Here is a 55,939-nt window from a genome sequence, read left to right as displayed (position 1 = left end):
GGTCGCAACCTTCTACACGATGTACAACAAGAACCCGGTCGGCCGGCATCACATCCAGGTCTGCACCACCACGCCCTGCTGGCTGCGCGGGTCGGACGACATCGTCCACACCTGCAAGAAGAAGCTCGGCATCGAGGTGGGCGAGACCACGGCCGACGGCCAGTTCACGCTGGGCGAGGTCGAGTGCTCGGGCGCCTGCGTCAACGCGCCGGTTGTGCAGATCGGCGACGATTACTACGAAGACGTGGCCCCGGAGCATATGGAGCGCATCCTCGACGCGCTGGCGCGCGGCGAGACGCCGAAGCCCGGTTCGCAGACCGGCCGTCAGTCCTCGGAGCCGGTCGGCGGCCCGACGACGCTGAAGGCCTTTACCACCGCGCAAGCGGACGCCACCGCACAAGCGGACGATTGAGGGGGAGGGGACAGCGATGCTTCGCGATGAGGACCGCATCTTCACCAACCTCTACGGCTACCAGGACTTCGGTCTTGACGGGGCCCGCAAGCGCGGTGACTGGGACAACACGGCGTCCTTCCTGGCTAATGGCCGGGAATGGATCATCGAGCAGGTGAAGGAATCGGGGCTGCGCGGCCGCGGCGGCGCCGGCTTCTCGACCGGCATGAAGTGGTCCTTCATGCCGAAGAACGTGACCGACAAGCCCGTCTACCTCGTCATCAACGCCGACGAGGGCGAGCCCGGCACCTGCAAGGACCGCGACATCCTGCGCCACGATCCGCACAAGCTGATCGAAGGCTGCCTGATCGCCGGTTTCGCCATCGGTGCCAGCGCCTGCTACATCTACATCCGCGGCGAGTTCTACAACGAGGGCTCCAACGTCCAGCGCGCCATCGACGAAGCGTATGCGGCGGGGCTGATCGGCAAGAACGCCTGCGGCACCGGTTACGATTACGACGTCTACATCCACCGCGGTGCGGGCGCGTACATCTGTGGCGAGGAAACCGCGCTCATCGAGTCGATCGAGGGCAAGAAGGGGCAGCCGCGCAACAAGCCGCCGTTCCCCGCCCAGGCCGGTCTCTATTCCTGCCCGACCACGGTGAACAACGTCGAATCGATCGCGGTGGTTCCGACCATCCTGCGTCGCGGCGCCTCCTGGTTCGCCGGCCTCGGCCGTCCGAAGAACTCGGGCACCAAGCTCTTCTGCATCTCCGGGCACGTCAACAAGCCGTGCAACGTGGAAGAGGAGATGGGCATTCCGCTGAAGGAGCTGATCGAGAAGCATGCCGGCGGCGTGCGCGGCGGCTGGGACAATCTGCTGGGCATCATCCCCGGTGGGTCCTCGGTTCCGGTCCTGCCGAAGTCGATCTGCGACACCGTCCTGATGGACTTCGACTCCTTGCGCGAAGTGCAGTCGGGCCTCGGCACCGCCGCGGTGATCGTGATGGACAAGTCCACCGATATCGTGAAGGCCATCGCCCGCCTGTCGTCCTTCTATGCGCATGAATCCTGCGGCCAGTGCACGCCGTGTCGCGAGGGCACCGGCTGGATGAGCCGCGTCATGCAGCGCATGGTCACCGGCAACGCGCGGATGGAAGAGATCGACATGCTGCTGCAGGTCACCAAGCAGGTCGAAGGCCACACCATCTGCGCGCTCGGCGACGCTGCCGCCTGGCCGATCCAGGGCCTGTTCCGCCACTTCCGCCCGGAAGTGGAGCGGCGCATTCAGGCCTACCGCAACAGCGCCCCGCTGGCGGCCGAGTAAGGAGTTCCCGTTCCCATGCCGAAACTTACCATCGACGGGATCGAGATCGAGGTCGAGCCGGGCACCTCGATCCTCCAGGCTTGCGAGCAGCTGGGGATCGAGATTCCGCGCTTCTGCTACCATGAGCGTCTCAGCGTGCCGGCCAACTGCCGCATGTGCCTCGTGGAGATGGAGCGCGCGCCCAAGCCGGTCGCGTCCTGCGCCATGCCCTGCGGCGACGGAATGGTCGTCCGCACCAACAGCGAGACCGTCCTGAAGGCCCGCAAGGGCGTCATGGAGTTCCTGCTGATCAACCACCCGCTGGATTGCCCGATCTGCGATCAGGGCGGTGAGTGCGATCTGCAGGACCAAGCCATGGCCTATGGCTTCGACCGCGGCCGCTACGGCGAGAACAAGCGGGCGGTCAAGGACAAGTATATGGGTCCGGTCATCAAGACCATCATGACCCGTTGCATCCACTGCACCCGCTGCATCCGCTTCATCAACGAAGTGGCCGGTGTTCCCGATGTCGGCGCCGTCTATCGCGGCGAGCATATGGAGATCACCACCTTCGTCGAGAAGGCGATCGGGTCCGAGCTGTCGGGCAACCTCGCCGACGTCTGTCCGGTGGGTGCCCTGACCCACAAGCCCTACGCCTTCACGGCGCGTCCGTGGGAGCTGCGCAAGACCGAGACCGTCGACGTCCTCGACGCCGTCGGCTCGAACATCCGCGTCGACGCCCGTGGGCCCGAGGTGATGCGCGTCCTGCCGCGCGTCAACGACGACATCAACGAGGAGTGGCTGAACGACAAGAGCCGCTACTCCTACGACGGTCTGAAGCGCCAGCGTCTTGACCGCCCCTACATCCGTCAGAACGGCAAGCTGGTCCCGGCCAGCTGGGCCGAGGCCTTCACCGCCATCGCGGCGCGCCTGAAGGGCCTGTCCGGCAGCCGCATCGCCGCCATTTCCGGCGATCTGGTCGATGTCGAGGCGCAGTTCGCGCTGAAGGAGCTGCTGTCGCGCCTGGGTTCGACGAACCTGGATTGCCGCCAGGACGGTGCGCGGTTCGACACCTCGGTGCGCGCCGGCTACCTGTTCAACTCGGGCATCGCCGGCATCGAGAAGGCCGACGTGATCCTGCTGGTCGGCACCAACCCGCGCTGGGAAGGCACGCTGGTCAACGCCCGCATCCGCAAGCGCTATCTGGCCGGCGGCGTGACCATCGCCTCCATCGGCGAGCAGCGTGACCTGACCTATCCGTACAGCGTGATCGGCAGCGGTCCGGACACGCTGCAGCAGCTGGTCGACGGCAGCCACCCGTTCTCCGAGACGCTGCGCGCCGCCAAGAACCCGATGATCATCGTCGGCATGGGCGCCTTCCAGCGCGCCGACGGCCTCGCGGTCCAGGCCGCCGCCCGTCTGGTCGGCGAGGTCTACGGCATGTTCCGCGACGACTGGAGCGGCTTCAACGTGCTGCACACCGCCGCGGCGCGCGTTGGCGGCATCGAGGCCGGCTTCCTGCCGGGCGAGGGCGGCCGCGACCTCCATGGCATCCTCGACGGCGCGTCGAAGGGCGAGATCGACTTCGTCTACCTGCTGGGGGCCGACGAGATCGACATGGCCAAGCTCGGCAACGCCTTCGTCGTCTACCAGGGCCACCATGGCGATGCCGGCGCCCACCGCGCCGACGTCATCCTCCCGGGTGCCGCCTACACCGAGAAGAACGCGGTCTACGTCAACACCGAAGGCCGTCCGCAGCTCGCCCGTCTCGCGGTCTTCCCGCCGGGCGAAGCGCGCGAGGACTGGAAGATCGTCCGCGCCCTGTCGGAAGTCCTGGGCACCACGCTGCCCTTCGACACGCATGGCCAGCTGCGTCAGCGGCTGATGGCGGCGAACCCGATCTTCGGCGCGGTCGGCGAGATGACCCCGGCCAGCTGGGCGCCGTTCGGCGCGCAGGGCCCGGTCGACGCCAACCCCTTCGTGACGCCGATCACCAACTTCTACATGACCGACCCGATCAGCCGGGCGTCGGTGACGATGGCCAACTGCACGGAAGCGCTGGTGGGCCCTGCTCAGGAGAGGACTGGCACCCATGGCTGAGTTCTGGAGCGGCTTTCTCCTGCCGCTGATCATTATGGTCCTGCAGATCCTGGCGATCACCGTGCCGCTGCTGGTCGCCGTCGCCTTCATGACCTATGCCGAGCGCAAGATCATGGGCGCGATGCAGATGCGCCAGGGTCCGAGCATCGTCGGCCCCTTCGGTCTGATGCAGCCCTTCGCCGACGGCCTGAAGCTGTTCGCCAAGGAGCAGATCCTGCCGGAAGGCGCCAACCGCGTGGTGTTCTACATCGCGCCGATGCTGACCTTCTTCCTGGCGCTGATCGCCTGGGCGGTCATCCCGTTCGACTACGGGGTGGTGCTGTCCAACATCAATGTCGGCGTGCTGTACCTGTTCGCGATCTCCTCGCTGGGCGTCTACGGCATCGTGATGGCCGGCTGGGCCTCGAACTCGCGCTACGCCTTCCTCGGTGCGCTCCGCTCCGCGGCGCAGATGGTGTCCTACGAGGTCTCGATGGGCCTCATCATCATCACCGTGCTGCTGTGCGTCGGTTCGCTGAACCTGACCGAGATCGTGCGGGCCCAGGAGAAGGTCTGGTTCTGCATCCCGCTGCTGCCGATGTTCGTGATGTTCTTCATCTCGGCGCTCGCGGAAACCAACCGCGCCCCCTTCGACCTGCCGGAAGGCGAGTCGGAACTGGTCGCCGGCTTCATGGTGGAATACAGCTCCGCTCCCTTCGCGCTCTTCTTCCTTGGCGAATACGCCAACATGATCCTGATGAGCGCGATGACGAGCATCCTGTTCCTCGGCGGCTGGCTGCCTCCGCTGCCCTTCGCGCCCTTCACCTGGGTGCCGGGCATCGTGTGGTTCGCCCTGAAGATCGCGTTCTGCCTGTTCACCTACGTCTGGGTTCGCGCCACCGTGCCGCGCTATCGCTACGATCAGCTGATGCGCCTGGGTTGGAAGGTCTTCCTGCCGCTGTCGCTGTTCTGGGTCGTGCTGACCGCCGGTGTGCTGGTGACCTTCGGCTGGCTGCCGAAATAAGCGGGATCCCTGCAAAAGCCAGCCTGCACCGAACCCACCATTGACGTGTCGATTTGAGTGCCGGCGAGCCAACCGACGAAACGGGCGGCCGCCGGCGAGGAAGGAGACGAAGAGGCCATGGCGTTCCTCGACCGCGCGGCGCGCAGCCTGTTCCTGACCGAGCTGCTGGGCGGCATGGCGCTGACCTTGCGCTACATGTTCAAGCCCAAGGTCACCCTGAACTACCCGTATGAGAAGGGCCCCATCAGTTCGCGCTTCCGCGGCGAGCATGTACTCCGCCGCTATGCGAGCGGCGAGGAGCGCTGCATCGCGTGCAAGCTGTGCGAAGCGGTGTGTCCGGCTCTCGCCATCACCATCGAGGCCGAACCGCGGGACGACGGCAGCCGCCGCACCACGCGCTACGACATCGACATGACCAAGTGCATCTACTGTGGCTTGTGCCAGGAGGCCTGCCCGGTCGATGCGGTGGTCATGGGGCCGAACTTCGAGTTCTCCACCGAATCCCGGGAAGAGCTCTTCTACAACAAGCAGAAGCTGCTGGCGAACGGCGACCGCTGGGAGGCGGAAATCGCCCAGAACCTCGCGGCCGAGGCTCCTTACCGGTAAGCGGAAGCGAGAAAAACGATGATACTCCAAGGCATCGCCTTCTACGTGTTCGCCGCGCTGCTGGTGGCCTCCGGTGTGATGGTCATCTCGGCGCGGAACCCCGTTCACTCAGTCCTTTTCCTGATCCTCGCCTTCTTCCAGGCGGCCGGTCTCTGCCTCCTGATGGGGGCGGAGTTCATCGCGATGATCCTCGTCATCGTCTATGTCGGCGCCGTGGCCGTGCTGTTCCTGTTCGTGGTGATGATGCTTGACATCAACTTCCGCGAGCTGCGCAAGGGGGCCATGGAAGCGCTGCCGCTGGGCGCGCTGGTCGGGCTGATCCTGCTGGCTGAACTGGCCGCCGTGGTCGGCGGCTGGATCGTCGCGCCGAACGTCGCCGCCATCGCCGGCGCGCCGACCCCGTCGATCGATCAGGTGTCGAACACCCAGGCTCTGGGCCGGCTGATGTACACGCAGTATGTCTACCTGTTCCAGGCGTCGGGCATCGTCCTGCTGATCGCCATGATCGGCGCGATCGTGCTGACGCTGCGGCACCGTCCGGGCGTGCACAAACAGAATATCGGCGTCCAGATCGCCCGTCGCCGGGAAGAGGTGGTCGCCATCCGCAAGGTCACGACCGGGGAGGGCGTGTGATCATGGAGATCGGTCTCGGACATTACCTGACGGTCTCGGCCATCATCTTCACGCTGGGTGTGCTGGGCATCTTCCTGAACCGGAAGAACGTCATCATCATCCTGATGTCGATCGAGATGATGCTGCTGGCGGTGAACCTGAACCTCGTCGCCTTCTCGACCTTCCTGCACGATCTGGTCGGCCAGATCTTCGCCATGATCATCCTGACCGTCGCCGCCGCCGAGGCGGCCATCGGCCTCGCCATCCTGGTGGTCTACTTCCGCAACCGCGGCTCGATCCGAGTCGAAGACATCAACATGATGAAGGGCTGAGGCGGCGCCATGGAAGTGCTAGTCGTATTCCTTCCGCTCCTGGCGTTCCTCGTCGCCGGATCGATCGCGCTGTTCGGCGGGCCGAAGGCCGCGCCGGCGGCTGCCGGTCACGGAAGTCACGGTCACGGGCACGACGATCATGGGCACGCCCAGATCGCCCATGCCCATGACGATCATGGTCACCACATCTCGCACGACGAGCTGGACCACGCGCACGACGACGCCCACGACGACCATCATGTCATCGCCGGGCCGCCGACGGTGGGCGACCGCGTCGCGCAGTTCGTGACCGCGGGCGCGGTGGTCGTCTCGGCGATCCTGTCCTGGATCCTGTTCTTCGACGTCGCCGTGCATGGCCATCCGCGCACGATCGAGCTGATGACCTGGATCCAGAGCGGTACGCTGGACGTGAAGTGGGCGCTGCGCGTCGACCAGCTCACCGCGGTGATGCTGATCGTCGTCAACACCGTCTCGGCCTGCGTGCACGTTTATTCCATCGGCTACATGGCCGAGGATCCGCAGAAGCCGCGCTTCATGGGCTACCTGTCGCTGTTCACCTTCGCCATGCTGATGCTGGTGACGGCGGACAACCTGGTCCAGCTGTTCTTCGGCTGGGAGGGCGTCGGTCTGGCCTCCTACCTGCTGATCAATTTCTGGTACGAGAAGCCCTCGGCCAACGCCGCCGCCATGAAGGCCTTCCTGGTCAACCGGGTCGGCGACTTCGGCTTCGCGCTCGGCATCTTCGCGATCTTCGTGCTGACCGGCTCGGTCCAGTTCGACGCGATCTTCGCCAAGGCACCGACGCTGACCGGCGAGACGCTGCATTTCCTCAGCTGGAACTTCAACGGCCTGACCATCGCCTGCCTGCTGCTGTTCATGGGCGCGATGGGCAAGTCGGCGCAGCTCGGCCTGCACACCTGGCTGCCGGACGCGATGGAAGGCCCGACCCCGGTGTCGGCGCTCATCCACGCCGCCACCATGGTTACCGCCGGCGTCTTCATGGTCTGCCGCCTGTCGCCGGTCTTCGAATACGCCCCGACGGCGCTCGAAGTCGTGACGGTGGTCGGTGGCCTGACCGCCTTCGTCGCGGCGACCATCGGCTTCACCCAGTTCGACATCAAGCGCGTCATCGCCTATTCGACGATGTCGCAGCTCGGCTACATGTTCTTTGCCGCCGGCGTCTCCGCCTATGGCGCGGCCATGTTCCACCTGTTCACGCACGCCTTCTTCAAGGCATTGCTGTTCCTTGGCGCCGGCTCGGTCATCCATGCCCTGCACCATGAGCAGGACATGCGGAAGATGGGCGGCGTCTGGCGCAAGATCCCCTTCACCTATGCGGTGATGTGGATCGGCAATCTGGCGCTCGCCGGTCTGCCCTTCTTCGCTGGCTACTATTCCAAGGACATGATCCTGGAGGCGGCCTTCGCCTCGGGCAGCGGGGTGGGGCGCTTCGCCTTCGCGCTCGGCATCGCGGCAGCCCTGCTGACCGCCTTCTACTCCTGGCGCCTGCTGTTCATGACCTTCCACGGCACGCCGCGGATGGACAAAGAGGTATACGACCACGCCCATGAGTCGCCGGTCGTCATGCTGGTCCCGCTCGCAGTCCTGACCCTGGGCGCCCTGTTCGCCGGTGTCGGCTTCCACGAGTATTTCATCGGCCATGACCGTGCGGAGTTCTGGGGCAAGGCCATCATGACCCTGCATGGCCACGACGCCATCGAGGCCGCACACCATCATACCCCGGGTTGGGTCGCCCTGGCCCCGCTGGTCGTCGGCCTGATCGGCATCGCCATGGCCTACATCGGCTACATCCAGATGCCGCGCCTGCCGGGCCGGATTGCCGCCACCTTCCGCGGCATCCACCAGTTCCTCTACAACAAGTGGTACTTTGACGAGCTGTACGACGCGCTGTTCACCCGTCCTGCCAAGGCCCTGGGCTACGGCCTGTGGAAGTCGGGCGACGGGGCGGTGATCGACGGCGTGGGCCCGGACGGCGTCGCCGCCGCCACCCGCGACGTCGCGGCCCGCGCCAGCCGGCTGCAGTCGGGGTACGTCTATCACTACGCCTTTGCCATGGTGATCGGGGTCGTCCTGTTCGTCGCCTGGCTGTCGGTCTTCGGCTGAGCGGTTTCGAAGGAGAACAACAACAATGGCTAGCTGGCCGATCCTGTCGTTCGCGACCTTCCTGCCGCTCGTGGGCGTCGCGCTGATCCTGCTGTTCTGCCGGGGCAACACCCCGGACGTGCTGCGGAACGTGCGGTTCATCTCGCTGTGGACGACCCTCGTCACCTTCGTCCTGACCCTGCTGGTCTGGGCCAACTTCGATCCGCGCAATCCCGGCTATCAGATGGTCGAGAAGGCGGGCTGGATCCCCGAGTTCGGCATCAACTATCACATGGGCGTCGACGGCATCTCGGTGCTGTTCGTCGTCCTGGCCGGCTTCCTGATGCCGCTGTGCATCCTGGCGAGCTGGGAGTCGGTTCAGGTCCGCCTGAAGGAATACATGATCGCCTTCCTCGCGCTGGAAACCCTGATGATCGGGATGTTCTGCGCGTTGGACTTCGTGCTGTTCTACATGTTCTTCGAAGGCGTCCTGATCCCGATGTTCCTGATCATCGGCATCTGGGGCGGCCCGCGCCGCGTCTATGCCGCCTTCAAGTTCTTCCTCTATACGCTTCTCGGCTCGGTCCTGATGCTGCTGGCGATCCTGGCCATGTACTATGTGGCCGGCACCACCGACATCCCGACCATCACCGCCACCCAGTTCCCGCGCAACATGCAGCTGTGGCTGTGGCTGGCCTTCTTCGCGTCCTTCGCGGTGAAGGTGCCGATGTGGCCGGTCCACACCTGGCTGCCGGACGCCCACGTCGAGGCGCCGACCGCCGGTTCGGTGATCCTGGCCGGCGTGCTGCTGAAGATGGGCGGTTACGGCTTCCTGCGCTTCAACATTCCGATCCTGCCGGAAGCGACCGAGTATTTCGCGCCGCTGATCTACACCCTGTCGGTCGTCGCCGTGATCTACACCTCGCTGGTCGCTCTCGCCCAGGAGGACATGAAGAAGCTGATCGCCTACTCGTCGGTCGCCCACATGGGCTTCGTCACCATCGGCATGTTCGCGCTGAACCAGCAGGGCATCGAAGGCTCGGTGTTCCAGATGCTGTCGCACGGCGTGGTGTCGGGTGCGCTGTTCCTGTGCGTCGGCGTCGTCTATGACCGGCTGCACACCCGCGAGATCGCCCGCTACGGTGGCCTCGTGAAGAACATGCCGAAATACGCGGTGGTCTTCCTGTTCATGACCATGGCCTCGGTCGGTCTGCCGGGCACCGCCGGCTTCGTCGGCGAGTTCCTGGTGCTGATGGGCGTCTTCCGCGACAACACCTGGGTCGCCGCCCTGGCCGCCACCGGCATGGTTCTGGGTGCCGCCTATGCGCTGTGGCTGTACCGCCGCGTCGTCTACGGCAAGCTGACCAAGCCGGACGTCAAGGCGATGTTCGACATGACCCCGCGCGAGATCGCGGTGTTCGTGCCGCTGATCGCCGTCGTCCTGTGGATGGGCGTCTACCCCAGCAGCTTCCTGAACGTCACCTCGGCATCGGTCGAGCAGCTGATCCAGACCTACCAGACCAAGCTGGCCGCGTCGCACGCCGCGTCCGGCGTCTCGGTCGCCGCTCGGTAAGGGGTTCTTCGACATGACCGCAGTGTTTCCCGACATCTGGCCGGCCCTGCCGGAGATCTTCCTGGCTCTCTCGGGCGTCGCCCTGCTGATGCTGGGCGTGTTCCGCGGCGACGGCTTCACCCGTCCCGTCTCCTACCTGTCGATCGTCTGCATGCTGCTCGCCGCCATCCTGGCGATGGGCTACGGCAGCGGCCGGGTCGTCACCTTCAACGGCATGTTCGTGATGGATGCCTTCGGCGTCTTCATGAAGGTACTGGTGCTGGTCTCCGCGGCCTTCGCGGTGATCCTCGGGCTGGGCTTCAACGAGCGGGAGCAGATGTCCCGCTTCGAGTTCCCGGTCCTGATGATCTTCGCCACGCTCGGCATGCTGATGATGGTGTCGGCCAACGATTTCATCTCACTGTATGTCGGCCTGGAGACGCAGAGCCTCGCGCTCTACGTCATCGCCGCCTTCCGCCGCGACAGCGGCAAGTCGTCGGAAGCCGGCCTGAAGTACTTCGTCCTTGGCTCGCTCTCCTCGGGCATGCTGCTGTACGGCGCTTCGCTGGTCTACGGCTTCGCCGGCACCACCTCCTTCGACAAGGTCGCGGCCCTGTTCGCCGGTGGCGCCCATGTGTCGCCGGGTCTGGTGATCGGTCTGGTGTTCGTGATGGCCGGTCTGGCCTTCAAGGTCTCGGCCGCGCCGTTCCACATGTGGACGCCGGACGTGTATGAGGGTGCGCCGACCCCGGTGACCGCCTTCTTCGCGGCGGCTCCGAAGGTGGCGGCCATCGCCCTGCTGACCCGGGTGGTGATGGAGCCGTTCGGCCATCTCGCCGCCCAGTGGCATCAGGTTCTGGTGGCGACCGCCATCCTGTCGATGGTGATCGGTTCCTTCGTCGCCATCATGCAGACCAACATCAAGCGCCTGATGGCCTACAGCTCCATCGGCCATGTCGGTTACGCGCTGGTGGGCCTGACCACCGGCACGCAGGACGGTGTGCGCGGTGTGCTGATCTACATGGCGCTCTACATCGCCATGAACATCGGCGCCTTCGCCGTCATCCTCAGCATGAAGGCCAAGGGCCAGATGCTGGAGGAGATCAAGGACTTCTCCGGCCTGTCCAAGACCAATCCGATGCTGGCCGCGACCATGGCGATCTTCATGTTCTCCATGGCCGGCATCCCGCCGATGGCCGGCTTCTTCGGCAAGCTCTATGTCTTCCTGGCGGCCGTCGCCGCCCAGGAATACACGCTGGCCGTGGTCGGTGTGCTGACCAGCGTCGTCGGCGCCTTCTACTACCTGCGCATCATCAAGATCATGTATTTCGATGAGCCTGCGGTCGTGGTCGACAAGGTCGATGACGACGGCATGACTGGTGTCCTGGTTCTGACCAGCCTGTTCACCCTGCTGTTCTTCGTCGCTCCGGCGCCGATCCTGAATGGCGCGGCGGCTGCCGCGGCGGCTCTGTTCGCCGGGTGACATCGGACCGATGACACTATCGCTCGAAGCGGAGGCGGCGCGTCTGCGCCTGCCTCCGGGCTTCCAGGTCAAGGCCTTCGACTCCGTCGGCAGCACGAACGACGAAGCGAAGGCCTTGTCGCGTTCAGGGGCACCGGAAGGCACCATCGTCTGGGCCCGCCGGCAGAACAACGGCCGAGGCCGCCGAGGCCGGGCCTGGACCTCCCCGGAAGGCAACCTCTACAGCACGACCATCCTGCGGCCCGGCCTGCCGCCGGCCGAGGCCGCCCAGATCTCGTTCGTGGCCGCTCTGGCCATTGCCGAAACCGCCGAATCGGTGCTACCCGATCCCGGCGGCGTCCGCTGCAAATGGCCGAACGACGTGCTGGTGCGTGACCGTAAGCTGTCTGGCATCCTCCTCGAGTCGGAGCCGACGCCCGACGGCAACGTCGCCTGGGTGGTGCTGGGTGTCGGCATCAACCTGCGGCATTTTCCCCCGACAGCCGATTACGGCGCCACCTCCCTGATTGCCGAGGGCGCTCCGCCCATGGGACCGGGGGCTCTGCTGGAGGTCTATGCGGAGCATCTGGCGAGCTGGTATGGCCGCTGGCGCGCCCATGGTTTCGCCCCGGTGCGCGATGCCTGGCTGTCGCGGGCCAAGGGGCTGGGCGGGCCGATCCTGGTCAGGCTGGCTGATCGGACCATCCCTGGCACCTTCGCCGATCTGGACAGCGACGGCGTTCTGTTGCTTGATCCAACGGACGGCGGCCCGCGTCAGCGGATCGCCGCGGGCGACGTGTTCTTCGCGCCGCCATCCGCCAGCTGAGTTCAAACGCCACCGCCTTCAGGATTTCCCCATGCTGCTTGCCATCGACGCCGGAAATACGAACGTGGTGTTCGCCATCTATGACGGCGACCGCCAGCGCGGCATCTGGCGCACGGCAACCGACCCCAAGCGCACCTCCGACGAATACATGGTGTGGCTGACCCATCTGATGGCTTTGAAGGGGCTGAAGCCGGTCGATATTCACGGCGCCATCATCGCCAGCGTCGTGCCGGGCGCGACCTTCAACCTGAAGCGGCTGTGCAAGGACCATTTCGGCTGCGAGCCGGTGATCGTCGGCCAGCCTGGCGTCGACCTCGGCGCCAAGGCGCTGGTCGACCGGCCGGAGGAGGTCGGGGCCGACCGCCTCGTCAACACCGTGGCCGCGGCGGCGACCTACAAGACACCACTGATCGTCATTGATTTCGGTACGGCAACGACCTTCGACGTGGTGGATGCCGACGGCAACTATCGCGGCGGCGTCATCGCGCCGGGGCTGAACCTGTCGCTGGAGGCGCTGCAGATGGCGGCGTCCAAGCTGCCGCGCGTCGAGATCCAGCCGCCGGCCGAGGTGATCGGCAGGAACACCATCGCCTGCATGCAGTCGGGCATCTTCTGGGGGTATGTCGGTCTGATCGAAGGGCTGGTTTCCCGCATCCGGGCGGAGTACGGCGAACCGATGCGGGTGGTCGCCACCGGCGGATTGGCTGTTCTTTTCGCCAAGGCTACCCATGTGATCGAACACACCGACAACGAGCTGACGCTCCGCGGTCTCCTCCTGATCCACAAGCGCAACACGGTCCAATGACACAATCCTCCAAGACAGCCGCCGGAACGTCCGAAGCCCCGGCGGACACCTTCGTTCCGGAGGATGGCGCACTGTATTTCCTCCCGCTCGGCGGTTCCGGCGAGATCGGGATGAACCTCAACCTCTACGGCCATCGGGGCAAATGGCTGATGGTGGATCTCGGCATCTCCTTCGCCGACGACACCATGCCCGGGCTGGACGTCATCATGCCCGACCCGGCCTTCATCGCCGAGCGGCGGAACGATCTGGTCGGCCTCGTGCTGACCCACGCGCATGAGGACCATCTCGGCGCCGTCCAGTATCTTTGGCCAGCTTTGCGCTGCCCCGTCTATTGCACGCCCTTCACCGCGGCCTTCCTGCGCGCCAAGCTGCATGAGAAGGGGCTGAGCAGCACGGTGCCGATTCACGAGATCCCGCTGGGCGGCACGGTGGAGGTCGGTCCCTTCTCCGTCGAATACGTCACCATGACGCATTCGATCCCGGAGCCGAACGCGCTCGCCATCCGCACCTCGGCCGGTACCATCCTGCACACCGGCGACTGGAAGCTGGATCCCGATCCGCTGGTTGGCGACACCGCCGATGAGGAGCGACTGCGCGCCATCGGCGACGAGGGGGTGCTGGCGCTGGTCGGCGACAGCACCAACGCACTGGTGCCCGGCGCCGCTGGTTCGGAGGCCACCGTCCGTGCCGCCCTGATGGAGCTGTTCGGCCGTTACCGCGACCGCCGCATCGCTGTCAGCTGCTTTGCCACCAACGTGGCGCGGCTGGAGAGCATCGCCGCCGCCGCCGCCGCGCACGACCGCCATGTGGCGCTGGTCGGCCGCTCGCTGTGGCGCATCAACGAGGCGGCGCGCGCAACCGGTTATCTCGCCGACGTGCCGAAATTCCTGTCGGAACATGACGCAAGCTATCTGCCGCGCGAAAAGCTGGTGCTGATCTGTACCGGCAGCCAGGGGGAGCCGCGCTCCGCCCTTGCCCGTATCGCCGCCAACGATCATCCGCAGGTGACGCTGTCCCGCGGCGACGTGGTGATCTTCTCGTCCCGCGAAATCCCCGGCAACGAACGCGCCATCGGCCGCATGCAGAACCAATTGGTCGCCCAGGGCGTCGAGTTGGTAACGGCGGACGAGGCGCCGGTCCATGTCTCCGGCCACCCGGCGCGGGACGAACTGGTCCGCATGTACCAGTGGGTGCGTCCGCGCATCGCCGTGCCGGTCCATGGGGAGCAGCGCCACCAGCAGGCCCATGCGGCCCTGGCGGAAGACTGCCAGGTCGCCCACAGCATCGTGCCGGCCAACGGCGAGGTCATCCGGCTCGACGGGCCGGAGGGCGCGCGGGTGGTGGCCCATGTGCGGGCCGGCCGCATGGCGGTGGACGGCAAGCGTCTGGTGCCGCTTGACACCGGCATGATGCGGGCCCGCAACCGCATGGTGAACAATGGCGCGGCTGTGGTCACGCTGGTCATGACCGCCACCGGTGAACTGATGACGGCACCACAGCTGGCGGTGATGGGGCTTGTCGACGAGGCGACCGACCGCGATCTGCTGCTGGACGTGGTGGACGCGGTGCGCGAGTCGGTGGCGATGCTGCCCAAGTCGGCGCGCGCCGACGACACCCAGGTGAAGGAGGCTGCGCGGATCGCGGTGCGCCGCTGCTTCAATGCGTCCCACGGCAAGAAGCCGGTGACGGAGGTCCATCTGGTCCGCGTCTGAGTGGAAACCGGTATAGCAGATTTGATGTATAACAGGCTTATCAGAGCCCGCTAACGGGCCAGGGGCAGCCAGCGAGAGGACACGCATGATCGGGAAGCTCAACCACGTTGCCATTGTCGTTCCGGACCTGCCGGCGGCGACCGCGCTCTATCGCGACACGCTGGGGGCGGCGGTATCGCAGCCGGTGGACCTGCCGCCGCACGGCGTGACCGTTGTCTTCGTCACCCTGCCCAACACCAAGATCGAGCTGCTGCACCCGTTCGGGGAGAAGTCGCCGATCGCCGGCTTCCTGGAAAAGAATCCGTCCGGCGGCATCCACCACATCTGCTACGAGGTGGACGATATCCTGGTCGCCCGCGACCGGCTGAAGGAGCAGGGCGCCCGTGTGCTGGGCGATGGCGAGCCGAAGATCGGCGCCCATGACAAGCCGGTGCTGTTCCTGCACCCGAAGGACTTCTGCGGGACGCTGGTGGAATTGGAACAGGCCTGATCCGGCCCTGATCGACCGAAGCGGGGAGGGGGCGATGGACAATTGGGTGACTGGGGCCTTCGTCTACATCGTCGTGTGGTGGGTGGTGCTGTTCGCGGTGCTGCCCTGGGGCGTCCGGACGCCGGAGACACCGGAACCGGGCATGGCATCCTCCGCGCCGGTCGAACCGCGCATCCTGCGCAAATTCATCATCACCTCGCTGGTCTCCCTGCTGGTGTGGCTGGTGATCTTCGGTATAGAGCGCTCCGGAATCATCTCCTTCCGGGATATGGCACGGGACATGTTCTGACGAACCAAGGGAGATGGGCGGGTGAGCCTGACCTATTGCGCGGCCGCACCCGGCCAACCCCATCACGGCCCCTACCATGATGGCGAATACGGTTTTCCCAGCAGCGACGACCGGGTGCTGTTCGAGCGTCTGGTGCTGGAGATCAACCAGGCGGGCCTGTCCTGGCTGACCATCCTGAAGAAGCGTCCCGCCTTCCGTGCCGCCTTCGACGAATTCGATATCGACCGGGTCGCCGCCTATGGCGAGGTGGAGCGGGCGCGGCTGCTGGCCGACGCCGGGATCATTCGCAACCGCCTGAAGGTCGATGCGGTGATTGAGAATGCCCGCCGTATCATCGCGCTGCGGGAAAGCCACGGCTCCTTCGACGGCTGGCTGCGTGCCCACCATCCGCTGAGCAAGGCGGAGTGGGTGAAGCTGTTCGGTCGCACCTTCCGCTTCACTGGCGGCGAGATCGTCGGCGAATTTCTGATGAGCCTGGGCTATCTGCCGGGTGCCCATCAGGCCGACTGCCCGGTCCAGGCGGCCGTGCTGGCACAGAGTCCACCTTGGAAGGCCGCTGTGGATGCGGGCTATCTCGGGTATCAGCTTATGGAATAGGCAAGTGCCCGCTCAGAAGTGCGGCAAACGCTGAAGCTCTGGGCAAAAATGCAAGAATTTTGTGCAAGAGATGCCCTTGCCTTTGTTTTGGGCTTGCCATCGCTCCGGCCCGGGTCCACTCTTTTGTAGTGACGAGGGGGGATCTTCCTCCCTTTCCGACGCCTGGTGGCGATTCCTCCCTAAACTCGACAGGCCGCGCCGCATCCGCCGCGCGGCCTTTCTTTATTTACCAGCCGGTCGGAACCTAGCAGACGGGGCCGTATGGCGCGTACGGCAGGCTGGACAGAAAATTTCCGTCGACGCTCCAGAAAACGTTAACGGTTTACTTGTTAGCGTTGCTTGGCTTAGCTCCCTTATCGGGATTTCTCCCGATCAGGGCAATCAGCCGGGCTTTCAGATCGCCACCGGGGGCCAAGCCGTCCGGGGGTTTTCCGCTTTGCCCGCTTATCCAGCTGGACCTTTGTCCGCCTCGGCGGGCGGCAGGAAAGGGACGACAGTCGAGGCGCCGATGGCCGCGAATGAAAACGAACGGTTCAATCAGTTCGCGGCGGTTGTGGCGGCCGAACTGTTGGAGCGCACCAAGAAAAGCATGGAGCTGCTGGCGCCTGAGCAACAGCCATGCTCGATCCTGCCCTTCATCCAGACTCCGTCCTTTGTCGAATTCTATCAGGAACTGGTGCGCGTCGGCATCCTGCCGGTGGTGCTCAGCCGCCGTCCGGTGCGTGCCATCGTCGGTGACGTCGATTGGGCGCGCGAAGGGCGGGAATATCTGCTGACCGTTCTCGACGACCGGTCCAATGCCATCTTCACCGCCTGGGAATATGCCTGGGACTCGCTGTGGGACGAGCGCAAGGTCGGGCAGGATGGCGGCAACGGTGGTCAGTCCAAGCCGAAGAAGGGCTTCTTCAGCGCTCTGTTCGGCCGGCGCCGCGAGGAGAAGGTCGGCGGTGGCGGCGGTGAGGGGGCGGAGGGCGGCGTGATGGCCGGCCTCCACACCATGCTGACCGAACTGGCGGAAAAGCGCGGCTTCCTGCCGCTGTTCCACGACGACGTCCGCATCCTGAAGGCTCTGCCGCGTCTGAAGCCCGGCCGCGTGGCGCAGGCATGGAAGGAGATCTCGCAGTACCACCACCAGGAGTTCTACCTGCCCGAGCCCGAACAGGCGAAGCCGGGTGTAACTTCCGATTGTCTGCAGAAATGGCATTACAATCTGCCGGACAAGATCGGCGAGTTCCTGGTGCTGAAGGCCGCGGTCGACCTGGAGCATGTGAACAAGCCCTTCATCGGCAAATACATCCGCCAGTCGGCGCGGACCCAGGAGGAGGCGGAAAAAGGAATGCCCTACCTGTCGCTTTACTGGAAGGCTATGCGCAACCCGGCCCCGGTGGCCGAACGGCACACGCTGTGAGCGCCCCCGGGATAAGGCTGTGCAGAGCCCTGCGCGCCGGGATGACGGCGTTGGTGCTTTCCCTGGTGGCGGCACCTGCGTCGGCGCAATCGACGCAACAGCTTCCCGGACCGGTCCCGCTGACCCCCGATACGGCCCGTGAGCGGCCGGTTGTCGATCTGTCGCTGTGCCAGCGGCTGACCCGTCACGTGCCGGCCGCCGATGTGGAATACCGCTCAGGGGTGGACGTGAATGGCCGCGCGGTCGCTCCGGCCGATCTGCCGGGCAGTGCCGGCGCGCAGCCGCCTATCCCCATCGACCTGCCGCTGTCGATCGATCTTGCCCGGCGCATGGGTGTCGCTCTGCCATCGGTGCCCTATCTGCCCAACGACATCACCGCGGTCTGGCTCAGCGTCGTTGGCGACCGACTTTATCTGAACGGCCAGCCGATCGATCCGGGAGCCGAGGAGCGCCTCTACGCCTATTGCCGCACCCGGTAACGAGAGAGGCCGGCCCTGAGACCCGGTGGGGGCTTACAGTGGACAAGTGCGGGCGACCTTCCTAAAGTCGCTCACCCGCCGCCCGTACCGCTCCTGTTCGCAAGAGCCATGTCCGCGCGGCCTTGTCGAACACCTCGCACACGAGAGCAGAGCCATGCGGCTGTCCAGCTTCTTCATGCCGACCCTCAAGGAGACCCCGACCGAGGCGCAAATCGTCTCGCACCGCCTGATGCTGCGGGCCGGGATGATCCGCCAGACCAGTGCCGGCATCTATGCCTGGCTGCCGCTGGGCTATCGGGTTCTGCGCAAGATCGAGCAGATCGTCCGCGAGGAGCAGGACGCCGCTGGCGCGCAGGAACTGCTGATGCCGACCATCCAATCGGCCGACCTGTGGCGCGAGAGCGGCCGCTATGACGATTACGGCAAGGAGATGCTGCGCATCACCGACCGTCACGATCGCGAGATGCTGTTCGGCCCGACGAACGAGGAGATGATCACCGACATCTTCCGTTCCTTCGTCAAGAGCTACCGCCAGCTGCCGCTGAACCTCTACCATATCCAGTGGAAGTTCCGTGACGAGATCCGCCCACGCTTCGGCGTGATGCGCGGCCGCGAATTCCTGATGAAGGACGCCTATTCCTTCGACATTGATGCGGACAGCGCGCGCCGTTCCTACCAGAAGATGTTCCTGGCCTATCTCCGCACCTTCGCCCGCATCGGTCTGAAGGCGATTCCGATGCGTGCCGATACCGGCCCGATCGGCGGCGACCTGAGCCACGAGTTCATCATCCTGGCCGAGACCGGCGAGAGCGGCGTCTTCTGCCACAAGGACTGGATGGATCTGGATGTGCTGAAGGACGCCCCCGGCATGGAGGACGACCTGCAGCCCTTCTTCGACCGCGTCACCGCCATCTACGCGGCGACCGACGAGAAGCACGACCCGGCCAACAGCCCGGTTCCGGACGCCGATCTGGTGTCGGCGCGGGGCATCGAGGTCGGCCACATCTTCAACTTCGGCACCAAATACTCCAAGCCGATGAACGCCGTGGTCGCCGGTCCGAACGGCGAGGCGATCCCGGTCGAGATGGGCAGCTACGGCATCGGCGTGTCGCGCCTGATGGGTGCGATCATCGAGGCCAGCCACGACGACAACGGCATCATCTGGCCGGACGCCGTCGCCCCCTTCAATGTCGGCCTGATCAACCTGAAGTCCGGCGACGCCGAGACCGACCGCGTCTGCGCCGAACTGTATGCCAAGCTGGAGTCGGCCGGCCTGGAGGTCGCCTATGACGACCGCGACGAGCGACCCGGCGCCAAGTTCGCCGACATGGACCTGATCGGCGTGCCTTGGCAGCTGGTCGTCGGCCCGCGCGGGCTGAAGAACGGCGTTGTCGAGCTGAAGCGCCGTGCCACCGGCGAGAAGGAAGAGCTGCCGGTCGAGGCGGCGCTGGCGAAGCTGCTGGGCTGATATCGTCGCCACGTCGATTGAAAAAGCGCCGGCTCTGTCCGGCGCTTTTTCGTTGCGCGAGTCGCGGAGCACATGCGGGAAAACTTATGGCGTGGCGCGATGCCGTTCAGCCCCTTGTGGATGTCTGCGTTGGTGGGAATGATAACTAATGCTGTGATTCTATTGACTTTTGCAACTAATATTTGACCATGCCGAGGTTGAGGGAGAGGATCGGCTTCCAATCGTTTCTGTCCGCGCGGCTTTCCGAAAATGAGCAGATGGCAGAAGCGGGACCTGCAAATGCAACGGGAGATCGATCGATGACCTTTGCCTTTTCGCCGATTGAGAGCCAGCGCATCAGCCTGGCGCCCACCAGCACCGGGACCTTCGCGCTGCCGGCGGTTGGCCGCAATGTTCGGGTGGCCAATCTCGGACCGTCGGACGCCCGGATCAAGTTCACCGCGACCTTCACCTCGTCCGGTGTGAACACGCTGACCATCATGGCGCGTACCGTCGAGATTTTCGATCGCCAGACCAACGGTTTCATCACCGGTATCGGCGTAAACGGTGCGACGGTGCTGGACGTCACCACCGGTGAGGGCCAGTGACATGGCATTGCGAGCGGTCGCACCCGCCGTGGCGACACGATGGGGTATGTTCCGTCTTTCCGCCAACCAGACCGCCGGTCTGGCGATTAACAGTCCTATCCGGTTCGACATGGTTGCCGCCGGAAACCTGACGCTGGCAACCTATTCCATACAGTTGCCCGAAAATCGGACCTTCCGGCTGACGTCCGGCCTTTCCTTCAGCTTTTCCAGCAACAACGGTTCGGTGCAGACCTGCTGGTACGATGTGACCGCCGGTCAATATGTCGGTGTCACGTCGCAGCACATTCCGCCGACCAACACCACGCCATGGTCGCAGCAGCCGGTCGCACACGCGGTGATCGGCACCGCTGACGGGGCGCGGTCGGTTCAGCTCCGCATTTCCGCGGCAAGCAGCCCGAATGGCGTTTTTGCCGCGTGGTCCTTCGCAGAGGTAATCGAAATCGTCTGAAGGGCAAACCGACGGACGATGCCGGAAGGCAGCCTTTGCGTGGCCTTGCAAGGTGTCCTATCTTCCCGGTGGCGAACCCCAAGGTTCGCCACTTTTTTCGTCGTCTCCACCGGCAGGCCGGATTTCCTCATGATCTTCAACGCCTTCGAACGCATGGTCGCGATGCGTTACCTTCGGGCGCGCCGCCAGGAAGGATTCATCTCGGTCATCGCGGGGTTTTCGCTGCTGGGCATCGCACTCGGCGTGGCGACGCTCATCATTGTGATGGCGGTGATGAACGGCTTCCGGGCGGAACTGCTGGGCCGGGTGCTTGGCCTCAACGGCCATCTCAACGTCTACAGCTCGCGTGGCGGGCCACTGCCGGACTTCGACATCCTGGCCGGCAAGCTGCGCAATACGCCGGGCGTGGTCAACGTCACTCCGACGGTGGAGGGCCAAGCCTTGGTGTCGGTGCGCGGCGTCGCGTCGGGCGCCGTCATCCGTGGCGTGCGGGCGGAAGACTTCAAGGTGCGTCCGACGCTGGCCAGCAACATCGTCCGCGGCTCGGTCGACGAGTTCGGCGAGGATCGCGTCGCCATCGGCGTGCGCATGGCGCAGCGTCTGGGCCTGTCGGTCGGCGACCAGATCACGCTGATCGCGCCCCAGGGCAACGTCACCGCCTTCGGCACCGTGCCGCGGATGCGCAGCTATCCCATCGGCGCGATCTTCGATGTCGGCATGTTCGAATACGACAACAGCTTCATCTTCCTGCCGCTGGAGGAGGCACAGGCCTTCTTCCGCACCGGCGACGCCGTGACCTCGCTGGAGGTCTTCGTCAGCGATCCGATGCAGATCGGTGCAGCCCGCGCCGCCGTTCAATCGGCGGTGGCGGGAGAGGGCAGGGTGGTCGACTGGCAGCAGTCGAACGCCAGCTTCTTCACGGCCCTTCAGGTCGAACGCAACGTGATGTTCCTTATCCTGTCGCTGATCATCATGGTCGCAGCCTTCAACATCATCTCCAGCCTGATCATGCTGGTGAAGGACAAGGGGCGCGACATCGCGATCCTGCGCACCATGGGGGCAACCCGCGGCATGATCATGCGCATCTTCTTCCTGTCCGGCGCCAGCGTCGGCGTGACGGGGACGCTGCTGGGGCTGGCACTCGGCGTGTCCTTCGCGCTGAACATCGAGAGCATCCGGCAGGTCATCCAGGGGCTGACCGGCACCAACCTGTTCAATGCCGAGATCTATTTCCTGTCCCATCTGCCGGCCAAGATCGACTGGAGCGAGGTGGTACAGGTGACGTTGATGGCGCTTGGCCTGTCCTTCGCCGCCACCATCTACCCATCCTGGCGCGCCGCCCGGCTCGATCCGGTGGAGGCCCTGCGCTATGAGTGATGCCGTCATGCAGCCGATGCTGGAACTGAAGGGCATCGTCCGCCGCTTCGAACAGGCGGGCGAGACGCTCGAGGTGCTGCGTGGGGTCGACCTGACCGTCGGCGCCGGCGAACTGGTGGCGCTGGTCGGCCCGTCCGGTGCCGGCAAGTCGACGCTTCTGCACATCGCCGGCCTGCTGGAACGCCCCACCGGCGGCACGGTGCACATCGCGGGGGCCGACGTGTCCAACCTGGACGACGGCAAGCGGACCGAGGTTCGGCGCCGTTCCATCGGCTTCGTCTACCAGTTCCATCATCTGCTGCCGGAGTTTTCGGCGCGGGAGAACATCGTCCTGCCGCAGATGATCGCCGGCGTGTCGAAGCCGGTCGCCAGGCAGCGCGCCGACGAACTTCTGCGCATGGTCGGGCTGGAGCAGCGCGGCACCCATCGCCCCGCCCGCCTGTCCGGCGGCGAGCAGCAGCGCGTCGCCATCGCCCGCGCGCTCGCCAACGCCCCGTCGCTGCTGATCGCCGACGAGCCGACCGGCAACCTCGACCCGCATACGGCGGAGCATGTCTTCGCCATGCTGTCGGCCATCGTCCGGCAGGCCAAGGTCGGCGCGCTGGTGGCGACCCACAATCTCGACCTTGCCCGCCGCATGGACCGGGTGCTTGAGATGCGCGACGGTCATCTGGTGGAGTACCAGCCATCGGAACTGGTTCCGCTGACTGAGGTGGCGTCGGAAGCGTCATAGGCCGAAAGCGGAGCCTTCCCCCGGTTGCCAAGCCGGTGCGATGCCCCCACTCTCATGCGCGACCGCACCGGCTGAGCTGCGGCACGAGGCAAAACAGGGGGCATCGGGGATGGACCAGCGGATCATCGATCTCTACGACGAATACACCCATGCGCCGCTGCCGCGCCGGGTCTTCCTGGAGCGGCTGGCGGCGCTGGCCGGCAGTGCGGCGGCCATCCCCGCGATCCTGGCGGCGATCGAGCCGAACTATGCCCGCGCCGCCATCGTCGGCGAGGACGACACCCGTCTGGCGGCGGAGAAGGTCAGCTTCCAGGGCGCGACCGGCGATGTCGCCGGCTATCTCGCCCGGCCGAAGCTGGCCGACAAGGCCCCTGCGGTGATCGTCATCCACGAGAACCGTGGCCTGAACGCCTATGTCGAGGACGTCACCCGCCGGCTCGCCACCGAGGGCTTCGTCGCGCTGGCGCCCGACCTGCTGTCGCCGCTGGGCGGCACGCCGCAGGATCCCGACAAGGCCCGCGACATGATCGGCCAGCTCGATGCTGACAAGACGGTCAACAACCTCGTCGCGGCGATGAGCTACCTGATGGCCTACCGCTATTCCTCGGCGAAGGTCGGCACGGTCGGCTTCTGCTGGGGCGGCGGCATGGTCAACCGGCTGGCGATCAAGGCGCCTGACCTCAAGGCCGGTGTCGCCTTCTACGGCCCGACTCCCGACCCGGCACTGGTCACCACGGTCAAGTCGCCGCTGCTGCTGCATTATGCCGGGCTGGACCAGCGCATCAACGCCGGCATCCCCGCCTATGACGAGGCGCTGAAGAAGGCCGGCGTCGAACACCAGATCTATGTCTATGACGGCGTCAACCACGCCTTCCACAACGACACCTCGGCCGAGCGCTACAACAAGGACGCCGCCGATCTGGCCTGGAAGCGGACGGTCGAGTTCCTGAAGGCGAAGCTGGCGTAGGGCATTCACCTCAAGACATCCGCCGTGTCCACGACCGTCGCATATTCGCCGTCCATGTTGGCGAGGGACAGGTCGTGGACCTCGTCCGCCGTGCGCAGCCTGCCGGAGCGGTCGAGCCGGGCGAAGGTGAAGCAGGCGTCGGCGACCAGACGCACGTCGTAGCCGAGGTTGCCGGCCATCCGCACGGTGGCCTCGACACTGTTGTTGGTGATGACACCGGCAACCACCAGCGTGCCGACGCCGCGGCCGCTCAGCCATTCGTCGAGGCCGGTGCCGATGAAGGCGCTGTTCACCCGCTTGCCGATTACCATCTCGCCGGGAAGCGGCAGTGCCTCCTCCTTGAAGGCATGGCCGGGGCCGCCGGGGCGATAGGTCGAATCAGGCTCCACCGAATCGTGGCGGATGTGGACGATGGGCCGCCCCTCCCGCCGCCACGCGGCCAGGAGGGTGGCGACTTTCGCCTCGGCATCGGGGTTGTTGCGCGGGCCGATGCGGCTCCAGCGCGGGTCGTCGATGGCCTTCTGCAGGTCGACGATCAGCAGGGCGGTGTTGGCGGGCAGGGTTTCCATATCGATGATCCTGCCGCGATTGTCCATCGCGTGACAAGTCCGCCGGTTTCTGGCTCTAATCCGGCGCTCCACCCTCGTTTCCCGTTCCCAGCGCTCGTCCGGAGGCGTCGTGCTCGCATCCCCCCTGTCCTTATTGGCCGTCGCCGTTGGCGGTGCCGCCGGTTCGGTGGCGCGTTACCTGATGCTGATGGTGATTGCGCAGTCGGTCGGCACCCGTTTCCCGGCGGGCACGATCGTCGTCAACGTGATCGGCTGCACGGTGATGGGTGTGCTGTCGGAACTGGCGAGCCTGACATGGTCGCCGTCGCCGGAACTGCGCGCTTTCCTTCTGGTCGGCGTCCTGGGCGGCTTCACCACCTTCTCCTCCTTCACGCTGGACATCGGCGTCCTCGTCGCCCGTGACGAGATCGCTGCGGCGGCGGGATACTTCCTCGCCTCGACGCTGTTCAGCGTGGTGGGCTTCTTTGCCGGCCTGTGGGCCGTGCGTTCTCTTGTTTCGGTGTCCCTCTGATGACTGACTCTCCCAAGCCCACTGCCGATCACGCTGATACCGCGTCGACTGAAGCCAAGAGCGACAGCAAGGTCGAAACCCGCACCGTGACGGCCGACGAGGCCGACATGCGGCTAGACCGCTGGTTCAAGCGGCATTTCCCCGACGTGAACCACAGCTACCTGCAGAAGCTGCTGCGTACCGGCCAGGTCCGCATCGACGGCAAGCGGGCGGAGACGTCGTCGCGGCTGGCCGCCGGGCAGGGCGTGCGCATCCCGCCGCTGGCCGCCTGGGCCGCGCCGGTCAAGGGACCGAGTCAAGGGGCCGGCAAGCCCAAGGGCATGTCGGACAAGCAGATCGCCGAGTTGCAGGCGCTGGTGCTCTACCGCGACGCCGACGTGATCGCCATCAACAAGCCGGCCGGTCTAGCGGTGCAGGGCGGCACCGGCACCTCCAAGCATCTCGACGCCATGCTGGATGCCCTGCGCTTCGACGGCAAAGAACGGCCGAAGCTGGTTCACCGGCTGGACAAGGACACCTCGGGCGTCCTGCTGCTGGCCCGCACCACCTTCGCCGCCAGCAAGCTGACCGAGCTGTTCCGCGGCAGTGCCGTGCGGAAGATCTACTGGGCCGTCACCGTCGGCGTGCCGACGCCCTACCAGGGCAAGATCGACCTGGCGCTGGCCAAGGAAGGCGGCCCGCATGGCGAGCGGGTGGCGGAGAACAAGGAAGAGGGCAAGCGCGCCGTCACCGTCTATTCGGTGCAGGAGAATGTCGGCAAGCAGGCGGCCTTCGTCGCCATGTGGCCGCTGACCGGCCGTACCCACCAGTTGCGCGTCCATATGGCCGCCGTCGGCACGCCGATCCTGGGCGACGGCAAATATGCCGGTCAGGGCGCCTTCCTGGCCGGGGCCGAGGTGGCGAAGAAGCTGCACCTGCATGCACGCCGGCTGATCCTGCCGCACCCGCGCGGCGGCAAGACCATCGACGTGACGGCGCCGTTGCCCGACCACATGCAGGCGACCTGGAAGTATTTCGGCTTCAGCCCCAACCTGCGCGACGACCCGTTCGAGGATTTCGAGTGATGATCCCCCTGGGGAAATCGCCGCTGCGTCTCGCGCTGTTCGATTGCGACGGCACGCTGGTCGACAGCCAGTTCGCCATCATCGACGCCATGACCCGGGCCTGGGCCGAACATGGGCTGGGCGAACCCGATCCGGCGGATGTCCGCCGCATGGTCGGGCTGTCGCTGGTGGAGGCGGTGGCCCTGCTGCTGCCGCAGCGGGAGGCGGAACTGCATGTCGCGGTGGCGGAAAGTTACAAGCGCGCCTTCTCCAGCGCCCGCAGCCGCGGAGAGGTGGACGAGCCGCTCTTCCCGGGCATCCTCGACACGCTGGTGGCGCTGGAGGAGGCAGGCGTCCTGCTGGGTGTCGCCACCGGCAAGTCGCGGCGCGGATTGGACTCGGTGTTGAAGGGCCATGGACTGACCGGGCGCTTCGTCACCTTGCAGACGGCCGACGTCGGCCCCGGCAAGCCCAACCCGCACATGGTCCAACGTGCGCTGGCGGAGACCGGTGCCGAAGAGGCAGCGACGGTTGTGATCGGTGACACGACCTACGACATACAGATGGCCCGCAACGCGCGGGTGCGGTCTGTCGGTGTCTCCTGGGGCTATCATGCAGTGCCGGAGCTGGAGCGGGCCGGGGCCAACCGCATCGTCCACCGCGGGCGCGATGTCGCCACTGCGGTGCTGGAGCTTTTGGAAGGGTAAGCGATGAAGCGTTTCTACAAGGCGGCGGGCGTCGGCGAGACCGAAGGCGGCTTCCGGGTCGAGCTGGACGGCCGTCCGGTGCGCAGCCCGGCCAAGGCGCCGCTGGTCTTCCCCAGCTGGCCGCTGGCGCAGGGCGTGGCCGACGAATGGGCGGCGCAGGGCGACCAGATCGCCGCACATTCCATGCCGCTGATGCAACTGTCGAGCACCGCCGTCGACCTGATCCCGACCAAGCGGCCGGAGATCGTCGTTGCGATCAGTGCCTATGCCGAAACCGATCTGCTGTGCTACCGCGCCGAGCATCCCCAGCCGCTGGTGGAAAGGCAGGCCCAACTGTGGCAGCCTTTGCTGGATTGGGCGGCTCTGACCTACGACGCACCGCTGCATGTCTGCGCCGGCCTGATGCCGAAGCCGCAGCCCGAGGAGGCGCTGGCCGCCCTGCGCCGGGTGGTGGAGCGGACGGACGACTGGACTCTGTCGGCGCTCCAGACCGCCACCGGCGTCTGCGGGTCGATCATCGTCGCGCTGGCTCTGCTGGAAGGCCGGCTCAGCGCCGAAGAGGCCTTCGAGGTCTCGCAGCTGGACGAGACCTACCAGATCGAACAGTGGGGTGAAGACGCCGAGGCCACGAAGCGCCGCGCGAACGTGCGCGCCGAGATCGTGGCCTGCCGGCGGTTCGTGGATTTGCTGCGGGGATGAAAGGCGGGGGCGTCATGCCCCCACCTCAAGCCGCAATCGGCCCTTACTTCGTCGTGCTGCTGCCCGTGGTCGGGGCGGCGCCCGGAGCGACCGTTTCCTTCTCCGCCGGCTTCCGGGTCTTGTTCAGCGACGTCATCGTGTCGTCGTACTTGAAGTCCGGCATCGCCTTGACGTCGTCACGGCTCATGCCGGCGAGGTTCAGGCGGTTGTTCTGCGAATCCCAGTTGGCGGCGCTGTAATCGACCGCGACCTGCTTCTCGCCGATGCCGAGGAAGCCGCCGGAGCTGATGACCAGCTGCTTGGCCTGACCATTGGCGTCGAGGATCACGTCGTCGACCTCGCCAATCTTGTTGTTGTCGCGGCCGTAGACGTTCTTGCCGATCAGTTCGTCGGCGCTGGCGAGCTGGCCGCCCAAGCCGCTCATGCCGCCCGACTTCGTCGTGCCGGAGGTGGCAGAGGTGGAGCTGTCCGGCGAGGCCGTGTTCGACATGCTGGAGGTGGAAGAGGACGGGTTGCCCACGGTCGGCGAGGTGGTCTGCGCGACGGCGGCACCGGAGAGCAAAGCCAGCGTGGCGGCGGTGACGATCAGAGTGCGACGCATGGGGTGGCTCCTTTTGCGTTGTGTCTGAAGACAGCAGAACAACAGGAGCGCAGCCCGTTTGATCACTCCTTCCGGGAATTCTTTCGGTGTGGGGCTAACCCTTCGTGGTACGGTCCCACCCCGGTTCGCTCGGCGTCAGTACGGCGGACCCTGCCTGGAAGGTCAGCCCGGTCTCGGCGGCACGCTGCACGTCCTCCAACCGCAACAGGGCGATTGCGGCGCCATCGCGGCCGCTGCGCACCTCGCCGGCCTCTCTGCCGTCCAGCGTGACCGGGGTGCCGGATTCCGGTGCCGGCCCGTCGATGGTGACCGGGAACAGCTTCTTCTTGATGAGGGCGCGGTATTTGGTGCGGGCGGTCAGCTCCTGTCCCATGTAGCAGCCCTTGTCCCAGGAGATGGCGTTCAGCGCGTCCATCCGGCTTTCCAGCGGGATCGACTTTTCCGGGATGAGGTCCAGCGTGCCGTCCGGGATGCCGAGCGACAGGCGCAGCCTGTCGTACTCCGCGACATCTCGCAGTGCCAACCCTGCCGCTTCCAGCGCCGCGACCCCGTCCGCCGGCAGGAACAGGCGGGCACCCAGCGCCGGCAGCCGCGGGTCGGTGAAGGCGATGCCGCCGCCGAAGGGCCGTGCCGCGCCCGGCTCGGCCGGCAATCCCAACGCCTCCAGCGCGCCGTCACCGAAGGTGACGGCTACACGCAGCTGCTCCGCCCGGTCCTCCAGGGCGATTTTGGAGCGCAGCTTGTACATCTTCAGCCGGCGCAGCAGGTCGGCGCGGCGGTCCGTTTCCGGGTCCAGAAGCAGCGCGGCGTCCTCGCCGCTGCCCGACTCGACGAGCGTGAAGTCGTGCAGGAACTTGCCCTGCGGGGTCAGGAACAGGGCATAGGCGGCATGGTCCGGCGTGACCCGCAGCACGTCGTTGGACACCAGCCCTTGCAGGAAGGCCTTGCGGTCATCGCCCGAAACCGCCACCACGCTCCGCTGGTCCAGCACCGCGTAACCCGCCGACATCCTTGCCTCCACATCATCCGATCGACTGAAGTGTTGGGCCGAACGGCTCCTCTGGCAAGTGTCTACCGCACTGCGAAAGGCTGGGTTGCCGGAAGCGACTGTGGCATGATGACCAAAGCGGCAGATGCATCCCCGTTGGGCAGAGGATCGATTGTTGACGCCCGGTGGTGCCGCCGGATTACTCTGTTCGTAGCGGTGGCATGGCTTTGGCAATGCCATGCAGGTTTGACCTTTTCCCGGATTGCTCCTCCTTGCCTTCGCACGCCGAGACCTTTCCCCCAGTCGCTCTGCCGCCCCGCCTGGAGCTGCGCGGCATCACCAAGCGTTTCCCCGGCTGTCTGGCCAACGACCATGTCGACCTCGTCCTGCAACCGGGCGAGATCCATGCGCTGCTGGGGGAGAACGGGGCCGGCAAGTCCACCCTGGTCAAGATGATCTACGGGGTGCTGCACCCCGATTCCGGCACGATGCTGTGGCAGGGGGCGGAGACGACGGTGCCCGACCCGGCCGGCGCGCGCCGGCTCGGCATCGGCATGGTGTTCCAGCATTTCTCGCTGTTCGACACGCTGACGGTGACGGAGAACATCGCGCTCGGCCTCGACAATGCCGGGCCGATGGATCAACTCGCCGGCCGCATCCGCGAAGTGTCGGAACGCTACGGGCTGGCGCTCGATCCCGGCCGCCATGTCTTCCACCTGTCGGTGGGCGAGCGGCAGCGGGTGGAGATCGTGCGCTGCCTGTTGCAGGACCCGAAGCTGCTGATCATGGACGAGCCGACCTCCGTCCTGACGCCGCAGGAGGCGGCCAAGCTGTTCGAGACGTTGCGCGTCCTGGCGGCGGAGGGCTGCACGATCCTCTACATCTCGCACAAGCTGGAGGAAATCCGCGCGCTATGCAGCCGCGCCACCGTGCTGCGCGCCGGCAAGGTGGTGGGGGCCACCGACCCGCGGCAGGAGACCGCGCGCAGCCTCGCCGAGATGATGATGGGGGCGGAGCTGTCCACTCCCGAACGGCCGCCGCAGGGTGCCGCCGGGGCGGCGCGCCTGACGGTGCGCCACCTGTCCACCACCTCCGACAACCCTTTCGCCACCAACCTGAAGGACGTCAACTTCGAGGTGCGGGCCGGCGAGATCCTCGGCATCGCCGGTGTCGCCGGCAACGGCCAGGCAGAACTGATGGCGGCGCTGAGCGGCGAGGCGCTGCTGGCTGATACCGGCGCCGTGGTGATCGAGGGCAGGTCGGCCGGACATCTCGGACCGCGGGCCCGCCGCGCGCTCGGCCTTGCCTTCGTGCCGGAGGAGCGGCTGGGCCGCGGTGCGGTGCCGGAACTCAGCCTGTCGGAGAATGCGCTGCTGTCCGGCTATGCCCGCAAGCCGCTGGTGCGCGGCGGCATGGTCCATTTCGCCCGCGCCCGGGCCTATGCCGAAACGATCATCCGCGGCTTCAACGTCGTCGCCCATGGACACCGGGCGGAGGCGCGGTCGCTGTCAGGCGGCAACCTTCAGAAATTCATCATCGGCCGCGAAATCCTGCAGAAACCGAAGCTTCTGGTCGTCGGCCAACCCACCTGGGGCGTCGATGCAGGCGCCGCTGCGGCGATTCATAAGGCGCTGATCGATCTGGCGCGCTCGGGCGCCGCGGTGCTGGTCATCAGCCAGGATCTGGACGAGCTGTTTGTGCTGAGCGACCGGATTTCCGTGCTGTTCCACGGCCGCCTGTCCGACAGCCGGCCGACGCATGAGACGACGGTGGAACGCATCGGCCTGCTGATGGGCGGCCTGTTCGGCACGCCGCCGGACGAAGACGGGGAGATCACGCGTGCGGTCTGATGTGTATGTGAGCACCGGAGACGCCGCATGAGCTTCATCCGTCTTGAGCCGCGCGGGCAGGCGTCGAAGACCATGGTCTATGCCACGCCGCTGCTGGCGGTGGCGTTGACCCTGCTCAGCGGCTTCATCCTGTTCCTGGCGATGGGCTTCGACCCGCTGAAGGCGCTCTATTCCTTCTTTGTCGCGCCGGTGACGTCGGTCCGCGGATTGGGCGAACTGGTAGTGAAGGCGACGCCGCTGGTGCTGTGCGCCGTTGGGCTCGCCATCGGTTTCCGCGCCAATGTCTGGAACATCGGTGCCGAAGGGCAGCTGACACTGGGCGCCATCACCGGCGGCGGGCTGGCGCTGGCCTTCTATGGCGAGGGCGGCTGGTGGCTGCTGCCGCTGATGGTGATCGGCGGTGCGATCGGCGGGGCGGTGTGGGCGGCGGTGCCGGCCTATCTGCGGCTGCGCTTCAACGCCAGCGAGATCCTGACCAGCCTGATGCTGAACTATGTCGCGCTTCTGCTGCTGAACTATCTGGTGCATGGCCCCTATCGCGATCCCGACGGCTTCGCCTTCCCCGAATCGCGGCTGTTCGAGGCCGATGCCGTGCTGCCGATCCTGTGGAGCGGGACCCGCGTCCATCTCGGCGCGCTGTTCGCCCTGGCAGCGGTGGCCGGCGGCTGGCTGCTGATCGCGCGGACCTTCATCGGTTTCCAGATCAAGGTGATCGGCCTGACACCGGCTGCCGCCGGTTATGCCGGCTTCGACCAGAAGCGCATCGTCTGGCTGACGCTGCTGCTGTCGGGCGCCCTGGCGGGCATCGCCGGCATGGGCGAGATCGCCGGACCAATCGGGCAGGTCACCGCAAGCATCTCGCCCGGCTACGGCTATACCGCGATCATCGTCGCCTTTCTGGGCCGGCTGCACCCGGTGGGTATCCTGCTGGCGGCCCTGCTGATGGCGCTGTCCTTCATCGGCGGCGAGGCGGCGCAGATCGCCATGGGTCTGCCCAAGGCCATCACCGGAGTGTTCCAGGGCATGCTTCTGTTCTTCCTGTTGGCGAGCGACGTGCTGATCCGCTACCGGGTCCGCTTCGGTGTGCGGAGGGCCGCGGCATGAATGACCTTGCCCTGATCGGCCCGATCCTGGCCGCCATGTTCGCGGCGGCGACGCCGTTGCTGTTCGCCGCACTCGGCGAACTGGTGGTGGAGAAGTCAGGCGTCCTCAACCTGGGTGTCGAGGGCATGATGCTGGTGGGGGCCGTCTGCGGCTTCGCCGTGACGGTGCAGACCGGCAGCGCCGTCACCGGCTTCCTCGCCGCAGCGTTCGCCGGTGCCGCCACCTCTTCGCTGTTCGCCGTGCTGACCCTGTTCCTGCTGGCCAACCAGGTGGCGACCGGCCTTGCGCTGACCCTGTTCGGTGTCGGCCTGTCGGCGCTGATCGGCCAGGGCTTCGTCGGCATCCCGCTGGAGGGACTGCCCAAGCTGTACGTCCCCGGCCTGACCGACCTGCCGGTGGTGGGGCAGGCGCTGTTCGGCCAGGACATCATGGTCTATCTGGCGGTGGCCGCGGTGCCGCTGGTCCATCTGTTCCTCTACCGTACCCGCGCCGGCCTCGTCCTGCGCGCGGTGGGGGAGAACCACACGGCCGCCCACGCGCTGGGCTACAAGGTTCTGCGCATCCGCTTCCTCGCCGTGCTGTTCGGCGGGGCCATGGCCGGGCTGGGAGGCGCCTTCCTGTCGATGGACTACACGCCGATGTGGGCGGAAAACATGACGTCGGGCCGCGGCTGGATCGCGCTGGCGCTGGTGGTCTTCGCCACCTGGAAGCCGGTCCGAGCCATGCTGGGCGCCTGGCTGTTCGGCGGTGTCACCATCCTTCAGCTGCATGTCCAGGGGCTGGGCATCGACGTGCCGTCGCAGCTCTTGTCGATGCTGCCGTATCTGGCTACCGTTCTGGTCCTGGTGCTGATTTCGCGGGACGTCGCCCGCATCCGCCTGAACGCGCCGGCCTGTCTGGGAAAACTGTTTCATCCCGATGCTTGACGCGTCGTTTTGAAAACGAAACAAAGCCCATATCTCACGACATCAAGAACAAGGAGCGTCGACGTGAACAGAAGGACGATGGGCAAGACGGTGCTGGGTCTGGCCGGCGCCGCGATCGCGCTGAGTGTGGGCATGGGCTCCGCCTTTGCGCAGGAGAAACTGAAGGTCGGCTTCGTCTATGTCGGCCCGGTCAGCGACCACGGCTACAGCTATCAGCACGACCAGGGCCGTCTGGCCGTGGAGAAGGCGCTGGGCGACAAGGTCACCACCACCTTCGTCGAGAATGTGCCGGAAGGCGCGGATGCCGAGCGCGTGATCGAGCAACTGGCCGCCAGCGGCCACAAGCTGATCTTCACCACCTCCTTCGGCTTCATGAACCCGACGCTGAAGGTGGCCAAGCGCCATCCCGACGTGAAATTCGAGCACGCCACCGGCTACAAGCGCGCCGAGAATGTCGCGACCTATTCGGGCCGCTTCTATGAGGGCCGCACGGTCGTTGGTGCCATCGCCGGCAAGATGACCAAGTCGAACATCATCGGCTACATCGGTTCCTACCCGATTCCCGAGGTGGTCGGCGGCATCAACGCCTTCACCATCGCGCTGCGCGAGCAGAATCCGAAGGCGGAGGTCCGCGTGGTCTGGGTCAACAGCTGGTACGACCCCGGCAAGGAAGCCGAGGCGGCCAAGGCGCTGATCGACCAGGGTGCGGACGTGATCGTCCAGCACACCGACAGCCCGGCCCCGATCCAGACCGCACAGGAACGTGGCCTGTGGTCGGTCGGTCAGTCGTCCGACATGACCCGTTTCGGTCCGAAGTCGCACCTGACCGCGATCGTCGAGGACTGGAACGGCTATTACGTCAACCGGGTGAAAGCGGTTCTGGACGGCACATGGAAGCCGATCGACACCTGGGGCGGCATCAGCACCGGCATGGTCGAGCTGGCCCCCTACAACCCGGCCATTCCGGCCGACGTCGTGAAGCTTGCCGACCAGATCAAGGCCGACATCGTGTCGGGCAAGCGCCACTCCTTCCAGGGCCCGGTCAAGGACCAGTCCGGCAAGGTCGTGATCCCGGAAGGCAAGACCGCCACCGACGAGCAGATCCTGAAGATGGACTGGTACGTCGAAGGCGTGCAGGGCAAGGTTCCGAAGTAAGCACTGTGCGGCGCGGTGGACCGGGGGTGAGAGCCTCCGGCCCGTCCGTGCCGGCCGGCGATGTGGGCTGATGTGGGGAGGTGGACGATGGACGGAAGCAGCCTCTACGACAGCGATTTCTACGCCTGGGCGAACGAACAGGCCGCCATTCTTCGGGCCGGCAAACTCGACGCGGCGGATATCGAACACATCGCCGAGGAGATCGAGAGCATGGGCAAGACCGAGTAGCGGGAACTGGTCGGCCGGCTGCGCGTGCTCCTGCACCATCTGCTGAAATGGGAGCATCAGCCGGCCCGCCGCGGCAACTCTTGGCGTCTTTCGGTCGCCAACAGCCGCGATGAAATCGAAACGCACCTGCGTGACAATCCAAGCCTGAAGTCGAAGCTGGGCGAATCGATGGCCGACGCTTACCGGCTGGCGCGGCGCGATGCCGCTGCCGAAACGGGAATCGACGAGGCGGCGTTCCCCGTCCAGTGTCCGTGGAGCTTCGCCGAGATCATGGACGAGGGATTCTGGCCGGAAGGCTAGAAGAATTCCGGCCGCCCGCCTTACAGATACTCGCCCAGCAGCCGCAGGAACGGACGCGCTTCCTGAAGGACCAGGATGGTCTGGTGGAACAGGTCCTCGGGCGAGGCGTGGTGTTCCAGCCGGATTTCCGAGAACAGGATGATCTTCTGTCCGCCCTGGACGATGAAGCGGACATGCGGCAGCCCCTCGATCCCGCGCAGGACGGCCAGCAGGGCGCGTCGGCGTTCCGGGGCCTGGGCGGTGTAGGGCACATGGCCGACGTCGGCCCAAATCTGGCAGATCGACCCGCCGCCTTCCTCGTCGCTTTCATGCCGCACCGCGACGTTGAAGGGCAGGCCGTCGGCCATGAAGGTCAGCTTGCAGGGGCGGGGCGGCTTGGCGATGCCGAGAACGCCTTCCGGCGTCACTTCGATCGAGCCGGGGTTGATCGGCAGGGCGCCGTCCGGCACTTCGGCCAGCGATTGAATGGTCTTCAGATCGGGAACGGACAAGGCGGCACGCTCGGCTTCTGGGGCGACGGAGACGACAGCATGGGCCCCGGCCGCTAAAATTCTGTAAAGGCATGCAACGCACAGCTAGAATGGCTGTTCGCTGTGGTCTGAAAATACGAAGAAAGCAGGCGATGTCCGCCATCGATACCGTCGTCGTCCCCATCCATCGTGCCGGCTGGCCCTTCATCGCCGGATTCGCGGTGGTTTCCCTGATCCTGGGTCTTGCCGTCTGGGCGCCGCTCGGCTGGATCGGTCTGGTGCTCACCCTGTGGTGCGCCTATTTCTTCCGCGATCCCGATCGGGTGACGCCGACGCGGCCCGGCCTGCTGGTCAGCCCGGCCGACGGGCGGGTGACTATGATCGTCCAGGCGGTTCCGCCCAAGGAACTGGGCATGGGCGACAAGGCATTGACCCGCATCAGCGTCTTCCTCAACGTCTTCAACGTCCACGTCAACCGCGTGCCGGCCGACGGCACCATCGTGGCGGCCGAATACCACAAGGGTACCTTCGTCAACGCCGCACTGGACAAGGCGAGCGACGAGAACGAGCGGATGGCCTTCCGCCACCGCCTGCCGGACGGGCGCGAGATCGCCTATGTCCAGATCGCCGGTCTGGTGGCGCGCCGCATCCTGTGGTGGGTCAAGGCCGGGCAGGAGGTGAAGGCGGGCGAGCGGTTCGGCCTGATCCGATTCGGCAGCCGCACGGATATCTATCTGCCGGACGGCGTCGCCCCGCTGGTCTGCGTCGGCCAGACCGCCATCGGTGGCGAGACCATCCTGGCTGACCTGAACGGCACCGAGCCGCAACGGCAGGGGGACGTGCGGCGATGAAGCGGCCGCCCGTCTTCCGCCAGCAGATCTTCCGCCCGCGCCGTGCCCGTCGCCCCGGCCGGCCGCACCCGCGGCTGAAGGGGCTGTCGATCAACCACCTGCTGCCGAACGTGCTGACGGTGCTGGCGCTCTGCTCCGGCTTGACGGCGATCCGATTCGCCATGCAGGAGCGGTGGGAGCCTGCGGTCATCGCTATCGTCATCGCAGCCATCCTGGATGCACTGGATGGCCGGATCGCCCGCCTGCTGAACGGGCAGAGCAAGTTCGGGGCGGAACTGGACAGCCTGTCCGATGCGATCAGCTTCGGCGTCGCCCCGGCTTTCATGATGTATCTGTGGGGTCTGAACGGTGCCGGCAGCCTGGGCTGGATCGCCGCCATGGCCTATGCCGTGTGCTGCGCGTTGCGTCTGGCCCGCTTCAACTCGCGGCTCGGCGTCGTCGACCTGCCGCCCTGGGCCTACAACTACTTCACCGGCGTGCCGGCGCCGGCCGGCGCCGGCCTCGTCCTGCTGCCGATGATCCTGGGCTTCGAGATCGGACCGCAGTTCCCCGGACATCCTGCGGTCATCGTGCCGTGGACTCTGCTGATCGGCGGCCTGATGGTCAGCACCCTGCCGACCTTCTCCTTCAAGGGCGCCCAGGTTCCAGCCCATTGGGTGGTGCCGGCGCTGGCCGGTGTCGGCCTGCTGGCGGCAATGATGGTCAGCCAGCCCTGGTGGACGCTGTCCATCGTCGGCATCGCCTATATGGTCAGCCTGCCATTCTCCATCGCCCAGTTCCGCAAGCTGCAACGGGCCGCGGAACTGATGCGGACGGAGATCGGGGAAGAGGCGCCCGACGCGCAGGAGACGGAGTCGCAAGCCACGGAAGCAGCGACTTCCGAAGGCGAGGTACGGAAGCCGGTCTGACCGGCTTCCCCTTTCCCTATTCTGCCGCCACCAAATCTGCGACCAGCTCGGCACCTGGATCAGCCTTCGCAGCCAGTTCGGTCACGGTAACACGCGCCACCATCGGGATTTGCCCCAGGCAGCGGCCGATATGGTCGGTTTCCGCCTGGGGCAGGTCGCCGACCTCCAGGACGATGTCGAGCATATCGCCGGTCAGCCGGCTGTGCAGCGCCAGCGGGACCAGTCCGCGCTTGGCAACATATTCCAGAACGCGGGGGAGGGTGCCGGGATCGGCGTCGGCGACCAGGGCAAAGACGACCCGGCGGCCGGGTGCAATGGCCCGCGCATCCGAGGCGGACGCAGGAGCGGTGTTGACGGCGTGGGTGTTCACGGTGCTGGACATGGCGTGATCGGGCCTTCAGACGGTTCTGCGGAATGGACGAGCGAAATCCCCGGCTCTCAAAGGAGAACCGGGCCGCTAATTCGCAGAATGCCGTCGAGGTGATGCACGTTCATGGCTGGGAGCCTAAGCGGCCCTGCGCCGTCCGTCAACAGGCGTGAACTCGCCGAAAGATCAGCGGCGTCGCGTTCGGGGGGAGCCGGTGGAGCGGCATCCCTCCTTGGTGGTGGCGAACCGTCACGTTCGGGCCGGACAGGAACAAAGTCCAGAGGATGCCGTTGAGGTTCCGCTTGTCCGTCACAAAGGCTCCACCAGAAGGGAGAAGGCCATGCTCGGCACGATTCTGCTCATCATCCTGATTCTGCTGCTTCTCGGTGCCGTCCCGGCTTGGCCGCACAGCCGCGGCTGGGGCTATGGCCCCAGCGGCATCCTTGGCGTGCTGCTGATCGTCCTGATCGTTCTGCTGCTGATGGGCCGGCTCTGAGCCGTAACCTGACGGCCAGACTATCGGCCTGATCTATCGATTTGATGCGCGGCGGGGCCGGCGGAGCGCGAACAGCAGCCATCCGACCGGCCCCAGCATCAGCACCATCACCAGCCATCCGGCGCGCGGCCCGAAGGGGCAGCGCGACCCGGCCGGTGGGCGCCAGCCGCCGCCCCGGCGTGACAGCGCCACATGCAGAAGCGGCAACCCATAGAAAGCGAACAGGACCAGCCAGGGGATGGCCGCGGAGAGATCGGCATTCATCGGCCGACGATAGCATCAATCCCGGATCGCTTGCGACCGATCGTCACGTCATAATGCGGGTGCATGCAGTCTCGGTTGCGTCGGGCACAGGGCAGCAAGGTTGAAGCCGGCAGGGACTTTCGGCTAGGGTCGTCGGCGAGTTCGTCCGAAGGGCCTGACCATGGCACTGGAAATCGAGCGACGCTTTCTCGTCCGCAAGGATGTCCGGTATCTCTGCCGGGATGGCGTCCGAATCGTCCAGGGATATCTGCCGTCCGACGGCGTCAGCACGGTCCGCGTCCGTATCGCGGAAGACCGAGCCACCCTCACCATCAAGTCGCTGAAGCGAGGCGCCTGCCGGGACGAGGTGGAGCATCCGTTGACGCTGGATTTCGCCCGCCAGCTTCTGCGCCACGGCTGCGAAGGCCGGCTGATCGAAAAGACCCGCTACCGCCATTGCCAGGACGGCCTGTGCTGGGAGATCGACGTCTTTCACGGCGAAAATGCCGGCCTCGTCATCGCGGAAGTAGAACTGGACACCCCCGACCAGACGGTACCGCTGCCGGACTGGATCGGCGCGGAGGTCACCACCTTGCGAGCCTACGGCAATTCTGCCCTGTCCCGTGCGCCGATCCGGCGCTGGTCGGCCGCAGCAGCCTGACAGGGGGCGCTGGACGCCCCCCTGTAGAAAAATCAGGCCGTCCGGACCTTGTTCAGGAAGCCCTGAACCTCGCCGCGCAAACGGTCGGCCTGGGTGGCGAGCGTCCGGCTGGCGTCCAGCACCGCATCGGCGGCGCCGCCGGTTTTGGTCGCGGCGGTGGTCACTTCGGCGATGTTGCGCATCACCTGCTGGGTACCCTCGGCCGCCTGCTGGACATTCTGGGCGATCTCGCGGGTGGCGCTGCCCTGCTGTTCCATCTCGTGGGCGATGTTGGTGACGGTGCCGCTGATGGCGGTCACTGCGTCCGAGATGATGCGGATGGCATCCACTGCGCTGGTCGTGGCCGTCTGCATCTCGGCCACCTGGGCGGAGATCTCCTCGGTCGCCTTGGCGGTCTGGCCGGCGAGGTTCTTCACCTCGGTCGCCACGACGGCGAAGCCCTTGCCGGCCTCGCCGGCGCGTGCCGCTTCGATGGTGGCGTTGAGCGCCAGCAGGTTGGTCTGTTCGGCGATCTCGCCGATCAGGCCGACGACCTGACCGATCCGCTCGGCAGCATGCGACAGCCCCTCGACGATGCTGTTGGTCTGCACCGCCTTGTCGGCGGCCCCCGATGCCGTGGCGGAACTGGCGTTGAGTTGGCGGGAGATTTCGGCGATGGACGCCGACAGCTGTTCCGCCGCTGCGGCGACGGTCTGCACGTTGGCGGTCGCCTGCTGCGAAGCGGTGGCGACGGCAGTCGACTTCGCGGTGGTCAGGGCCGCGTCCGACGACATCTCCTGCGCATCGCGACCCAGCGAACTGGCCGATTCGGTCAGCGACGTCACCACGCCGGAGACCGCCTGTTCGAAGCCGTTGGCGAACTCGTTCATCGTGCGGCGGCGGTCGGCGTCGATCTGGACGCGCATCTCCTCGCGCTCGCGCTCCATCCGCCGCATCTCCAGGGCGTTGTCCTTGAAGATGGTCATGGCGGCGGCCATGTTGCGCAGCTCGTCCTTGCGGTCGCCACCGGGGATATCGACGCTCAGGTCGCCTTCGGCCAGCCGGCCCATGGCGCCGGTCATGGCGTGCAGCGGGTGGGTGATGGCGCGATCGATGATCCAGGCCATCAGCGCGCCGAGCAGAAGCGCCACCGCCGCCCCGACCGCGATCACCATTCCGGCGCTGGCGCGGCCGGTTTCGCGGTCCTCGCGCTGCAGGGTTACCAGTCGGCCGACCTGACCGCTGACCGCGGCGGATGCCTTGGCCATCGCCGTCGACGCATCGTGCTGCTTGGCGACGGCGGATGACAGCGCTGCGAATTCCGAGTCGAAGGCGCGCGCGGCCTCGGTGATGGCGGCGATCAGCGCACGCCCCTCCCGGTCGACCAAAACGGCGCCGGCCTGCCCGGCGATCTCCAGGATTTCCTTCACCGCGGCCGCCGCCCCGGCCTTGGCGTCGGCGGAACCGGTCAGCAGGAAATCGCGCTGGGCCAGCATTGCCGACTGGGCGTCCTGCACCAGCCGCATCGCCATGCCGCGCAGCATCACCGCCTCGTTCACCTCGCTCTGGGCGTATTTGGAGGCTTCGGTCAGTGCCTCGGTCACCATCGCCTGATTTTTCTGCAGCTCCACGGCGCGTTCCTGCACGCCACGCGCCGCCTCGTCCAGTCCGGCGGCCACGCCGACCTCGGTCAGTGCGGTGATCCCCTTGCCGTGCAGGGCGCGCACGGTGTCGTGGTAGGCACGGGAATCGCCGGCGATCTGAGCGGCGGACTCTTCGTCGTTCGTACCGATGAGATCCTTGGCGACCGTATCGGTGACCTGCACCAGTTCGTCCAGTTCCGCCACGATCCGATCAGCCAGTGCCTGATCGGGAGCGCGGCGCAGTTCGCTCTGCTGGCGCCGAACCTCCAGCACCCGTTCGATGACGCGGTTGGCACGCTCAGCCGTGTCCATGCTGTGGCGCAGCTCGGTGTCGGCATCGCGCTTGCTGGCCATGTTCAGGTCATAGCGCTCCGACTGCTGCTTGCCGATCTTCTCGGCGATCTCGCGCAGGGCGCGGGCGCGCATTTCCATGCTGGCGGTGCGGGCATGCGCCTCGCCGTCCTGGGCGACGAAGTTGTTGAAGGCGGCGCGATAGCCATCGATGCCCGACAGCACCTCGTCCAGCAGGCGGCGTCCCTCGCCATCGGTCAGGGCGGCGCGCGTCTGCTGCGCTTCGGTCTGCAAGGAGTCCAGCATGCCCGGAACAGTGGTTGCGGCCTTGGCATCACGTTCGGTGACGAAGCGCGCCTCCTCCAGCCGCACCGATTTCAGTCTGGTGTCGAGGTCGGCGGTATGGGCCTCCAGATCGACACGCTCGGCGTAGGTGCTCAGGCTGTTCCAGCCGACGAACGCCACGCCAACCGTCAGGAGCAGCACGGCGGCGAAGCCAAGCGCAATCCGCGTTCCGATCGTCATGGATGAAGAACTCCCCGATGGCATCGCCTACCGGCGACGCTCTTCTCCCTATCGTTGGGGAGATTGAAGCACAGGTCGGTTAATGTCCGGTTTGATTCAGGTCAGGAAACCCGCTTATTTCAGAAGCGGTCCGGCATCCAGCTTGATGTGCCGCAAAATACGCGGTCCAAACGGTCGATCATCTTTTCTTCACCATGAAGCAAACCGGCGCGCCACAATGCGCGAGCGCTTGCATGCCCTGTGAACAGACTAGCGAAGGCGGCAGTGTCCATCCTTGCCGGCGGTTCAGGGACTTGCGCTGTTTTGGAGATAATCCCACCTGAAGGTACAACCTGAAAATGGTATGATGAGCAATTGCCGGAGATTAACTCGTCCTTCAGCTCAAGGGTGGCGCACTCTTCCAAGCCTGTGGGATAGCCTCGTGTCTCCAATGCCTTGCCGACATCGAGCGGACGGATCAGCCACTCCTCGCGGCATTCCAGCGCCACGCCGTCGCCGCCCAGCAGAGCCAGAGGATCGTCGGAGCCGCCGCGCCATGTCACCCGGTCGACCTGGGCCTGGAATCCGGCCAGCAGGGCCATGGCTGATTTCAGCGCCCGAGCCGAGGGCAGGCAGAGATCGGCGACGGCAAGCCGCCGGTCCCGAGGCGGCGTCACCGCGAGGTAGCCGTCTTCGTTGCGGTAGAGGTCGGCCGGCTCGCCGTCCGGGCAGAGGGCGAGCGTCCACAGCGCTTCGGTCCGTTCCGGCAGGCCGTTCTGCTCCATCAGCAGAGGGCGGCGGAGCATCGCCAGCGGTGCCGCGTCGAGCGGGTCCGCCGACCAGAGATTGCCCGACCGGAGGTTGCTTGCGCCGGTACCGGATTGCGCGAAGGCCGTCGGCGGTGCGCTCCAGCGGCAGGTGACGCCGCCGCGGCCGAAGCCGAGCCGCTGATAGAAGGGGAGGGTTGCCGGGCAGAGGAGGGCCAGCGCCGCCCCGGCTTCGCGTCCCTCCATCAGCAGGGCCCGCATCAGTGCACTGCCATGGCCGGCGCCGCGCAGGGCAGGATCGACCGCCACCATGGCGATCGCCTGAACCGGGACCGGCCGTCCGCCGAACCACTGGTTCATCATCCAAAAGGCGGCACAGGCGGCCAGAGTGGTGCCGGTGGCCCGGGGAACGCGCAGAACGCGGATGCTGTCGATGCCGAACAGATCGGCATAGCGGTCGAACAGATCGCGCGACAGTCCGAAGCCGAGCCGCGCCAGCCGCGCAACGGCGCTCAGTTCTTCCGGCTGGGCCGGTCCGTACTCATGATGTGGCAGGGGAAATGCGACGGCCGGTCTCCACTCGTTCGATGGCGGGTGATACCGCGGGCCGCTGCGATCAAAATCCCGGGATCATTCGACAGGCACGCTTACCCAGGGATGATAACGCAACAGCATTGGCGGCAACAGGGCGAGCGGAGCATGCGCTCGCATGGAGGAGATGTCACTCAGGCATCTGCGCTTGTCGCGCAGCTCAACCGATCCGCCGCCCAACTGGCCGCCTCACGCACCACCTCGCTGGCATCCTGACATAGAGCCTCCGCCACCGGCTTCAGAGACGGATCGCCACTGTTGCCGATGGCGACCAGCACATTGCGGACGAAGCGGTCGCGGCCGATGCGCTTGATCGGAGAGCCGCTGAACACCTGCCGGAAGCCGGCATCGTCCAGCTGCGCCAAGTCCCCCAGCCGTGGTGCGGTCAGTTCGGCGCGCGGCAGGAAGGCGGGCTCGCTCGCCGCGCGGGCGAACTTGTTCCAGGGGCAGGCGGCCAGACAATCGTCGCAGCCATAGATGCGGTTGCCCATCAGCGGCTTGAGCGCGTCGGGGATCGGCCCCTTATGCTCGATGGTCAGATAGCTGATGCAGCGCCGGGCGTCGAGCTGGTAGGGCGCCGGAAAGGCGGCGGTCGGGCAGGCGATCTGACAGCGGTCGCAGGAGCCGCAACGGTCGTGTCCCGGCGGGTCGGGCGGCAGGTCCAGCGTCGTATAGATCTCGCCGAGAAACAGCCAGGAACCATGGTCGCGCGAAACCAGATTGGTGTGCTTGCCCTGCCAGCCCAGCCCGGCCTGCGCCGCCAGCGGCTTTTCCATCACCGGCGCGGTGTCGACGAACACCTTCACCCCGGCCTTGGCCTGATGCGCCAGCCATTGGGCCAGTGTCTTCAGCCGCCCCTTGATCAGGTCGTGGTAGTCGCGGTTGCGGGCATAGACCGACACGATGCCGCGGTCGGGATGCTCCGCCAGCCGGCGCGGGTCGTCGTGCGGGGCGTAGCTGGTGCCGAGCGCGATGACGGTGCGCGCCTCGTCCCACAGGGATTGCGGATGGCTGCGCTGGTCGCTGCGCTCGGCCATCCATCCCATGTCGCCGTGCCGGCCCTCGGCGACGAAGCGGGTGAGCCGTTCGCGCGCCTCCGGCCCCAGGGCGGCGGGGGCGAAGCCCACTGCGTCGAAACCCACCGCCAAGGCGCGGTCGCGGATGGCCTCCCGCAGCCGCGCCGGGTCAGCGGAAGACGGCAGGGCGGGCTTAGCCGCGGCCACGGTAGGTCGGAACGTCCTGCGACGGGATCCAGACGCCCTTCGGCGGCTCTCCGGTCTGGAAGAAGACATCGATGGGAATGCCGCCGCGCGGATACCAATAGCCGCCGATGCGCAGCCACTCCGGCGACAGCTCGTCCACCAGCCGCTTGCCGATGCCGACCGTGCAGGCCTCGTGGAAGGCGCCGTGGTTGCGGAAACTGGTCAGGAACAGCTTCAGCGACTTCGATTCGACCAGCCAGTCGCCGGGCACATAGTCGATGACCAGATGGGCGAAGTCGGGCTGGCCGGTGATCGGGCAGAGCGAGGTGAACTCGGGCGCGGTGAAGCGCACGCAGTAGGGGGTGCCGGGGTTGGGGTTCGGCACCCGCTCCAGCACCGCCTCTTCCGGGGTCTTCGGCTGGACGGTGGAGCCGCCGAGCTGGGTCAGGCCGGCATAGATGTTCTCAGTCATCGGTCTTCTCCTCCGCCACCCGCTCGGCTTTCGGCGGGCGGCCTTGCTTCGGCGGCTTGCCGGGCTTGGCGATGGGGTCCACCGTCGCCTCGATGTCGCCCTCGTTCAGGCGGGTTTCCATGGCGCTGGCAACCTCTTCGAAGTTGCCGTTCTCGATGGCCTGCCGCATCGTCCGCATCACGTCCTGATAGTAATGCAGGTTGTGCCAGGTCAGCAGCATCGGCCCCAGCATCTCGTCCGCCTTGAACAGGTGATGCAGATAGCCACGGCTGTAGCTGCGGCAAGCCGGGCAGCTGCATTCGGCGTCGAGGGGACGCTCGTCATGGGCATGGCGGGCGTTGCGGATGTTGATGGTGCCGCTTCGGACGAAGGCCTGTCCGGTGCGACCAGAGCGGGTCGGCATCACGCAGTCGAACATGTCCACGCCGCGCCGCACCGCACCGATCAAATCGCTCGGCCGGCCGACGCCCATCAGATAGCGCGGGCGGTCCTTGACCATCAGCGGCTCGGTGAAGTCCAGCACGCGGAACATCGTCTCCTGGCCCTCGCCGACCGCTAGCCCGCCGATGGCGTAGCCGTCGAAGCCGATGTCGGTCAGGGCGGCGACGCTCTCCGCCCGCTGCTCCGGATAGACGCTGCCCTGGACGATGCCGAACAGGCCGTAGCCGGGCCGCTCGACGAAGGCGTCCTTGCTGCGCCGCGCCCAGCGCATCGACAGGCGCATGGAGGATTCGGCCTGGGCTTCCGTCGCCGGGAAGGGCGTGCACTCGTCCAGGCACATGGTGATGTTGCTGTCCAGCATGTGCTGGATCTGGATCGAGCGTTCCGGCGTCAGGTGATGGCGGCTGCCGTCGAGGTGCGATTTGAAGGTGACGCCCTCCTCCGACATGGTGCGCAGATCGGACAGGCTCATCACCTGGAAGCCGCCGCTGTCGGTCAGGATCGGCTTGTCCCAGTTCATGAAGCGGTGCAGGCCACCCAACTGCGCCACCCGCTCCGCCGTCGGGCGCAGCATCAGGTGGTAGGTGTTGCCCAGCAGGATTTCCGCGCCGGTCGAGGCCACCGCGTCGGTGGTCATCGCCTTCACCGTCGCGGCGGTGCCGACCGGCATGAAGGCCGGCGTCTCGATGGTGCCGTGAGCGGTGGTCACGCGGCCGCGCCGCGCCCGCCCGTCGGTCGCCAGAAGGTCAAAGCCGATGCCGGTCATGATGGGTCCGTCCTGTGCAGCAGCGAGGCGTCGCCGTAGCTGAAGAAGCGATAGTTGCTATCGATGGCATGCTGATAGGCCGCCCGCATGCGGTCATAGCCGGCGAAGGCGCAGACCAGCATGAACAAGGTCGATTTCGGCAGGTGGAAGTTGGTCCACAGCAGATCGACGATGCGGAAACGGTAGCCGGGGGTGATGAAGATGTCGGTGTCGCCGCTGAAGGGGACCAGCGTCCCGTCCGGTAGGCCTGCCGTCTCCAGGATTCGCAGCGCCGTGGTGCCTACCGAGACGATGCGGCCGCCGGTCTTGCGCGTCTCGTTCACCGCGGCGGCGGTCTCCGGAGAGATCTCTCCCCACTCGCTGTGCATCTTGTGGTCGGCGATGTCGTCGGCCTTCACCGGCAGGAAGGTGCCGGCGCCGACATGCAGGGTGACCGGCACACGCCGCACCCCGCGCGCGTCCAGCGCCGCCAGCAGGTCGGCCGTGAAGTGCAGGCCGGCGGTGGGGGCGGCGACGGCGCCTTCGCGGGTGGCGAAGACGGTCTGGTAATCGGCATTGTCGCCCTCGTCGGCCTTGCGGCGGATGTAGGGGGGCAGCGGCATCCGGCCATGGCGGTGCAGAGCCTCCATCAGCGCCGCCCCGCCGGCGGAGAAGCGCAGCCGCACCTCCATGCCGTCCTTGGCGATCACCTCGGCGCTGAAATCGTCTGCGATGACGATGGTGTCGCCGGGCTTCAGCCGCTTGCCGGGTTTGGAGAAGGTCGCCCATTCCCGTTCGCCCAACCGCTTGTGCAGCGTGATCTCGACAGCCACCTCGCCGCGTCGGCCGTCGAGCCGGGCAGGGATAACGCGGGTGTCGTTGACGACCATCAGGTCGCCCGGCCGCAACAGCGTCGGCAGGTCCCGCACGATGAAGTCGCGCAAGGGGAGGTCGCACGAGGTCGGGCCCACCTCCAGCAGGCGGGCGGCGTCACGCGGCCGGACGGGATGCTCGGCGATCCGGTCGGGCGGCAGGTCGAAGTCGAAATCGGCGGTCTTCATGGGAGGGGCAAGCTATAGACTGAACGGTAGGCGGATGGGAAGGGTTTGGGGGCTGCGAACTTATGCCCCCTCCCTCACTCCGCCTGCGGCAACCCCTGTGCTGCCAGCGCTGCGCTCTGCCGCGCCGTGAGCACATCGACGTCGAAGTCGCGGATCAGCCCCTGGAACATCTGGTACCAGTTCAGCTCCGCCTTAAGATGCAGGAAGACCGAGCCCAGCCCGACGGCGGCGCGGTCCATGAAGACGAACTCGCGCGGGATTTCCACGCCGCCGACGCGGCGCAACTCGGCATGGACCTTGCCCGCCGTCTCCCGGCCGTAGTGGCCGCCGTTGGTCTCCTCGATCTTGCGCTGGCGGTCTTCCATGATCGGGGCATAGACGAAGCGCGCCCAGATGTTCAGCACGTCGACCAGCTCGTTTGAGGGGTTGACGAAGCCCCAGGTGCGGTAGGCCTCCACCGCCTGCTCGCGGTTGTCGGTGCGCAGCGCGTTGTAGAGGTCGATCACGCCCTTGACGAAGCTGGGCCTGAAGACGCGGATGCAGCCGAAATCGAGCAGGTTGATCGAGCGGTCGGGCCGGACCGTGTAATTGCCCAAATGCGGATCGCCGTGGATGACGCCGTAATTGTAGAAGGGCACGTACCAGGCGCGGAACATGTTCATTGCCAACTCGTCGCGGGCCTCGGGATGCTCGGCGACGAAGTCGAGAATCCGGCGTCCATGCACCCAGCCCATGGTCAACAGCCGTCTGGTCGACAGCTCCGGCACCACGTCCGGCACATGGACGCCTTGTGTGCCGGCCAGCATCGACTGATAAAGGCGGGCGTGCTTTGCCTCCCGTTCGTAATCCAATTCCTCGCGCAGGCGGGCGCCGATCTCCTTCTGGATCTGGCGGGTGGAGATGGCGCTGTCGGTCCGCTCGAAGATCGCGAAGATCAGGCCGAGCTGCCGCAGGTCGGCCTCCACCGCCGAAGCCATGTCGGGATATTGCAGCTTGCAGGCAAGCTCCCGCCCATCCGGCCCGATGGCTTTGTGCACCTGTCCCAGCGACGCGGCGGCGGCGGCCGTATGCTCGAAGCTCTGGAAGCGCGACTGCCAGTTGGGCCCAAGCTCGCTCGCCATCCGCCGCTTGACGAAGGGCCAGCCCATCGACGGCGCATCGGCCTGCAACTGTGCCAGTTCCTGGGTGTATTCCTTCGGCAGGGCGTCGGGGATGGTGGAGAGGATCTGCGCCACCTTCATCAGCGGCCCTTTCAGCCCGCCCAAGGCCACCCGCAGTTCGGCCGCGTGACGTTCCCGCTCCACGCGGATTCCCAGCACGCGCTCGCCCGCCAGCCGCGCGGCCAGCCCGCCAACGGCGGTGCCGACCCGCGCATACCGCGCGACCCGTCCGCCCCATGTGTTCTCATCGTGTTCCGGCATGCCCACAAGGTGGGTTCGCCCCCGGCAAAAGGCCAGCCCCCGACCGCTCGGAGACTGCCGTTGGAGGCCCTCCGAATGGCGCTGCGGTGCAGCATGCGATTTTCTTGACAGCTCTGTGAAAGGGGAGCAGGCTTCGTCTTACAGTAATCGACATCGAGGTGAAGTGAGCGAGCATCGGAAACGCCTTACCGTTCAAGCGGATAGCTTGGGCGGAACAGTAGAGACCGATACCAGGGAGGGTGAGTAAGATCATGACTCCACCGGCGCTTACCTGATTATGCCGATCTGCTCGGCTGATATAACTGAGGTTTCAGTTTCGAATTCTTTCGCCTGATTGGCGACTTCATCCGGGCCGTAGATGCCCGCTGCGAAAGCCCTCGCCCTATCTCGGAGCGAGGGCTTTTGTTTTGCCCGGAGTTTTACCCCTTTCCCGGGGCAGGGTGAGCAAAGCTCCCAGCAATACGTTTCAAACGATACTGTTTGCGTATGAAATCAAACCCCGCTATCCACGGATTGGAATGGTGTGGCAGGACGCCGCAGTTCGGCGCACGCACCCGTCGCACAAAAACGAGGATGGGGAGGATCGCATGGGTCGGTTGCCTGGGGGCCAGTTTCTGAAACCGCTCGCACTTGCGACGCTGCTTGCGACGACGGCGCTTTCCGTTCAGGCCCAAACCGCCAAGCCGGTGAGAATCGGCGTGCTGGCGGACGAGGCCGGATTCGCGTCGGACATCGGCGGCAAGGGCGCCGTGCTAGCCACCCGGATGGCGGTGGAGGATTTCGGCGGCAGCTTGCTCGGCCGGCCGGTTGAGGTGCTCTCCGCCGACATGCAGAACAAGCCGGACGTGGCGTCGAACATCGTCCGCAGCTGGTTCGACGTCGACGGCGTCGACATGGTGACCGACATCCCGGTCTCCTCCGTGGCGCTGGCGGTGCAAGCTGTCGCGCGCGAGAAGAAGAAGGTGCTGATGATCAGCGCCGCGACGACGACCGAACTGACCAACGCCCAATGCTCGCCCTACAGCATCCATTGGGCTGACGACACCGCGTCGCTGGCGGTCGGCACGACCAAGGCGGTGGTGCAGTCGGGCGGCACCAGTTGGTACTTCATCACCGCCGATTTCGCCTTCGGTTCGGCGATGGAGAAGGCGGCGACCGAGGCGATCAAGCAGGCTGGCGGCACCGTGGTCGGCGGCGTGCGCCACCCGATGGGCACCAGCGACTTCGGCTCCTACCTGCTGAGCGCCCAGGGCAGCGGCGCCAAGGTGGTCGCGCTCGCCAATGTCGGCGCGGAGACCATCGGCACCATCAAGCAGGCCGGTGAGTTCGGCCTGACCCAGTCCGGCCAGCGGCTGGTCGGCTACATCGTCTTCATCACCGACATCCACTCGCTGGGTCTCGATCTCGCCAAGGGGCTGTATGTCACCAGCGGCTTCTATTGGGACCGCAACGACCGGACGCGGGCCTGGGCCAAGCGCTTCTTCGAACGCCACGGCAAGATGCCGACCAAGGAGCAGGCCAACACCTATCTCGCCACCCTGCATTGGCTGAAGGGTGTCAGAGCGGCCGGCACGACCGACGCCGAGGCGGTAACCGCCGCGATGAAGGCGATGCCGACCGACTATTTCGGCACCCCCGGCAGCATCCGCAAGGACGGCCGCGTGCTGTACGACCTTGAGCTGTACCAGGTGAAGACGCCTGCGGAGAGCAAGGCGCCATGGGACTATTACAAGCAGGTCCGCAGCATTCCGGCGTCGGAAGCCTTCCTGCCGATCGAGACCAGCACCTGCCCGTTCGTCAAAGCCCAGTGATTGGCGCAGATGTGACCTGCGGGCGGCCCCCGGCGGAATCCGGGTCGAGAGGGGTTCCCGCCGGACCGCGATCCGGGTTACACTCCGCTCTTTAGGTGCTGCGGGGACGGTACGTGGATCTACAGGTGCAAAGCGAGCGGCAGAACGACACCGGACGGTTGCGTTCGTCGGCGCTGGTGCGCCCGGTCTTCGCCGCGCTGGACCTTGGCACCAACAACTGCCGCCTGCTGATCGCCAAGTCGGCACCCGGTGGCTTCCGGGTCATCGATGCCTTTTCCCGCATCGTCCGCCTGGGCGAGGGCTTGAGCCGCAACGACCATCTGTCGGAGCCCGCGATGGAACGCACCATTGCGGCTCTGCGTGTCTGCGGCTCCAAGATCGAGCGCCGCGGCTGTACCGCCGTGCGTGCCGTCGGGACCGAGGCTTGCCGCCGCGCCACCAACAGCGCCGCCTTCGTCGAAGCGGTGGAGCGCGAGACCGGCATCCCGCTGGAAATCATCTCCAGCCAGGAGGAGGGGCGGCTGGCGCTGGCTGGCTGCGCCGCCCTGTTGGAGCCGACCCACCCCTATGCCATCGTCTTCGACATCGGCGGCGGATCGACCGAACTGATGTGGTTGCAGGTGGAGAAGGGCAGGGCGCCGCGCCTGCTCGACCAGACCTCCATCCGTTGCGGCGTCATCGGCCTGACCGAGGAATATGGCGGCCCCAACGTCACCCGTGCCAACTATACCCAGATGGTGGAGGCGGTGGCCGACGCCATCGCCCCGTTCGAGGCGCGCAACCGTATCCAGAGCCGCATCGCCGCCGGCAAGGTGCAGATGCTCGGCACCTCCGGTACGGTGACGACACTGGCCGGCGTCCATCTGGGGCTGTGCCGCTACGACCGGCGGGCGGTGGACGGCAGCTATCTGCGGGTGGACCATGCCCGCGCGGTGATCGACCACCTGGTCGCCCAGGATTTCGACGGCCGCGCCCGCCATCCCTGCATCGGCCAGGACCGTGCCGATCTGGTGGTCGCCGGCTGCGCCGTCCTGGATGCGCTGTGCGACGTCTGGCCGGTGGAGCGGCTGCGCATCGCCGACCGGGGCTTGCGCGAAGGAATTCTGGTGGACCTGATCGGGGCCACCGGCGAATAGATGATCGGGCAGGGGGATGGATTCCCGCCTGCGCCGGATGACCGAGGAACTGTAAGCGATCATGACCGAAAAGACTCCGTCGACGCGCCCGGGCGGGCGCCGTGCCACGGTCCGTGTGAAGACCGCCGGCAAGCGTACGGAATCCTCCAAGCGCTGGCTGGAGCGCCACCTGAACGACCCCTATGTGGCCGAGGCGACTAAGCGCGGCTACCGTTCACGCGCGGCGTTCAAGCTCTTGCAGCTGGACGAGAAGTTCCGTCTGCTCGGTCCCGGCAAGCGCGTGGTCGATCTGGGTGCCGCCCCCGGTGGCTGGACGCAGATCGCGGTGGAGAAGGTGCAGACCGCGAAGGACGGCTGGAAGGTCGTCGGGCTGGACATCCTCCCCATGGACCCGGTCCCCGGCGCCACCACCATGCAGGCCGACTTCCTGGAAGAGGGCGCCGCCGACAAGCTGAAGGACGCGCTGGGCGGCCCGGCCGATCTGGTGCTGAGCGACATGGCCGCGCCAACCACCGGTCACCAGCAGACCGATCACCTCCGCATCATGGGTCTGGCCGAGGCCGCCTATGATTTCGCGGAAGAGGTGCTGGCCCCCGGCGGCGCCTTCGTCGCCAAGCTGTTCCAGGGCGGAGCGGAGCGGTCGCTGCTTGACCGGCTGCGGCGAGATTTCGCCCAGGTCAAGCATGCCAAGCCCCCGGCCAGCCGGGCTGAGTCGTCGGAGACCTACGTCGTCGCCACCGGCTTCCGCGGTGGCAACGTGAACGACTGAAAAATCCCACCCTCCCCGGGCGGGAGAGGGCTTCTCTTCGCACTTGCATAACAGATGCTGTGTGCGCACGGGTTCACAAGCCCATGGTCTTGTGTATAAGTGCGCCACGTTTATCTTCCGGGAGATTCACACATGGCGCGCGACACCAAAATCCGCGAGGCCCTGACCTTCGACGACGTTCTGCTGGTTCCGGCCGAAAGCTCGGTCCTGCCGAACGACGTGGACACCCGGACAAGATTGACGAAGACCATCGAGCTGGGCATCCCCCTGATGTCCTCGGCGATGGACACGGTGACGGAAAGCCGCCTCGCCATCGCCATGGCCCAGGCCGGCGGCATCGGCGTCGTCCACCGCAACCTGACCATCGAGCAGCAGGCCGAAGAGGTCCGTAAGGTCAAGCGGTTCGAGTCGGGCATGGTCGTCAACCCGATCACCATCACGCCGAACGCGACGCTGGCCGATGCATTGCAGCTGATGGCCGACTACCGCATTTCCGGCATTCCGGTGGTGGAAAGCCGCGACCAGCTCGGCAGCGGCAAGCTGGTCGGCATGCTGACCAACCGCGATGTCCGCTTCGCCACCGATCCCAAGCAGCCGGTCAGTGAACTGATGACCAAGGAGCTGGTGACGGTTCGCGAGGGCGTCAGCCAGGAGGAAGGCAAGCGCCTGCTCCACCAGCACCGGATCGAGAAGCTGCTGGTCGTCGACGAGGATTACCGCTGCATCGGCCTCGTCACCGTCAAGGACATCGAGAAGGCGCAGGCCTACCCGAACGCCTGCAAGGACAGCAAGGGCCGGCTGCGTGTCGCCGCCGCCACCGGCACCGGCAATGACGGTCTGGCCCGTGCGGAGGCTCTGTTCGACGCCGGCGTCGACGTGCTGGTGGTCGATACCGCCCACGGCCACTCCGCCAAGGTGCTGGAGCAGGTCCGCGCCGCCCGCGCCATGTCCAGCTACACCCAGGTCATCGCCGGCAACGTCGCCACCGCCGAAGCGGCCAGGGCGCTGATCGACGCCGGTGCGGATGCCGTCAAGGTCGGCATCGGTCCGGGTTCCATCTGCACCACCCGCATCATCGCCGGCGTCGGCGTGCCGCAGCTGACCGCGGTCATGGATGTGGTGGAGGAGTGCGAGAAGCACGGCATCCCGGTGATTGCCGACGGCGGCATCAAGTATTCGGGCGATCTGGCCAAGGCGATCGCCGGCGGCGCCAGCGTCGCCATGCTGGGCAGCCTGTTCGCCGGCACCGACGAGAGCCCGGGCGAGGTCATTCTGTTCCAGGGCCGCTCCTACAAGAGCTACCGTGGCATGGGTTCGGTCGGCGCCATGGCGCGCGGTTCGGCGGACCGTTACTTCCAGCAGGAGGTTTCGACCATGAAGCTGGTGCCGGAAGGCGTCGAAGGCCGTGTCCCCTACAAGGGCCCGGTGTCGGCGGTCATTCATCAGCTGGTCGGCGGCCTGCGTGCGGCCATGGGCTACACCGGCAGCGCCTCCATCGCCGAGATGCGCGAGAAGTGCCAGTTCGTCCGCATCACGAACGCGGGCCTGCGCGAGAGCCACGTCCACGACATCACCATCACCAACGAGTCGCCGAACTACCGGCAGGGCTGACAGGCATTGGGGGCGGTCGCCGGTTGACGGCCGCCCCGGCCTTTACACCCCCTCGGCCACCAGTTTCCAGGGCTGCCAGCCACCCAACCGCACACCGACGGCGAGGCTGGTGAAGGGAATCCGCAGTTCGATATCCCGCGGCTGGAAGAAGGTCAGCCGTTCCGGCTCACCGCGTTCGTCGAACTCCAGCCGGGCGCCCTTCGGTTCGGGCGCGTATTCGTCGCTCATCACCTGCCAGATTTCCAGGTCGGTGCCATGGTTGGTGATCTTGTACTGGCCGCAGCGCCAAGTCGCCGCTTCGCCGACGCTGCCCTCCACCACCTTCTTGTCGCCTTCCATCCGCACGTCGCCGACCCCGGCGGCCTCGCCCTTCATCGACGGTCCCTGCCGTTCGGCGCGAAAGCCCAGCCGCAGCCATGCCGATCGGCTGTGCGGGATCAGGCGCCGCACCGCACGCGCGTCGTCCGCCGCGAAATGGTCAGGGTCGTCATAGAGGATGCGGTCCAGCGCGGCGGCGATGACCATGCGGTCGTCAATGCGCAGGTCCGGTGCAGAGGCTTTGCTCATCAGGCCAGCGGACTCCGAAAGGTGTGCCCATAGTATATAGGGACTTACGCCGGCCGTCGCCCGATGCATCCCGACTCCCGAAACCGATCCTCAGGCGCTATCCTGCGCGGCCCTTCCTCGGAAGCCCCCGATTCGTCACGAGACGCGCCATGCAGGACCTGTTCGACACGCCACCCGATCCCCGCAGCATCGCCGTCGATGCCCTGACGCCGGAGCAGGCGGCGGCGGAGCTGTCGGCGTTGGCCGCCGAGATCGCCCACCATGACCGGCTCTATCATCAGCAGGACCAGCCGGAGATCTCCGACGCCGACTATGACGCGCTGGTCCGCCGCAACCTCGCCATCGAGACGCGCTTTCCCGACCTGCGCCGTGCCGATTCGCCCAGCCTGCGCGTTGGCGCTGCTCCGGCCGCCGGCTTCGGCAAGGTGCGCCATGCCATTCCGATGCTATCGCTGGGCAACGCCTTCGCATCCGAGGATGTCGCGGAGTTCGATGCCCGCGTCCGCCGTTTCCTTGGCCTGTCCGACGACGCGCCGCTGACCTTCGTGGCGGAGCCGAAGATCGACGGCCTGTCCTGCTCGCTGCGCTACGAGAAGGGCGAGCTGGTGCTGGCCGCCACCCGCGGCGATGGGGCGGAGGGCGAGAATGTCACCGCCAATGTCCGCACCATCCGCGACGTGCCGCACCGCCTGCCGGCCCCCTTCCCCGACGTGCTGGAGGTTCGCGGCGAGGTCTATATGAACCGCGACGACTTCCTGACAATGAACGCAGCGCGTGCCGAAAAGGGAGAGCCGCTTTTCGCCAACCCGCGCAATGCGGCGGCCGGCAGCCTGCGCCAGCTCGACTCCTCCATCACCGCGTCCCGGCCGCTCTGCTTCTTCGGCTATGCGCTGGGCGAGGTGTCCGAACCGATCGCCGACACCCAATGGGGCATCCGCGAACGGCTGAAGGGCTGGGGTTTCCAGCTGAACCGGCCGGCGGAGCTATGCGACGGCAAGGACAAGCTGCTGGCCTATTACGAGGGCATCGGCCGCCGGCGTGCTGGCCTGCCCTTCGACATCGACGGCGTCGTCTACAAGGTCGACAGCCTGGATCTTCAGCAGCGGCTGGGCTTCGTCAGCCGTGCGCCGCGCTGGGCCATCGCCCACAAATTCCCGGCCGAGCAGGCGCAGACCCGGCTGAAGGCGATCACCATCCAGGTCGGCCGCACCGGTGCACTGACCCCGGTGGCGGAGTTGGAGGACATCACCGTCGGCGGCGTCGTGGTCAGCCGTGCCACCCTCCACAATGAGGACGAGATCGCCCGCAAGGACATCCGCGTCGGCGACCTCGTGGTGGTGCAGCGCGCCGGCGATGTCATCCCGCAGGTGGTGGAGGTGGTGCTGTCCCAGCGCCCGGCCGACTCCGTCCCCTATGTGGCGCCGGAGACCTGTCCGGTCTGCGGCAGCCTCGCCATCCGCGAGGCCGGCGAGGTGGTGCGTCGCTGCACCGGCGGCCTGATCTGCGCCGCCCAGGCCAAGGAGCGGCTGCGCCATTTCGTTTCCCGCGACGCCTTCGACATCGAAGGGCTGGGCGAGAAGATCATCGAGGAGTTTTGGGACGAGGGCTTTATCAAGTCGCCGGTCGACATCTTCACCCTGGAGGGCCGGGTCGAGCTGATCGGCCGGCCGGGCTGGAAGGAGAAGTCGGTCCAGAACCTGTTCAAGGCGATCGAGCAGCGCCGCAGCGGCATCGACCTGCACCGGGTGATCTACGCGCTCGGTATCCGCCATGTCGGCGAGGTGACGGCCAAATCTCTGGCCCGCCAGTACAGGACGATGGGAGCTTGGGTCGACGGCATGCTGGCGGCGGAACAGGCGATGCCCGGTCGGGAATGGCGCGATCTGCACGCGTTGAGCGGTGTTGGCCCGGTCACCGCCGACACCATCCTCGCCTGGTTCGCCGATCCCGAGAGCGCGTCCAAGCTGGACTTCTATGCCGGCAACGACGCGCTGCGACTGGAGACCATCATCGGCTCGCTCGGCATCAAGCGGCTGAACACGCGCGCCGCCCAGGCGTTGGCCACCCGCTACTGTTCTCTCCCGGATTGGCGGGCAGCGATGGAGCGGGCGACCGGGCAGGCGCCGGGGCAGGCATGGCTCGATCTGGTCGCCACCCCCGATGTCGGCGAGGTGGCGGCCGAGGAACTGGCCGGCTTCTTCGCGGAGGAGCGTAACCTCGCCATCGTCCGCGGCCTGATGGAGCGGCTGACCGTGCTGGAGGCCGAGGTGCCGAAGGCCAGCAACTCCCCCGTCGCCGGCAAGACGGTGGTCTTCACCGGCACGCTGGAGCGGATGACCCGGTCGGAAGCGAAGGCCCGCGCCGAATCGCTGGGCGCCAAGGTCGCCGGTTCCGTCTCGGGCAAGACCGACTATCTGGTCGCCGGGGCCGATGCCGGCAGCAAGGCGGCAAAGGCCAGGGAGTTGGGCGTCGAGATCCTGACCGAGGATGAATGGCTGGCCAAGATCGGCGGCTGACCCGGACGGTCCGATTCCATATTCGCCAAAATGTCGCATCCACGTTCGCTGGGATTGACGGACGCGGACCGGGGGAGTGAGA

At 66.4% G+C, this 55,939-nt stretch carries 55 protein-coding genes and 1 pseudogene (1 of these 56 cut by a window edge); 42 read left to right on the top strand and 14 right to left on the bottom strand.

Features of this window, described 5'->3' with window-relative positions; all coding sequences use genetic code 11:
* The 24 genes from nuoE to J2848_RS06690 form a co-directional block, all read left to right on the top strand.
* On the top strand, nt 1–412 hold the 3' portion of the coding sequence (gene nuoE / locus J2848_RS06805; RefSeq protein ID WP_149229887.1) for an NADH-quinone oxidoreductase subunit NuoE. The gene continues 233 nt to the left of window position 1, outside the view; 412 of the gene's 645 nt are visible here — the last part of the coding sequence; its start codon lies beyond the left edge, outside the window; it ends in the stop codon at nt 410–412.
* A gap of 16 nt (nt 413–428) precedes the next feature.
* Nucleotides 429–1,718, top strand: coding sequence for an NADH-quinone oxidoreductase subunit NuoF (nuoF, locus tag J2848_RS06800; protein ID WP_149229888.1), 1,290 nt, complete (start codon nt 429–431; stop codon nt 1,716–1,718).
* A gap of 15 nt (nt 1,719–1,733) precedes the next feature.
* A complete protein-coding gene (nuoG, locus tag J2848_RS06795; RefSeq protein ID WP_149229889.1) occupies nt 1,734–3,797 on the top strand; it encodes an NADH-quinone oxidoreductase subunit NuoG in 2,064 nt (687 codons plus the stop codon).
* Nucleotides 3,790–4,800 carry an NADH-quinone oxidoreductase subunit NuoH gene (gene nuoH / locus J2848_RS06790; RefSeq protein ID WP_109086270.1) on the top strand — a complete coding sequence of 337 codons (1,011 nt, stop codon included), beginning with the start codon at nt 3,790–3,792 and terminating at the stop codon, nt 4,798–4,800. Before nuoG ends, nuoH begins: the two co-directional genes overlap by 8 nt.
* A 117-nt stretch (nt 4,801–4,917) precedes the next feature.
* Nucleotides 4,918–5,406, top strand: coding sequence for an NADH-quinone oxidoreductase subunit NuoI (gene nuoI / locus J2848_RS06785; protein ID WP_042693501.1), 489 nt, complete (start codon nt 4,918–4,920; stop codon nt 5,404–5,406).
* Between the two features lie 18 nt (nt 5,407–5,424).
* Nucleotides 5,425–6,039 (top strand): NADH-quinone oxidoreductase subunit J, encoded by a 615-nt coding sequence (locus tag J2848_RS06780; protein ID WP_149229890.1) that lies wholly within the window; start codon nt 5,425–5,427, stop codon nt 6,037–6,039.
* Between the two features lie 2 nt (nt 6,040–6,041).
* The gene (gene nuoK, locus J2848_RS06775) at nt 6,042–6,350 is read left to right on the top strand and encodes an NADH-quinone oxidoreductase subunit NuoK (protein WP_014248409.1); all 309 of its coding nucleotides are present in this window, start codon (nt 6,042–6,044) and stop codon (nt 6,348–6,350) included.
* A gap of 9 nt (nt 6,351–6,359) precedes the next feature.
* Nucleotides 6,360–8,474: an NADH-quinone oxidoreductase subunit L gene (gene nuoL / locus J2848_RS06770; RefSeq protein ID WP_149229891.1), complete on the top strand. Its 2,115-nt coding sequence runs from the start codon at nt 6,360–6,362 to the stop codon at nt 8,472–8,474.
* A gap of 25 nt (nt 8,475–8,499) precedes the next feature.
* On the top strand, nt 8,500–10,026 hold the full coding sequence (locus J2848_RS06765; protein WP_149229892.1) for an NADH-quinone oxidoreductase subunit M: 1,527 nt from the start codon (nt 8,500–8,502) through the stop codon (nt 10,024–10,026).
* Between the two features lie 13 nt (nt 10,027–10,039).
* The gene (gene nuoN, locus J2848_RS06760; RefSeq protein WP_149229893.1) at nt 10,040–11,488 is read left to right on the top strand and encodes an NADH-quinone oxidoreductase subunit NuoN; all 1,449 of its coding nucleotides are present in this window, start codon (nt 10,040–10,042) and stop codon (nt 11,486–11,488) included.
* A gap of 10 nt (nt 11,489–11,498) precedes the next feature.
* The gene (locus tag J2848_RS06755; protein ID WP_149229894.1) at nt 11,499–12,293 is read left to right on the top strand and encodes a biotin--[acetyl-CoA-carboxylase] ligase; all 795 of its coding nucleotides are present in this window, start codon (nt 11,499–11,501) and stop codon (nt 12,291–12,293) included.
* Between the two features lie 31 nt (nt 12,294–12,324).
* Nucleotides 12,325–13,098 (top strand): type III pantothenate kinase, encoded by a 774-nt coding sequence (locus J2848_RS06750; protein ID WP_109086265.1) that lies wholly within the window; start codon nt 12,325–12,327, stop codon nt 13,096–13,098.
* A complete protein-coding gene (locus J2848_RS06745) occupies nt 13,095–14,810 on the top strand; it encodes a ribonuclease J (protein ID WP_149229895.1) in 1,716 nt (571 codons plus the stop codon). The genes J2848_RS06750 and J2848_RS06745 overlap by 4 nt, the downstream gene beginning before the upstream one ends.
* Nucleotides 14,811–14,895: 85 nt before the next feature.
* Complete coding sequence (gene mce, locus J2848_RS06740; RefSeq protein WP_149229896.1) at nt 14,896–15,300, top strand: methylmalonyl-CoA epimerase; 405 nt, start codon at nt 14,896–14,898, stop codon at nt 15,298–15,300.
* 34 nt (nt 15,301–15,334) lie between these two features.
* The gene (locus tag J2848_RS06735) at nt 15,335–15,589 is read left to right on the top strand and encodes a DUF1467 family protein (RefSeq protein WP_149229897.1); all 255 of its coding nucleotides are present in this window, start codon (nt 15,335–15,337) and stop codon (nt 15,587–15,589) included.
* Between the two features lie 21 nt (nt 15,590–15,610).
* A complete protein-coding gene (locus J2848_RS06730) occupies nt 15,611–16,186 on the top strand; it encodes a DNA-3-methyladenine glycosylase I (protein ID WP_149229898.1) in 576 nt (191 codons plus the stop codon).
* 508 nt (nt 16,187–16,694) lie between these two features.
* Nucleotides 16,695–17,594 (top strand): hypothetical protein, encoded by a 900-nt coding sequence (locus tag J2848_RS06725; protein WP_149229899.1) that lies wholly within the window; start codon nt 16,695–16,697, stop codon nt 17,592–17,594.
* A 41-nt stretch (nt 17,595–17,635) separates the two neighbouring features.
* Nucleotides 17,636–18,073, top strand: coding sequence for a hypothetical protein (locus J2848_RS06720; RefSeq protein ID WP_246193677.1), 438 nt, complete (start codon nt 17,636–17,638; stop codon nt 18,071–18,073).
* Nucleotides 18,074–18,227: 154 nt separating this feature from the next.
* A complete protein-coding gene (proS, locus tag J2848_RS06715) occupies nt 18,228–19,541 on the top strand; it encodes a proline--tRNA ligase (protein ID WP_149229900.1) in 1,314 nt (437 codons plus the stop codon).
* Nucleotides 19,542–19,840: 299 nt separating this feature from the next.
* The gene (locus J2848_RS06710) at nt 19,841–20,128 is read left to right on the top strand and encodes a hypothetical protein (RefSeq protein ID WP_149229901.1); all 288 of its coding nucleotides are present in this window, start codon (nt 19,841–19,843) and stop codon (nt 20,126–20,128) included.
* A gap of 46 nt (nt 20,129–20,174) precedes the next feature.
* A complete protein-coding gene (locus J2848_RS06705; RefSeq protein ID WP_149229902.1) occupies nt 20,175–20,576 on the top strand; it encodes a hypothetical protein in 402 nt (133 codons plus the stop codon).
* Nucleotides 20,577–20,705: 129 nt separating this feature from the next.
* A complete protein-coding gene (locus J2848_RS06700) occupies nt 20,706–21,953 on the top strand; it encodes a lipoprotein-releasing ABC transporter permease subunit (protein ID WP_149229903.1) in 1,248 nt (415 codons plus the stop codon).
* On the top strand, nt 21,946–22,686 hold the full coding sequence (locus J2848_RS06695; protein ID WP_149229904.1) for an ABC transporter ATP-binding protein: 741 nt from the start codon (nt 21,946–21,948) through the stop codon (nt 22,684–22,686). The genes J2848_RS06700 and J2848_RS06695 overlap by 8 nt, the downstream gene beginning before the upstream one ends.
* A 109-nt stretch (nt 22,687–22,795) precedes the next feature.
* A complete protein-coding gene (locus J2848_RS06690; protein WP_149229905.1) occupies nt 22,796–23,653 on the top strand; it encodes a dienelactone hydrolase family protein in 858 nt (285 codons plus the stop codon).
* A gap of 5 nt (nt 23,654–23,658) precedes the next feature.
* Here J2848_RS06690 and J2848_RS06685 read toward each other — a convergent pair whose 3' ends face one another.
* A complete protein-coding gene (locus J2848_RS06685; RefSeq protein WP_149229906.1) occupies nt 23,659–24,222 on the bottom strand; it encodes a cysteine hydrolase family protein in 564 nt (187 codons plus the stop codon).
* 109 nt (nt 24,223–24,331) lie between these two features.
* Here J2848_RS06685 and crcB point away from each other — a divergent pair, with 109 nt between their 5' ends.
* From crcB to J2848_RS06665, 4 genes are read left to right on the top strand one after another with little or no spacing between them, the layout of a single operon-like run.
* A complete protein-coding gene (gene crcB, locus J2848_RS06680) occupies nt 24,332–24,733 on the top strand; it encodes a fluoride efflux transporter CrcB (protein ID WP_149229907.1) in 402 nt (133 codons plus the stop codon).
* Complete coding sequence (locus J2848_RS06675) at nt 24,733–25,797, top strand: RluA family pseudouridine synthase (protein ID WP_149229908.1); 1,065 nt, start codon at nt 24,733–24,735, stop codon at nt 25,795–25,797. The genes crcB and J2848_RS06675 overlap by 1 nt, the downstream gene beginning before the upstream one ends.
* Nucleotides 25,797–26,483 carry an HAD-IA family hydrolase gene (locus tag J2848_RS06670; RefSeq protein WP_149229909.1) on the top strand — a complete coding sequence of 229 codons (687 nt, stop codon included), beginning with the start codon at nt 25,797–25,799 and terminating at the stop codon, nt 26,481–26,483. The genes J2848_RS06675 and J2848_RS06670 overlap by 1 nt, the downstream gene beginning before the upstream one ends.
* Nucleotides 26,484–26,486: 3 nt before the next feature.
* Nucleotides 26,487–27,182, top strand: coding sequence for an ATP12 family chaperone protein (locus J2848_RS06665; RefSeq protein ID WP_149229910.1), 696 nt, complete (start codon nt 26,487–26,489; stop codon nt 27,180–27,182).
* A 43-nt stretch (nt 27,183–27,225) separates the two neighbouring features.
* Here J2848_RS06665 and J2848_RS06660 read toward each other — a convergent pair whose 3' ends face one another.
* The gene (locus tag J2848_RS06660) at nt 27,226–27,783 is read right to left on the bottom strand and encodes a PRC-barrel domain-containing protein (protein WP_149229911.1); all 558 of its coding nucleotides are present in this window, start codon (nt 27,781–27,783) and stop codon (nt 27,226–27,228) included.
* Nucleotides 27,784–27,877: 94 nt separating this feature from the next.
* Nucleotides 27,878–28,792, bottom strand: coding sequence for a CAF17-like 4Fe-4S cluster assembly/insertion protein YgfZ (ygfZ, locus tag J2848_RS06655; RefSeq protein ID WP_149229912.1), 915 nt, complete (start codon nt 28,790–28,792; stop codon nt 27,878–27,880).
* A gap of 251 nt (nt 28,793–29,043) precedes the next feature.
* Here ygfZ and J2848_RS06650 point away from each other — a divergent pair, with 251 nt between their 5' ends.
* From J2848_RS06650 to J2848_RS06630, 5 genes and pseudogenes are all read left to right on the top strand, one after another.
* The gene (locus tag J2848_RS06650) at nt 29,044–30,621 is read left to right on the top strand and encodes an ABC transporter ATP-binding protein (protein ID WP_149229913.1); all 1,578 of its coding nucleotides are present in this window, start codon (nt 29,044–29,046) and stop codon (nt 30,619–30,621) included.
* 27 nt (nt 30,622–30,648) lie between these two features.
* Nucleotides 30,649–31,725, top strand: coding sequence for an ABC transporter permease (locus J2848_RS06645; RefSeq protein WP_149229914.1), 1,077 nt, complete (start codon nt 30,649–30,651; stop codon nt 31,723–31,725).
* Nucleotides 31,722–32,651: an ABC transporter permease gene (locus tag J2848_RS06640; protein ID WP_149229915.1), complete on the top strand. Its 930-nt coding sequence runs from the start codon at nt 31,722–31,724 to the stop codon at nt 32,649–32,651. Before J2848_RS06645 ends, J2848_RS06640 begins: the two co-directional genes overlap by 4 nt.
* Nucleotides 32,652–32,729: 78 nt before the next feature.
* A complete protein-coding gene (locus tag J2848_RS06635; RefSeq protein WP_149230435.1) occupies nt 32,730–33,806 on the top strand; it encodes a BMP family ABC transporter substrate-binding protein in 1,077 nt (358 codons plus the stop codon).
* Between the two features lie 60 nt (nt 33,807–33,866).
* Nucleotides 33,867–34,334, top strand: a pseudogene (locus J2848_RS06630) (DUF29 domain-containing protein).
* Between the two features lie 20 nt (nt 34,335–34,354).
* Here the strand turns inward: J2848_RS06630 and J2848_RS06625 are convergent.
* Nucleotides 34,355–34,825 carry a hypothetical protein gene (locus J2848_RS06625; protein ID WP_149229916.1) on the bottom strand — a complete coding sequence of 157 codons (471 nt, stop codon included), beginning with the start codon at nt 34,823–34,825 and terminating at the stop codon, nt 34,355–34,357.
* Nucleotides 34,826–34,956: 131 nt separating this feature from the next.
* Here J2848_RS06625 and J2848_RS06620 point away from each other — a divergent pair, with 131 nt between their 5' ends.
* Entirely contained in the window at nt 34,957–35,655 is a 699-nt protein-coding gene (locus J2848_RS06620; protein WP_244560841.1) for a phosphatidylserine decarboxylase, read from the top strand.
* Nucleotides 35,652–36,563, top strand: a complete 912-nt coding sequence (locus tag J2848_RS06615) for a CDP-alcohol phosphatidyltransferase family protein (protein WP_149229917.1) — start codon at nt 35,652–35,654, stop codon at nt 36,561–36,563. The genes J2848_RS06620 and J2848_RS06615 overlap by 4 nt, the downstream gene beginning before the upstream one ends.
* Nucleotides 36,564–36,579: 16 nt before the next feature.
* Here the strand turns inward: J2848_RS06615 and J2848_RS06610 are convergent, their stop codons facing one another.
* Nucleotides 36,580–36,945: an ACT-like domain-containing protein gene (locus J2848_RS06610; protein ID WP_149229918.1), complete on the bottom strand. Its 366-nt coding sequence runs from the start codon at nt 36,943–36,945 to the stop codon at nt 36,580–36,582.
* Nucleotides 36,946–37,270: 325 nt separating this feature from the next.
* Between J2848_RS06610 and J2848_RS06605 the strand changes: the two genes are divergently transcribed.
* Nucleotides 37,271–37,426 carry a DUF3309 family protein gene (locus J2848_RS06605; protein ID WP_014248375.1) on the top strand — a complete coding sequence of 52 codons (156 nt, stop codon included), beginning with the start codon at nt 37,271–37,273 and terminating at the stop codon, nt 37,424–37,426.
* A 33-nt stretch (nt 37,427–37,459) separates the two neighbouring features.
* Here J2848_RS06605 and J2848_RS06600 read toward each other — a convergent pair whose 3' ends face one another.
* Complete coding sequence (locus tag J2848_RS06600) at nt 37,460–37,690, bottom strand: hypothetical protein (RefSeq protein WP_149229919.1); 231 nt, start codon at nt 37,688–37,690, stop codon at nt 37,460–37,462.
* 160 nt (nt 37,691–37,850) lie between these two features.
* On the opposite strand from J2848_RS06600, the gene J2848_RS06595 reads away from it, so the two are divergent.
* Nucleotides 37,851–38,330 (top strand): CYTH domain-containing protein, encoded by a 480-nt coding sequence (locus J2848_RS06595; protein WP_149229920.1) that lies wholly within the window; start codon nt 37,851–37,853, stop codon nt 38,328–38,330.
* 32 nt (nt 38,331–38,362) lie between these two features.
* Here the strand turns inward: J2848_RS06595 and J2848_RS06590 are convergent, their stop codons facing one another.
* The 7 genes from J2848_RS06590 to J2848_RS06560 form a co-directional block, all read right to left on the bottom strand.
* Complete coding sequence (locus J2848_RS06590) at nt 38,363–40,768, bottom strand: methyl-accepting chemotaxis protein (protein WP_149229921.1); 2,406 nt, start codon at nt 40,766–40,768, stop codon at nt 38,363–38,365.
* Between the two features lie 119 nt (nt 40,769–40,887).
* Nucleotides 40,888–42,069, bottom strand: coding sequence for a GNAT family N-acetyltransferase (locus J2848_RS06585; RefSeq protein WP_281288540.1), 1,182 nt, complete (start codon nt 42,067–42,069; stop codon nt 40,888–40,890).
* Nucleotides 42,070–42,239: 170 nt separating this feature from the next.
* Nucleotides 42,240–43,328, bottom strand: a complete 1,089-nt coding sequence (queG, locus tag J2848_RS06580) for a tRNA epoxyqueuosine(34) reductase QueG (protein ID WP_149229922.1) — start codon at nt 43,326–43,328, stop codon at nt 42,240–42,242.
* Nucleotides 43,315–43,779 (bottom strand): preQ(1) synthase, encoded by a 465-nt coding sequence (queF, locus tag J2848_RS06575; protein WP_149229923.1) that lies wholly within the window; start codon nt 43,777–43,779, stop codon nt 43,315–43,317. The genes queG and queF overlap by 14 nt, the downstream gene beginning before the upstream one ends.
* Nucleotides 43,772–44,986, bottom strand: coding sequence for a tRNA guanosine(34) transglycosylase Tgt (gene tgt, locus J2848_RS06570; protein ID WP_149229924.1), 1,215 nt, complete (start codon nt 44,984–44,986; stop codon nt 43,772–43,774). Before tgt ends, queF begins: the two co-directional genes overlap by 8 nt.
* Entirely contained in the window at nt 44,983–46,026 is a 1,044-nt protein-coding gene (queA, locus tag J2848_RS06565) for a tRNA preQ1(34) S-adenosylmethionine ribosyltransferase-isomerase QueA (RefSeq protein WP_149229925.1), read from the bottom strand. The genes tgt and queA overlap by 4 nt, the downstream gene beginning before the upstream one ends.
* Before the next feature lie 74 nt (nt 46,027–46,100).
* Nucleotides 46,101–47,447: an ABC1 kinase family protein gene (locus tag J2848_RS06560; protein ID WP_149229926.1), complete on the bottom strand. Its 1,347-nt coding sequence runs from the start codon at nt 47,445–47,447 to the stop codon at nt 46,101–46,103.
* Between the two features lie 587 nt (nt 47,448–48,034).
* Here J2848_RS06560 and J2848_RS06555 point away from each other — a divergent pair.
* From J2848_RS06555 to guaB, 4 genes are all read left to right on the top strand, one after another.
* Entirely contained in the window at nt 48,035–49,258 is a 1,224-nt protein-coding gene (locus J2848_RS06555; RefSeq protein WP_149229927.1) for an ABC transporter substrate-binding protein, read from the top strand.
* 113 nt (nt 49,259–49,371) lie between these two features.
* A complete protein-coding gene (locus tag J2848_RS06550; protein ID WP_149229928.1) occupies nt 49,372–50,394 on the top strand; it encodes a Ppx/GppA phosphatase family protein in 1,023 nt (340 codons plus the stop codon).
* 61 nt (nt 50,395–50,455) lie between these two features.
* Complete coding sequence (locus tag J2848_RS06545; RefSeq protein WP_149229929.1) at nt 50,456–51,163, top strand: RlmE family RNA methyltransferase; 708 nt, start codon at nt 50,456–50,458, stop codon at nt 51,161–51,163.
* A 132-nt stretch (nt 51,164–51,295) separates the two neighbouring features.
* On the top strand, nt 51,296–52,774 hold the full coding sequence (gene guaB / locus J2848_RS06540; RefSeq protein ID WP_149229930.1) for an IMP dehydrogenase: 1,479 nt from the start codon (nt 51,296–51,298) through the stop codon (nt 52,772–52,774).
* A gap of 42 nt (nt 52,775–52,816) precedes the next feature.
* Here the strand turns inward: guaB and J2848_RS06535 are convergent, their stop codons facing one another.
* Nucleotides 52,817–53,341, bottom strand: a complete 525-nt coding sequence (locus J2848_RS06535; protein ID WP_149229931.1) for a hypothetical protein — start codon at nt 53,339–53,341, stop codon at nt 52,817–52,819.
* A gap of 149 nt (nt 53,342–53,490) precedes the next feature.
* Here J2848_RS06535 and ligA point away from each other — a divergent pair, with 149 nt between their 5' ends.
* Nucleotides 53,491–55,857, top strand: a complete 2,367-nt coding sequence (gene ligA, locus J2848_RS06530) for an NAD-dependent DNA ligase LigA (protein WP_149229932.1) — start codon at nt 53,491–53,493, stop codon at nt 55,855–55,857.
* Nucleotides 55,858–55,939 lie beyond the last annotated feature (82 nt).

This window comes from Azospirillum lipoferum, from assembly GCF_024170005.1.
In the GTDB taxonomy this organism is placed as follows: Bacteria; Pseudomonadota; Alphaproteobacteria; order Azospirillales; family Azospirillaceae; genus Azospirillum; species Azospirillum lipoferum.
Note: the sequence above shows the minus strand (reverse complement) of the source record. Positions and strands in the feature narration are given on the sequence as shown.

What these genes read in the sequence shown, in the direction of transcription:
- nuoF (WP_149229888.1), top strand. Translation starts at nt 429, where the DNA reads ATGCTTCGCGATGAGGACCGCATCTTCACCAACCTCTACGGCTACCAG.
- nuoG (WP_149229889.1), top strand. Translation starts at nt 1,734, where the DNA reads ATGCCGAAACTTACCATCGACGGGATCGAGATCGAGGTCGAGCCGGGC.
- nuoH (WP_109086270.1), top strand. Translation starts at nt 3,790, where the DNA reads ATGGCTGAGTTCTGGAGCGGCTTTCTCCTGCCGCTGATCATTATGGTC.
- nuoI (WP_042693501.1), top strand. Translation starts at nt 4,918, where the DNA reads ATGGCGTTCCTCGACCGCGCGGCGCGCAGCCTGTTCCTGACCGAGCTG.
- J2848_RS06780 (WP_149229890.1), top strand. Translation starts at nt 5,425, where the DNA reads ATGATACTCCAAGGCATCGCCTTCTACGTGTTCGCCGCGCTGCTGGTG.
- nuoK (WP_014248409.1), top strand. Translation starts at nt 6,042, where the DNA reads ATGGAGATCGGTCTCGGACATTACCTGACGGTCTCGGCCATCATCTTC.
- nuoL (WP_149229891.1), top strand. Translation starts at nt 6,360, where the DNA reads ATGGAAGTGCTAGTCGTATTCCTTCCGCTCCTGGCGTTCCTCGTCGCC.
- J2848_RS06765 (WP_149229892.1), top strand. Translation starts at nt 8,500, where the DNA reads ATGGCTAGCTGGCCGATCCTGTCGTTCGCGACCTTCCTGCCGCTCGTG.
- nuoN (WP_149229893.1), top strand. Translation starts at nt 10,040, where the DNA reads ATGACCGCAGTGTTTCCCGACATCTGGCCGGCCCTGCCGGAGATCTTC.
- J2848_RS06755 (WP_149229894.1), top strand. Translation starts at nt 11,499, where the DNA reads ATGACACTATCGCTCGAAGCGGAGGCGGCGCGTCTGCGCCTGCCTCCG.
- J2848_RS06750 (WP_109086265.1), top strand. Translation starts at nt 12,325, where the DNA reads ATGCTGCTTGCCATCGACGCCGGAAATACGAACGTGGTGTTCGCCATC.
- J2848_RS06745 (WP_149229895.1), top strand. Translation starts at nt 13,095, where the DNA reads ATGACACAATCCTCCAAGACAGCCGCCGGAACGTCCGAAGCCCCGGCG.
- mce (WP_149229896.1), top strand. Translation starts at nt 14,896, where the DNA reads ATGATCGGGAAGCTCAACCACGTTGCCATTGTCGTTCCGGACCTGCCG.
- J2848_RS06735 (WP_149229897.1), top strand. Translation starts at nt 15,335, where the DNA reads ATGGACAATTGGGTGACTGGGGCCTTCGTCTACATCGTCGTGTGGTGG.
- J2848_RS06725 (WP_149229899.1), top strand. Translation starts at nt 16,695, where the DNA reads ATGGCCGCGAATGAAAACGAACGGTTCAATCAGTTCGCGGCGGTTGTG.
- J2848_RS06720 (WP_246193677.1), top strand. Translation starts at nt 17,636, where the DNA reads ATGACGGCGTTGGTGCTTTCCCTGGTGGCGGCACCTGCGTCGGCGCAA.
- proS (WP_149229900.1), top strand. Translation starts at nt 18,228, where the DNA reads ATGCGGCTGTCCAGCTTCTTCATGCCGACCCTCAAGGAGACCCCGACC.
- J2848_RS06710 (WP_149229901.1), top strand. Translation starts at nt 19,841, where the DNA reads ATGACCTTTGCCTTTTCGCCGATTGAGAGCCAGCGCATCAGCCTGGCG.
- J2848_RS06705 (WP_149229902.1), top strand. Translation starts at nt 20,175, where the DNA reads ATGTTCCGTCTTTCCGCCAACCAGACCGCCGGTCTGGCGATTAACAGT.
- J2848_RS06700 (WP_149229903.1), top strand. Translation starts at nt 20,706, where the DNA reads ATGATCTTCAACGCCTTCGAACGCATGGTCGCGATGCGTTACCTTCGG.
- J2848_RS06695 (WP_149229904.1), top strand. Translation starts at nt 21,946, where the DNA reads ATGAGTGATGCCGTCATGCAGCCGATGCTGGAACTGAAGGGCATCGTC.
- J2848_RS06690 (WP_149229905.1), top strand. Translation starts at nt 22,796, where the DNA reads ATGGACCAGCGGATCATCGATCTCTACGACGAATACACCCATGCGCCG.
- J2848_RS06685 (WP_149229906.1), bottom strand. Translation starts at nt 24,222, where the DNA reads ATGGAAACCCTGCCCGCCAACACCGCCCTGCTGATCGTCGACCTGCAG.
- J2848_RS06675 (WP_149229908.1), top strand. Translation starts at nt 24,733, where the DNA reads ATGACTGACTCTCCCAAGCCCACTGCCGATCACGCTGATACCGCGTCG.
- J2848_RS06670 (WP_149229909.1), top strand. Translation starts at nt 25,797, where the DNA reads ATGATCCCCCTGGGGAAATCGCCGCTGCGTCTCGCGCTGTTCGATTGC.
- J2848_RS06665 (WP_149229910.1), top strand. Translation starts at nt 26,487, where the DNA reads ATGAAGCGTTTCTACAAGGCGGCGGGCGTCGGCGAGACCGAAGGCGGC.
- J2848_RS06660 (WP_149229911.1), bottom strand. Translation starts at nt 27,783, where the DNA reads ATGCGTCGCACTCTGATCGTCACCGCCGCCACGCTGGCTTTGCTCTCC.
- ygfZ (WP_149229912.1), bottom strand. Translation starts at nt 28,792, where the DNA reads ATGTCGGCGGGTTACGCGGTGCTGGACCAGCGGAGCGTGGTGGCGGTT.
- J2848_RS06645 (WP_149229914.1), top strand. Translation starts at nt 30,649, where the DNA reads ATGAGCTTCATCCGTCTTGAGCCGCGCGGGCAGGCGTCGAAGACCATG.
- J2848_RS06640 (WP_149229915.1), top strand. Translation starts at nt 31,722, where the DNA reads ATGAATGACCTTGCCCTGATCGGCCCGATCCTGGCCGCCATGTTCGCG.
- J2848_RS06635 (WP_149230435.1), top strand. Translation starts at nt 32,730, where the DNA reads ATGGGCAAGACGGTGCTGGGTCTGGCCGGCGCCGCGATCGCGCTGAGT.
- J2848_RS06620 (WP_244560841.1), top strand. Translation starts at nt 34,957, where the DNA reads ATGTCCGCCATCGATACCGTCGTCGTCCCCATCCATCGTGCCGGCTGG.
- J2848_RS06615 (WP_149229917.1), top strand. Translation starts at nt 35,652, where the DNA reads ATGAAGCGGCCGCCCGTCTTCCGCCAGCAGATCTTCCGCCCGCGCCGT.
- J2848_RS06610 (WP_149229918.1), bottom strand. Translation starts at nt 36,945, where the DNA reads ATGTCCAGCACCGTGAACACCCACGCCGTCAACACCGCTCCTGCGTCC.
- J2848_RS06605 (WP_014248375.1), top strand. Translation starts at nt 37,271, where the DNA reads ATGCTCGGCACGATTCTGCTCATCATCCTGATTCTGCTGCTTCTCGGT.
- J2848_RS06600 (WP_149229919.1), bottom strand. Translation starts at nt 37,690, where the DNA reads ATGAATGCCGATCTCTCCGCGGCCATCCCCTGGCTGGTCCTGTTCGCT.
- J2848_RS06595 (WP_149229920.1), top strand. Translation starts at nt 37,851, where the DNA reads ATGGCACTGGAAATCGAGCGACGCTTTCTCGTCCGCAAGGATGTCCGG.
- J2848_RS06590 (WP_149229921.1), bottom strand. Translation starts at nt 40,768, where the DNA reads ATGACGATCGGAACGCGGATTGCGCTTGGCTTCGCCGCCGTGCTGCTC.
- queF (WP_149229923.1), bottom strand. Translation starts at nt 43,779, where the DNA reads ATGACTGAGAACATCTATGCCGGCCTGACCCAGCTCGGCGGCTCCACC.
- tgt (WP_149229924.1), bottom strand. Translation starts at nt 44,986, where the DNA reads ATGACCGGCATCGGCTTTGACCTTCTGGCGACCGACGGGCGGGCGCGG.
- queA (WP_149229925.1), bottom strand. Translation starts at nt 46,026, where the DNA reads ATGAAGACCGCCGATTTCGACTTCGACCTGCCGCCCGACCGGATCGCC.
- J2848_RS06560 (WP_149229926.1), bottom strand. Translation starts at nt 47,447, where the DNA reads ATGCCGGAACACGATGAGAACACATGGGGCGGACGGGTCGCGCGGTAT.
- J2848_RS06555 (WP_149229927.1), top strand. Translation starts at nt 48,035, where the DNA reads ATGGGTCGGTTGCCTGGGGGCCAGTTTCTGAAACCGCTCGCACTTGCG.
- J2848_RS06545 (WP_149229929.1), top strand. Translation starts at nt 50,456, where the DNA reads ATGACCGAAAAGACTCCGTCGACGCGCCCGGGCGGGCGCCGTGCCACG.
- guaB (WP_149229930.1), top strand. Translation starts at nt 51,296, where the DNA reads ATGGCGCGCGACACCAAAATCCGCGAGGCCCTGACCTTCGACGACGTT.
- J2848_RS06535 (WP_149229931.1), bottom strand. Translation starts at nt 53,341, where the DNA reads ATGAGCAAAGCCTCTGCACCGGACCTGCGCATTGACGACCGCATGGTC.
- ligA (WP_149229932.1), top strand. Translation starts at nt 53,491, where the DNA reads ATGCAGGACCTGTTCGACACGCCACCCGATCCCCGCAGCATCGCCGTC.